The following is a 57,013-nucleotide window of genomic DNA, read 5'->3' on the forward strand; positions in this document are numbered from 1 at the left end:
GGGGGCAGGCGGCGCGCAATGAAACATAGGAGAAATGGGAGCGCTGTTGGGGGGGGAGCGCTGGCCCGGCTCCTGGCCTTCCGTCACCTGGAGATGGAAAGTGGCGTCGCGCCCCGCCGAAGTACAATGAGGCACTGGTTGCGACTCGCCTCACCTTCCTTCGATCCTGCCCCTTGGAGCCCGTGCGAGCCGCCCCCCGCATGACTTCCGTGTGATGTCACGACGCACGACATTGGCGCTCGGCCTGGGGGCCCTGGTCTTCCTGGGCGCGCTCCTGCTCATCCGTTGGCACGGCGGCCGTGGATCCGCGGCCGTGGCCCGGCCTGGAGCGGCTGCTGCCCAGGAACCCGTGCCCCGCGTGATGGAGGCTGCGCCTCGCCGTGAGGGCTTCCTGGGCGTCATCGTCGCCAGCGGCAGCGTGGACGTGGCCGCCCGGATGGAGGGCACCCTCGAGCGCATGAACGCGCAGGTCGGAGACACCGTGCGCCAGGGCGCGGTCCTCGCCCAGCTGGACACGCGGGCCCTGCAACGCGAGCTGGCGGTGGCGCAGGCGTCGCTCCAGGCAGGGGAGGCGGAACAGCACATCGCCTCCATCGCGCTCACGGAGATGCAGGAGCGGCTCCAGCGCCGCTCCGACCCGAAGCAGCGCGCCCTGGGGGCCCTCTCCGAGGAGGAGCTGGCCACCGCGCGCTTCCAGGAGCAGACCTCCGTGGCCCGCCTGCGCGCGGCGGAGGCGATGGTGGCCGAGCGCAAGGCGCGCGTGGCGCAGATTGCCCAGAAGATCTCCGATGCCTCCATGCTGGCGCCCTTCGACGGGCAGGTCGCGAACCGCTACCTGGACACCGGGGCGATGGTGGCCCCCGGCCGCGCCGTCTTCCACCTCATCCGCTCCGGAGCACAGCAGGTGCGCTTCGCCATCCCAGAGGACCAGGCTGCGAGCCTCTCGGTGGGCACGCGGCTGTCCGTCGAGGTTCCGTCCCTGGGGCAGGCCCTGGAGGGGAGGGTGGAGAACCTGGCGCCGGAGGTGGACGCGGCCTCGCGCATGGTCCTGGCCATCGCGAGCGTGCCCCGGGAGGGCCATGCGCCGGTGCCCTCGGGTGTCGTGGTGCGGGTGTTCATCCAGAAGGAAGCCGCTTCCCAGGCGGTCACGCCATGACGTCCAAGCCGAGCCCGTACCGCAAGGAGGCACTGGAGTACCGGCAGCGGGCCCACGAGCCCTCCGGAGGAGACCTCTTGCGGATCAGCCCGGCGTGGACCCGGTGGGCCTACTGGGTGCTGGTGGGCGCGCTGGCCTGTTCGCTGCTCTTCTTCTGCGTGGGCACGCTCTTCGAATACGCGGCGGGCCCCGCGATCATCCGCGTGGAGGGCAAGACGGACCTGACGGTCACGTTCTCCGGCGTCGTGCTGACGGTGGACGTGCAGCCCGGCCAGCGCGTCGTCGCGGGCCAGCCGCTGGTGCACTTCGCATCCGAACAGGAGCAGGGGACCCTGGCGCGCATCTCCCGCGAGTTCGAACTGCAGCTCGTCCGCTACCTGCGCGACCCCTCGGACGAAGGTGCACGCCAGGCGCTCACGGGCCTCAGGGCCGAGCGCGAGCTGGCCCAGGCCCGGCTGGAGGAGCGCACGCTGCGAGCACCGCACGCGGGCGTCGTCGGGGACCTGCGGCTGCAGCCCGGCCAGTACATCCCCTCCGGCATGCGCGCGCTGTCGCTCCTGGGAGACGACGCGACGGTGGTGGTGCTGGGCTTCCTGCCGGGCCAGTACCGTCCGCTGCTCGTGCCGGGCATGGACCTGCGCCTGGAGCTGCAGGGCTTCGCCTACGAGTACCGCGACCTCGCCATCGAGTCCGTGGGTGATCAGATCATCGGGCCCGGGGAGGCGCGGCGCTACCTGGGCTCGGAGCTGGGGGACGCCATTCCCTTGGAGGGAGCGCTGGTGCTCGTGCGCGCGCGGCTGCCGCTGCGGACGTTCGTTCGCGAGGGACGGACCTTCAACTACTACGACGGCATGCCGGCGCGGGCGGAGGCGCGGGTGAAGTCGGAGAGCATCCTGCTCACGCTCGTTCCCGGACTGAAGGAGCTGATCCCCCATGGCGGATGAACCCGGACGGGGGCTCGTGGAGCGCTTCCCCGCGCTGCGGAGGCTCCACGCGGCGGCGCGCGGACAGCGCATCCCGGAAGTGCGGCAGATGACGCCGGCGGAGTGCGGACTCGCCTGCCTGGCGATGGTGCTGGGCTTCCACGGCCGGGGCGTGGGACTGGACGAGCTGCGGCGCGTGATGGGGACCGCCCAGGACGGGCTCGCGGCGGCGCACCTGCTGACGGCGGGACGCGCCTTCGGCCTGCGGGGGCGGGGCGTCTCCGTCGACCTGGACGGCGTGCCCTTCCTGCCCGAGGCGTCGGTCCTCCACTGGAAGTTCACCCACTATGTCGTCCTGGAGCGGTGGGCCTCCGACGGCGTGCACATCGTCGACCCGGCGCAGGGCCGCCGCTTCGTGTCCATGGAGCAGTTCCGGCAGTTCTTCACCGGCGTGGCGCTGCTCTTCGAGCCCGGCGAAGGCTTCGTGCGAGCCCCGGGCAAACCCAAGCGCAGGTCGCGCTACGTGGAGAAGTTCGCGCGCCAATCCCAGACGCTCACGCGGGTGTTCGTCCTGTCGTTGATGTTGCAGGTCCTGACGCTCTCCATCCCCCTGCTGACCGGCCTGGTGGTGGACCGCGTCGTTCCTCGCGGCGACTACCACCTGCTGCTGGTCCTGGGCGTGGGGCTGGGCGCGCTGGTGTGCTTCCACCTGCTGACCTCGCTGGTGCGCAGCCACCTGTTGCTGGAGCTGCGCACGCGGGTGGATTCGGACATGACGCTCGGTTTCCTCGAGCACCTGGTGTCGCTGGCGTACCCCTTCTTCCAGGTGCGCGCCGCGGGCGACCTGATGGCGCGCCTCAACGTCACCGCCACCGTGCGCGAGGTGCTCTCCTCCAGCCTCGTGTCCACGCTGCTGGATGGCCTGCTGGTGGTGCTCTACTTCGTCATCCTGACCGTGGCGAGCCCCGGGACGGCCCTGCTGGTGGGCGCCCTGGGCGCGTTGCAGGTGTTGGTGTTCGAGGTGTCCCGGCGCCAGCAGCGCAGCCTGCTCGCGCGGAACCTGGAGCTGGAGGCGCGCAACCAGAGCTACCAGATTGAAATGCTGACGGGGATGCAGACGCTGAAGGCCTTCGGCGCGGAGCACCGCGCCGTGCAGCACTACTCCAGCCTCTTCGTGGACGTGCTCAACGTCTCCCTGGCCCGAGGCCGGCTGACCGCCTGGGTGGACGCGCTCTCCGGCACGCTGAAGTTGAGCGCGCCGCTGCTGCTGCTCTGCATGGGCGCGCTCCAGGTCCTGGAGGGGCGGCTGAGCCTGGGGACGATGCTGAGCCTCAACGCGCTGGCCGTGGCCCTGCTCACGCCCCTGGCGAACCTGGTGTCCACCATGGGGCAGCTGCAGCTGGTGGGCAGCTACATCGAGCGCATCGACGACGTGCTGGACACCCCGGTGGAGCGCGATCCGACGCGGCCAGAGGCGAGCGCGGAGCTGCGGGGCCGGATTGAAATGGAGCGCGTCTCGTTCCGCTTCGGTCCCCTGGCGCCGATGATCGTCCAGGACGTATCCGTGTGCATCGAGCCCGGGCAGCTGGTGGCCATCGTGGGGCGCTCCGGCGCGGGGAAGAGCACGCTCGCGAACCTGCTGCTGGGGCTCTACCTGCCCACGGGAGGACGGGTGCTCTACGACGGGGTCGACCTGGAGCAGCTGTCCTTGAGCGCGGTGCGGGAGCAGGTGGGCATCGTGTTGCAGGAGCCCTCCTTCTTCGGGGCGACGCTGCGCGCGAACATCGCGCTCGGCGACCCCTCGGCGCCCCCGGAGCGCATCCTCGGCGCGGCGAAGCAGGCGCAGATCCACGATGAGATCATGGCCATGCCGCTCCAGTACGACACGCCGCTGGCGGACCGGGGGATGTCCCTGTCCGGAGGCCAGCGGCAGCGGCTGGCCCTGGCCCGCGCCCTGGTCCGTGATCCGAAAATCCTCCTCCTGGATGAGGCGACGAGCGCCCTGGACTCCGTCACGGAGCACCGGGTCCAGGACGCGCTGGCTTCACTGAACTGCACCCGCATCGTCATCGCGCACCGGTTGAGCACCATCCGCAAGGCGGACCTCATCCTGGTGATGGAGAACGGGCGCATCGTCGAGCAGGGTCGCCATGAGACGCTCGTGCGAGAGGACGGCGCCTACGCCCGGCTGGTGTCCGCCCAGCTCTGACGTCCCGGGCGCTCGAGTTCGAAGGCCCGAAGCGGTCTCCGGGCCTCAGCGTGCGCGCGTCATGACTCCGCCCTGCTCCAGCAACCCGAACAGCTCCAGCAGCGCGTCCACGGGAAAGACATGGCCATACTCGGCATGGGCCGCGTCTCGGATGTCCGCCACGGAGCGCTTGCCGTCGGCGTAGCTCGCGAGCGCATCCGCCAGTTGGTAGAAGCGCAGCTCGCTCTCCCCCTGTTCGCGCAGGGCCGTGGCCGCGGCGGTCATGGCGGCCTTCACCGCGTCCACGCGGGCCTGGGACCCGGCCGGCGCATGGCGCTCCAGCTCGTCGAACGACGCGAGCTCCTGGCCCTTCACGCGACGCGGAACGAAGGCGCGCGCCTTGCGCTCGGCTTCGCCAGGTGAGGGCTCCTTCAGGGACACGCCGCGCGCCTTCCCGTCTGCTTCCAGGCGCTTCAGGGCCTGGGACTCGGCGGTCTCCAGCGCCTGGACCATCGCCTTCACCGGCTCGGCGGGCGCGCCCAGGGCCAGGCAGGAGCGCAGGGCGTCGCGTTCGCGCTGGTAGCCCGCGCGCACCCCGGCGCGGGCCAGCCGGGCGAAGCCGGGCACCTGCGCGGCGGGCGTCGCGGCCAGCTCGCGGCGGGCCCGGAACTCGTCCTCGGCCACGCGCTTCGCGCCGTGCACCGCCACCAGTCGCGAAAGCTCCAGGGCGCCCGTGCCTTCGGCCCACGCGGCGACGGTGATGCCGACCAGGCCCGCGAAGGCGGAGCGGTGCAGCTGGGTGGGGTCCACGTTCTCCGGCCGGTCGCCGCTGGTGTGGTAGCCGTCATCAGGCCACGTGGAGTAGGCGACACCGGGGATGCCGTGGTCGTTGAAGAGCTGGTGATCCGAGCCCCGGCCGTAGCGCTCCATGTGTGCATCCATGGGGTCCTGCGAGCCGGTGACCGACCCGATGCGGAAGTCCTTCCTCGGCGGGTAGGCCACCCCGTTGAAGCGGTTCATGAAGGCCACCGTGGACTCGGACACGGCGTTCACGAAGCTGCCATTCCAGTCCGGCGTGTAGGAGACCTGGAAGCGCGAGTGGGCGCGGGTCATGCTGGCGCCGAGCATGTCGAAGTTGAACTGCGCCACCCGCCGCACCGGATCCGCGCCGTGGTGGGAGAACCACTCGCGGGTGCCCTCGAACTCCGGCAGCCACAGCACGCGCAGGGTGCGCACCGGCTGGGGCAGCACACCCTGGCGGATGAGCGTGGTGTACGTGCGCACCAGCTCCAGCAGCGTGGCGGAGCCGGAGGCGTTGTCGTCGGCCCCGGGCTTGTAGTGGTCCAGGTGGGCGGTGAGGACGACCTCCTCTCCCGCGAGCGTCCCGGGGATGACGCCGCTGACGATGCTGAGGTGTCCCGTGGGCGCTTGCGTGGCGACGCTCACGTCCACCTTCACCGGCCCCTCCCGCAGCTGGGCGCGCAGCTCACGCCCCTGCCGGTCGGACACCATGAACAGGAAGGGCGTCCGCGCGCCCTGCGGCATCAGGCTCCGGGGGACGGTGGCCCAGCCCACCTGATCCGGGAAGTCGCCGTCCATGCGGTGGGGCGCGTTCCACGGCGGCGTCGAGTAGGACGAGACCACGCCCACGGCGCCGAGCTTCACCACGGCGGTGCGCAGCGTGGCCGTGGGATGGCCCCGGGTGAGCGCCACCTTGCCCTTCAGGTCCTTGCCTGCGTACTCCGCGTCCTGGGTGCCCGTGCCCACGTCGACCAGCTCCAGGTCCGTGCCCTCGAAGCTGCCGCTGCCGGTCGCCAGGGCCATGGGCAGGTCGGCGTAGGACGTCACGCGGTGCCGGTGGGGACCCGCCACCCACAGCTCGCCGCGCGTGGCCCGCCACTGGGGGCCGTCCTTCATCGCCTCCATGCGGACGTCCTGAAGGCCCGCGGCCTCGGCGGCGGCCTTCGTCCAGGTGGCTGCCTCCGTGTAGCCGTCCACGCTGTCCCTCGCGATGAGGGACAGCCGCTGCACGCCGTCATGGATGCGGTCGCCCGAGCTCTCCTGGATGAGGGTGCGCACCACATCGTCCCGAAGCACCAGCCCGGTGGTGGGCGAGATGGGCCCCAGCGGGGACATGGCGACCTGGGCGGAGGCTCCAAATGAGACAGACAGCGCGAGGAGGGCGAAGGGCAACGGGCGGAGGGGCATGTCTTCCCCGTTCTACACCGTGCCTGCGGGGAAGGCCTTGGCCGCTTGCGATCTTCCGCGAGGGCGGAGCGCTCGACAGTCGCGTTCAGCGGACAGGGGGCGCCCCGTGCGTATTCCGTATCGCAAGCCCGGACGATGCTCAGGGGACGTACCGCTCGGCGGTGTTCAGCGCCACGCCGCCGTCGGTGCCTCCGATGATGAGCACACTCCCCGACTCCAGCCACGTCGCGGTGTGAGCGGTGCGCGCCGATGACATGGGGGCGATGGGCTCCCAGCCGCCATCCCGCCGGAGTATCTCCGCGGAGGCACGCGGCTTCGCGTAGGGGGTGGAATACCCGCCTGTCACCAGCACCTCGCCCGAGGGCAGCGCGGTGGCCGTGTGGAGGAAGCGGGCCTCCCTCATGTCTGCCTGGGGCGTCCACGAAGCGCTGCCTGGCTCGAAGAGGTCCACGGACGGGAGGACCATTCCAGGTGAACCCTCGATGGAGCCGGTGACCAGGACCCGTCCAGAGGGCAGCAGCGTCGAGGCGTGCCCGTTGCGCCCATGGCTCATCCGCTGCGAAAGGAGCCGCCATCCTCCATCCGGTGGGTTCGAGTCGTAGACCTCGGCGGTCGTCTCCGCTCTGTCGTAATTGAAGCCACCGATGGCCAACGCCACGCCACCGTCCAGCAGGGTGAGCGTCAGCATGTTGCGGCTGATGTTCAGGTCCCTCGCCTTCGTCCAGGATTGGCTGACCGGGTCAAAGAGTTCGGCGGTGTTCAGCCCGTCGTCCCCCGAGAATCCGCCACCCGCCACCAGCACCTTCCCCGAGGGCAGCAAGACGGCGGCATGGCCGGCACGTGCTCCGCCAGGGAGGGGACCGACCACGGTCCATTGATTCGCACCTACGTCATAGATTTCAGCGCTGTCCAGCGCGCCACCCGTGGGGCCCCTGCCACCGGCCACCAATACCTTGCCATCCGGCAACAGGGTGGCGGTGTGGTCCATGCGAGCCGTCCCCAGGTTCCCCCCGGGACTCCAGCTGTTTGATGAGACGGTGTAGAGCTCCGTCGTGTTCGTCGGGCTGACCGCCGAGAGGTCGCCCGTGCTGCTTCCGCCAACAACAAGCACCCGGCCGTCTCTCAGCGCGGTGGCGGTATGGCCTGTGCGCCGCACCCGCATCGCGTCCACGGATTTCCATCCCGGCGGTTCGCGCTCGTCGTCGGGAAGGCCCCCGTCAGCTCCTGCGTCCTGCCCCGCGTCCCCGCCGTCCCCGCCGTCCGGTCCACCTGCATCCAGGATGTCATTGCCGTCAGGCCCCGCATCCGAATCCGACCCGCCATCCTTGCAGATGCGAGGATTGTCGAGGCAGAGCTGGTCCACCACGTCGTCGACGTCGAGACACGCAGTGGCCTGGACGCTGAGCAGCAGCATTCCAATGGCTGTCGAGCGGAGCAGGGGCTTCATGGCCACCTCCCAGACACGAACACGGACGTCCCATCCAGCCCGAGCTGCACGGGCACCGGCTTCTTCGGCGACCCCAGCAGGTACATCCCCGTGGAGGCGCCCAGCCCCACCAGGCCTCCCACCAGCAGCCCCACGGAGGCCGTCTGCAGCCTTCGCGCGCTGTGGGCCACGTTCCGGGCATCGGCCAGTGAGTGGATGTCCTTCGCCGCGCCATCCAGCTTCGACTTCCGCCCCTCCGCCACACCCCAGAAGACGCCCGCCGCGACGACGAGGGCCCCTCCCGCCACGGCGGGAATCATCGCCCGGTCTCGCAAGGATGGGTGCGCGCCGGGCACCTCCCGCACGGGAGAGGATGAAGACTCCGGGAGTCCCGCGGTGATGACGGGGAGCGGCTCTCGCGGCGCCTGGACCTCCTGCGCTTCCGAGGGGGACTCCTGCGTCAGGGGCTCACTGGCCGCCCCCCGCGCGGCCCACTCCTTCAGGACTCTCTTGCGCACCGCTTCGAAGTGCCGCTTCACCTTGGGCGAGACCGTCAGCGGCAACTTCGCATCGGGGTTCAAGCCGAGGGCGGCCTTGAAGGCGGCTTCGGCGTCGCTCAACCTCCCGCTCAGCTCCGCCAGGATGACGCCCTGGTAGAGCGACAGCGCCACCTCATCCTCGGGCCCGCGAGACCCCTCCTGGCAGCGGACCAGCTGCTCCAGGGCACGCTCGTACTCGAGGTCCTCGATCAACAGGTAGATGGACTCCGCGCAGAGGCGCACGTCTGGGGAGACGTCGCCTCGGGCAGCCCCTGGGAGGAGGCAGAGCCAGAGAGACAATCCCCAGACACAGGTGCCGGGCAGCCACGGGATGCTCGACGACACGGCTCTTGCCTTGCCGTGGATGGAAGGACGCATCGCATTGTCTTTCATTGCACGGGTCCATGCTCCCGGTGCTCGCGGAGATGAAGGGTTGCCCTGTCGCCGGGTGCTGCTCCGTCCTGCGATTGCCCGGCCCCCGCTTCGTGGACGGCCCCGTCGCATCCGAGGGGCCTCGTCCACGAGGGGGCGCGCATGCCGCCTGGCCACGTCTACGGCTTCGGCGTCACCGGTGGGGTGTCGCTGCCATCCGGCGTGGAGGGGACGGCGGTGCCACTGGGTGGCGGGGAATGCGCCGCGTCGCCCAGCGGGGCTCCCTGCCGCTCCTGGAACCCGGTGCCGGCGGACGTCTGCCCGAAGAGGCCCGTGAAGGCGTCCTTCGTGTCCGAGTACTTCGCGTCCACCGTGCCGAGCGGAGCTCCAGGAGCCCCGCCCGCCCCGGACGTCTGGATGACCTCCTGCTGCGGCGGGGGCGTCAAGCCCAACACCTTCTCCAGCTCCGCCTTGCGATTCGTTCCCTCGAAGGCCGACTCGAGCTCGTTCTTCGTCGGCTTCACCTTGTCGATGTCCTTCTGGCTGTACGGGGCGGGCTTGCATTCCTCGAGGGCCAGCGCGTTCGCCTTGTGCATGGCCTGCTCCGCGCTCCTGGCGGCCAGGGCCGCCTGCTCCTCGGCCTTCTGGAGGTTCTGGGCCGCGGTCCTGGACGCCTCGTTGGCCTCCTTGAGCTTCTTCTCCGCGGCGGCGAGGGCTTCCTTCGACTTCTTCGCCTCCTCGGGCGTCTGCCCCGGCTTCTGCGCGGCCTTGCGTGCGTTGGCGGCTGCCTTCTCCGCGGTGGCCTTCTGCCGTCGCGCGGCATCCGCTTCGAGCTTGGCCCGCGCCAGGGTGTCCCGGGCCTCCGTCGCCGCCTTGCGTTTGGCTTCGGCGGCGAGCCGCGCCGCCTCCGCCTTCTGTCGGGCCGCCTCCGCGAGACGCTGTGCCTCGGCGGGATCGACTTTTGCTGCATTCGAACCACCGACTGCTTTCACTCCAGCCATGGGGCCGCTCCTCTTGATTGGGGCTGGCGGGTCAATGAATGGCCGCCCGTGCAATCAATGAGGAAGAGGGAGTGGGCCCAAGGGCATCCCAAGAAATCCCTGGGGCCCCCAGGCAGGGCTTCAGTCCAGCAGGCCCTGGAGGCTGAGATCCAGCCGGCTGCTGAGCAGTCCCAACAGGCTCTCCAGTGCGAGCCGGTCCTGCTTCAGCCGGGGCGTGAGTTCCATGCGAACACGCTCGAGCAACTGCTCGCGGGCCTCCGCGATCCTTCGCGCGATGCCGGAGCGCGAGCTGCCATACATGAGCGTCAGCCGGTCCATCGTGAACCCATGAAAGTGGTGCAGGCGCAGCAGGGTCCGCTCCTGTTCGGGGAGCACCGCCACCGCTTTCTTGAGCGACTCGACGAGGAGCTGGCGCGCGTCTTCGCGCAGCAGCGCGTACTCGGGGTCGCTCGGGGCCAGGAGCCGCGCGAGTTCCTCGGGAGGCTCCGCGACGAGCTCATGGCGCGCGTCCCGGCCCACCAGCTCGCCGGCGATGCGCGCGGCGACGATGCCCACCCAGGTCAGCAGGGGCCCTCGTCCCCCATAGCTCGCGATCCGCGGGGGCGTGTCGCCGCTGCCCACCAGCAACCGCTCGCGCAGCACCTGAAGCACTTCGTCCACCATGCTCGGCGACACCCTCCCGAGCCGGGCGGGAATGTACCGGAGGATGTTCTGCTCGAAGGCCCGGAGGGCGGAGGGCTCCCCTCTGGAGCAGGCGCACGCGAGGTACAGGTCGGCGCCGTGGAGGATGCGCAACACCTCCGCGGTCCTTCCCACGGGCAGGTGGCGGGCCAGGTGCCGCGAGAAGGCCTCTTCCGGAAGCGGCGTCAGGGTCCCTGCCCATCCGCTCCGGGCCGCCTCGACGTATTGATTCAGCTGTGCGTCCAGCCCCTCCACTGCGTCCAGCTCCGCGCGCTGCCTCCGGGGCAGGTGCTCCCGCAGCAGCGCCGCCAGGGAGCCGGTCTTCCGTTGCTCGCTCATCGCTTCGCCTCCCGCTGTTGCCAGGCCAGCACCCGCTGGAGTTCCGGCCGGCCCCGGACCCCCACGGACTCCAGCCGCGTCCGGGCCTCTTCGGCCAGTTCGAGCGCTCGCGTCCGGTCCGGAGCGGGGCGCGTTTCGAGGAGCGCCCGGGCCAGCAGGAAGGAGGTCCTCCCGGCCGCCTCCGCGTCACCGGGCTTGCCCCAGCGGGTCTGGATGCGACGGGCGCGCTCGAGCAGCGGTGTGGCCCGCGCCGCCGCGCCCAGTGCCAGATGCGCCTTGCCGGCGCAGGTCAGCGCGTTGGCGCCGTCCTGGGACTCCGCGCCATCGGCCTTCTCGGTGAGGGTCCTCGCCCGCTCGCAGTACGCGAGCGCCTCCTGCGGGGCCCGTGTCGCCAGGGCCAGCTCGGCCAGCAGCTGCAGCACGGACACCGTCTTCCCTGTCGCCGGGCCGGAGTCCTTCTCCAGCCGCTCCAGCGCGCCCAGCAGGTCGCGTCGCGCCTCGGGGTAGCGGCCCGCCTTCAGGTGCACCTGCCCCCGGACGGTCAGCGGCAGGGCGGCGCGCGGCGAGTCCGGGCCCAGTGAACGCTGGACGCGCTCCAGGGCCTCCGTTGCGAAGGCCAGCGCCTCGGCGCCCTGGCCCGCCTCTCGGGCGAGGACCGCCTGCTCCGTGAGCGCGAAGATGACGGTGATGTGATTGGGGCCCCGGCCCCGCTCGAAGATGGCGCGTGCCCGCTCGACCTGTGAGCGCGCCTCCTCCAGCCGGCCTTCCAGGCGCGAGACCCCGGCCAGGTTCAGCAGCACCGTCCCCAGCGGAGTGGTCTCCGGGCTGGAGGACGCCTCCTGGAGGGCCAGGGCCCTGCGCCAGGCATTGACGGCCTCCTCGTGCCGGCCCACCTCCAGCGAGGCCGTGGCGACGCGGTTGTAGGAGGTCACGAGGGCCGGGTTGTCGGGGCCCAGCAGGCGCTCGCGCAGCGCCAGGGCCTCGCGGTGGAGCTTCAGTGACTCCTCATAGCGGCCCTGGCCGTAGCGGATGCGTCCCAGCTGGTGGAGGAGGTTGGGCGTGCGCAGGCTGTCCGGGCCGTTCCTCCTGCGCGAGAACTCCAGGCCCTGGAGCGCCTCCTGCTCCGCCTCGGCGAGCTGGCCGTGCGACTCTCGCAGCGACGACAGGCGCGTGTGCAGGTCCGTCGTGATGTCGGGGAAGCGCTCCCGCCCCAGCCGCTCGACGGCGGCCCGGGCGTGCAGGATGAGCTTCTCCGCTTCGTCGGGGCGCGACTGCTCCTCGCCCACCGCCCAGATGAGCTCCAGCCAGGCCCGTGCCACCGTCTCGTCGTCACGCGTGGCCTCGCCCGTCCACAAGGCCTGGTAGAAGAACGCCTCCGCTTCCTTGGGTTTGTTGAGGCCCCCGAGGAACACGCCGTGGGCCAGGAGCACCTCCGCCCGCAGCGGCTTGTAGTCGAGCCCCTTCAGCTCCTCGAGGAGGGCTGTCGTCACCGCGAGCCCCTCGGTGAACCGGTGCGACACGAGGTGGGCGCGGGCCTGCGCCAGCTTGTGCCGTGCCTCCTCCACCGGGGCCCGGAGGTTTTCGGGCGGCTGCGGCCGGGCGGAGAGGCCGGGCGAGTCACGGCAGCCGGCGAGCCCTTCGAGCGAGGTCGTCAGCGGGTGCGCGTTCTGCACCGTCAGCGCGTCCGCCTTCTCCAGCACCTCGGTCACGGCGGCGAACTGCCAGAGCCGCGCGTCGAGGCACGCGGCCGTCTGCCAGGCGAGGTCCTCCGTGTCGTTGTCCGCGGCCATGCAGGCCTCGGTGCGAAGCGTCCGCCACTGGGCGGCGTACGCGTCCAGCGTCGACGCGAGCTGCTCCCATGCTGGCGCGGCGTAGGACGCGTCCGTGGACAGGAAGGCCTTGCGGATCCGCTCGCGCCGCGCGGGGCTCCATGCCGCCGTGAGCTTCTCCACCTCCTGCTCGCAGTGGCTCCCCTCGCGATGCGTCATCCCGTAGGCCGCGAGGGTGCCCAGCACGCCCGCCACGGCCGCGGTGGCTGTCATGCGCGCAAGCCACCGGATGGGCCGTGGAGCGAGGGCCGCCAGGAGGGACTCCATGGAAGGGAAGCGCTCCTCGGGGTTGGCGCTGAGCCCCCGGAGGACCGCGCGCCGGACGCGGGCAGGGACTTTCACCTCGCGCTTCGGGGGGCTGATGGTGCCTTGCCGAGCGGCCTGGGCCAGCTCCTGGAGCGTCGCACCCTGGAAGGGGCGCACGCCAAAGAGGGCCTCGTGGAGGGCCACGCAGAAGCTGAACTCGTCGGAGTGCGCGTCCGCGTGCTGGCCTCCCATGAGCTCCGGAGCCATGTAGGCGGGCGTGCCCAGAAGCTGGCCCGTCCGCGTGAGGTGCCGCATGGAGGCGACCGGGTCCTTGCCGGGCTCCTGGAGCGGAGCGGCCTCGTCCGGGTGGAGCGGCCCGGCGATGCCGAAGTCCGTCACGAAGACGCGGCCCTCCTTGCTCAGGAGGGTGTTGGCGGGCTTGAAGTCACGGTGCACCAGTCCCGCGGCGTGCGCGGCGGCGAGTCCCTTGCCGGCTTCGCGGAAGACCCGGAGCACCTCCTTCCAGGGGCGCGGCTGCTGCATCCACTCCGCCAGCGTGGTGCCCTCCACCAACTCCATGGCGAGGAAGACGCCGTCTCCATGGGTGCCCACGTCGTAGAGGGTGACGACATTGGGATGAGCGAGCCGGGCGAGCGCCTGGGCCTCGCGCAGCAGCCGCTGCCGCAGTTCTTCGCGTTGGCGTCCCTCGGGGCGCAGCATCTTGAGGGCCACCCGGCGTCCCAGTTCGGGATCGTCCGCCGCGTACACGACGCCCATTGCTCCAAGGCCGATGCGTTCTCGCACCACGTACCGGGAGAGCTTGTCGCCCGGCAGCAGTGGCTGGGACGCAGCCTGCGTGGAGGCCGTCGGAGCGCCGGCCAGGACCTGGGTGCCATTCCCCGCCGCCAGGACCCAACGGCAGTCCGTACAGCCTTCCAGGTGCGCCAGGACAGAGGTCCGGTGCTCTTCTGAGAGCAGCCCCGCGAGAAAGTCCGTCAGCGTCACTTCCTCTGGACATGAATGCATGTGTGCTCACTCCGCGATGCGTTCCGGTTTGCCAGACAGAGCCGTCGGAGAGTTGATTCAAGCGCGTGGGCATTCCCCCTTTGAAGTCCTGGGATGCAGCTTAGACCATTCCCGCGCTCTTCACGAGTGCATGGGCAGTCGTGCGTTGACTCGCGCACGGAAGAAATCTTGAGGAAATCTTGGGATGCAGGCGGGGCCATTCCCTCATTCCCCATGAGCGCATCACTGGATTCTTGACTTCTGGGAAGAGCGCTCGGCGTTTCGTAAGTCCTGCGTGTCGGTGTCTTCCTTTCATCCGGGTGGTGTCTGTCTATCCCGATGATGGGCTGTGAATCCTTCATCAAGAGGGGAGTGTCCCATGGGCGCTGTCGCAGCTGCGAGTGGTCCGGGAGCAAAGGTAGACACCGCCGAGCAGCAGCGAAAAGCGCAAGCGGATCAGCAGAAGGCGGAGGCTGCGAAGGTTGCCGCCGACGCCAAGATCAATGCGGCGGCGGATGCCCGGAAAGCCTTGCCGCCGGTCCGGCGCGCCGCGACTACCGCGCGACAGGAGAAGGCCGGCGCGGCCACGGTCGCCAAGGACGCGCGCAAGGACGCGCGGAAGCCAGGGCAGACACCCTCGGAGGTGAAGAAGTCCAAGGAGACCTCCGACACCGCCGACAAGAAGCTCGCGGATGCCACCGGGAAGTCGAAGGCCGCGGACGCGAAGCTTCAGGAGGCCGAGGAGAAGGCAGCCGTGACCGCGACGCGCGCCGAGGAGGCCATGCGCAAGGCGAACGCGTTGGCCGTCGCGGAATGCAAGGCGCCGCCCTACAGCCAGAAGGACATCGACAAGGTCAAGCCGAAGAAGAACGAGCTCGACTCGGCCTTCGAGGGCACGAGTCGAAAGGCGGAGCTGGAGAAGGTGTTGGGCTTGACGCCTCCGCCGCAGCGGAAGGCCACACGCAAGCCAGAGAAGGGTGATGCGCCTCCGAAGTCCCTCGATGCGGTGGATGCCAAGGTCGCGAAGGCCGCCGCGAACACGCCCAATGGGAAGACGTACACGGACCCGTCTTCCCGCGCGAAGTACCAGGTGACGAAGAACGCCACCACGGGCGAGACGGTGTTGTCCGACACGACCCGCGGCACCACCGTCACCGTCAAGCCTGACGGTAGCTACACGTCCACGGTGACGTCAAAGGAGTCGACGAAGTCAGGCGGCACGCGCGAGACGACGTGGACGAAGTCGTCGGACGCACAGGGCAAGCCGACGCGCCTTGAGTCGCGCACGAGCCAGACGGAGCAGCACCCGGAGACTGGCGCCACCACGACGACGTCCACCACGCAGTACGACGCCACGCGCTCGCCGCCAGGGCCTCGGTCGCGTACCGAGGAGGTGCGCATGGAGAAGCCTCCGGCGGCGCTGGCGCAGCGGCGCGGCACGCCCCAGGGCCCGGCGACGGTGAAGACGGAGACGCAATTCAACGCACAGGGCCTGCCGACGAAGCAGGTGAAGACGACGGAAATCCACACGCCGGGCTTCAAGGCCCATGACGTGAGCGCCTTCGAGGCCGGTCAAGACTCGGCCCTGCGCAATGCAGCCAAAGGGGAGGACCACCACAGGACGAACAACGCTCCCACCCCGCTCAAGCCCGGAGAGTCCAGCCTTACCCTCACGGAGGAGACGCGCTTCAACGCACAGGGAGAGCCCGCCGTCTCCACACGGAAGACGGAATCGGTGGCCACCCAGGCGCTGAAGTCAGACAAGAATGGCAACGGCGTGCAGGTGGTGCGCACCCAGCAGGAGGTGACGCGCGGGCCCAAGGACTCCCCCTCCACCGACACGGCGCCCGCCCTCACCCCGAAGACGCCCGGCGCCGTCAACCAGCGCACCACGGTGACCGGGTATGATCCGGACGGCAGCCACTTCGACGCGGGGCACGCCAGCCGCTCGCGGACGGTGACCCAGTCCTCCGGCACCGTGGACGCCCACGGACAGATGCAGCTGAAGCACCAGCCCACCCAGGTCCAGAGCCTCCAGGAGGCCAGCGACAACCGGTGGCGGTATGACCACGTCGGCTTCGACGTGGGCGCGGACGGCAAGCCGGTGCCGGGCCAGGAGCCCCGGCAGCTCGACAAGGAACGTCAGCTCCCCTGGTACGAGGACGCGACGGAGTTCGTCGGCGACGAGCTGAAGGCCCTGGCGGACACGGCTGACGACATCGCGGACGCCGCCTCCGACTTCGTGACGGCGCCGCTGCAAGAGGCGCTGACGGACGAGATCCAGAAGCTCGACAGCGCCGGGGACTCGGTGTCGCTGAGCGGCAACCTGGACGTGAAGGTGGGGCTGAAGGGGGGAATCTCGGGCGAGGCCGCCATCGAGCGGACGGAGGACGGCAAGTACCAGCTGTCGGCGGAGGTGACCGCGGACGTGGGCGTGGGCCTGCTGGGCTCGGCGTCGGTGGGGGCCGGTGGCCGCATGGAGTGGATGTTCAACACGCCCGAGGAAGCAGCGAAGGCGGCCCTCACCCTGGGCAAGGGGCCCTCGGCGCTGGCCCCGGGAAGCGAGGGCCACACGTTCCTCAGGGACCACCTGTCCGCGATGGAGGTGAACGTCACTGGCGAGGTGGAGGCGGGCATTGGCGGGGGGCTCGGCACGGGGTCCGCGGAGCTGTCGGCCAGCCTGGGGGCGACGGGGGGCCTGCGGGTGGAGTTCGACAAGGGCAAGCCGACGCACCTGGTGAAGTCGGTGTCGTTCGAGGGCTCGGGCGCGGCGGGAGCGGCCACGGGGCTCAAGGGCAAGGCGGACCTCAACCTGGGCGGAGAGGTCAGCGGCTCGGTGAGCATCGAGACGAAGACGCCGCTGGACGCGAGCAAGCTGGACGGCAACGACGTGCTGTCGTTCCTGACGGGCGACAAGAGCGATGCGCTCGTGGGGCCCTCGGAGACGAGCATCACCGTGGAAGGCTCGGTGGATAGGGGCAACCAGGGCCAGTACTTCACGGCGGAGGTGCGCGGGCTGACCGACAAGGAAGTGCAGTCGGTGACGGACAAGTTGAAGGCCGGCAAGTTCGAGAACGCCTTCGACGACCTGAAGAAGGAAGCAAAGGTCACCCAGGGCAGCTTCAAGGACCGTGAGCTGGCCGTGGGAGCGAAGCTGGGCGTGGTGGACTTCGAGCTCAGCGCGCGGCACCGCGACGTGACGGCGGAAGATGGTGGCGGCGGCGGCGGGAATGGAAGCACCACGGTCAGTCTTGGCGGCGGGAAGCGGCGTGGGGGCAGCGACGGGCCGTCGGGGAGCCATGGCTCGACAGGAGGCCCCAACCGCTCGACGGGCAATGAAGCAACTGGCGGAACGGGGCCGTCCGCGAAGAAGCCTGGGAACACCTCGACGGGAGGAGATGGGCAGCCCGGCTCGAAGGATGGGGAGAAGCCATCCGCGAAGCTCCCTGCGAACACGACGGAGGTCCGGGAACCGCCCACCGTGTATCGGGTGAATCCCGCGACGGGACGGCTCGGGCCCGTGCCGCCTCAGGATGGCGGGCCCGCTCGTGCAGGGAGGTCCGAAAAGCCGGGCGCCCCGGTGCCTGGTGCAGAGAGCCGTCCTCCGCGCACGGAAGAGCAGGGCGAGACGAGTCCCCCCGCTGGGCGCCGCCCCGTGCCGGTCGTGAGGAACCCCGAGCTTCCCGGCCGCACCACGCACGTGCGCTACGACGACGGGAAGGTGCGCATCGAGGCCGGGCCGGATGCCACGGACAAGGACATCCAGGCGCACATGGAGACGGCGCGTGTCCTCCAGCGCTACGAGGGGGCCGTGGGGAAGGTGCGCCAGCTCATCGACAAGGTGAAGCAGGTCCTCACGGGGATGCCGGGATACGGCAGTCAGGGCTTCGAGTCGCGGCTGGAGGTGAAGAAGCTGTCCAGCATCCTTCAGGACCTGGAGTCCACGCAGGCGCAGCTCAACCGGGACATCGCGGGGGCGGCCGGAAGTGCAACGCCGCAGACGGCCGCGCAACGCGCGGAACTGGAGCGGCGGATCTCCAGCGTGGAGAACCAGCTTCGCATGCACGCGTCCCAGGTAGACTCCCTGTCCTTGGGCCGTGGCTTCGTGGCAGTGGAGGACACGTCCGGCATCAATGAGAATACCTCCACCGAACGAGTTGAGAAAACGTACCCTGGCAGGTCCAGTGCGAGTGAAGAGGCTGCGAAAGTGATGCTTGATGTGATGAGGGATGCGGGTATCGGAGGGGGCCGCATTACGTCCCTTCTTGTTCTTTCTCACAAGAATAAGAGCGTTACGGTGGGGTTTTCTGGCGATGAGAGAACGCTTGAGTATGCGAAAGGTAAGCTCAAGGGCAAGCTTCCGGGTAGATATACGATCGCAGATGTAGTTCGAGATGAGCTTCCCCTGGAGGCCGCCGATTACCCTGGTGGCCTCAAGCTTGCAAACTTTAGCTGTGGCGAGGTTAAAGCTTGGTCTGTCGCAAGGCAGAATATGTCACCCGTTACTGGGCAGAGCGTGAAGTACCGGGGCCATGACCCTGAGAGGAATAAATACCCTGAGAATCCAAAAGACCCTGAAGATAGAAACATGAGGCCTTGTCCTAGTTGTGAACTTAATATGGGGGTGATTATTGGAGATGCTGAGATTGAGCCCGATCCAATTGAGCCTCATTCATAGGGAGTGTGAATGATGGTTACTTGTGCTTGGAAAGAGTGGATGTCATGAGACATTTCCTTGAATATGTGTCCAGCCTTGACCCGCAGTTCACCAGTCGGATCCGTGGTGCTAGGCCGGAGCAGATAGCTGCTTTTGAGAAACTCGTGGGACGGTCTCTCCCAGAGAGCTACCGTTCTTTCCTCGAGATGATGGGGAGGGATGATGGTGGCCTCAACATCACCGTAGATGGCACTGCCAACATCAGTGATCTCATCGATTACTACCAGGAGGAATTGAAGCCCGGCGATTGGGAGCCGCCGCCCGATACCATCATCATTGGGGTAGGCGCCATCAGCCTGCCGGAGATCGGTCTGCTCTGCGCAACCGGGGCGGAGCCCCGGGTTATCTTCGCCACAAACAAGCAGGCGCTGGGGGCGTATGCGACATCTTTGGAGAAGCTGCTTTGCCGGATCGCTTTCGATTCTTACCGGATGAGCAAGAAGCCTCGTGCATTTTATACAAGTTCTTATGAGAGCATTGGTCGCAAACACGTGTTGACGCAGGCTCGCGCTCTCATGGTGAGTTTTGGATTTGTTGTGCTTGAATTTTCCGACGATTTTTTCCTGGGTGGGGAGATGCCTGGGGCAGCTATCAGTGTCTCTCAATACGAGAAGCAGGGGATGGCGCTGAGCATCACCGCAACACGACAGGAAGAGGTCGACAGGATTGGAGCAGCGTTCGTCCAGGGTTTGGGCGTGCGGAAGGCATAATCCCACCTTTGTCATACTGCTGTAGTCAGGAAAAAGGTCGCAGTCGCCCTCCTGTTGAAGAGGGAGGAGGGAGCGGAGGGAGACTTCCCATGCAGCGGCCATCCGTCATTGAAACACAGGCACATGAGGTCGCGCTGGTTGGCCGACTCGTGACGGAGAATAGACGCGACGTCGTCCAGTTTGCTGCCCATGGTCTTGCGCAGGCTGAACGCGTCGGAATCGCGTCACTCCCTCCGCGGCGCCAGTGGGCCGGCGCACCTTCCACTCCGCCTCATTCGAAGAGGGACAGCTCCGCCAGGGAGGTCACCTCCGTCTCGTAGGGGAAGTCCGTCAGACAAACCAAGCGGACGTACTGGACATGGGGACTTTCAGGCAGAGGGATGTCGAGCAAGGTGTGGTTGTACTGCGGAAGATGCGGGTCCGACGGACTGTCCGCGTCGCTCTCCATGCGGAATCCCCGGTTGACTCCCGACGTGGAGGACTCAGCAAGCTTCCACCGGGCGAGCTCGATCCCCTGCGCTCCGTACTCACTGCCCTCGACGAGTACCTCCTGCCCGGACGTCACCATGTTGTGGATGACCACGCGCGAGATGCGGGCGGGTGCCTCCAGGCGGACGCCCACGCGCCGCGGGTAGGAAGAGGTCTCCGGCGGCCACAGCGCGGAGGGGCGCTTCTCGGTGAGCAGCCCATCCGTGAACGGGCAAGGGGCGTCTAGCGACGGATGGCACCTGGCCCCCGGCTCAGTGGGCGCAGCGTGCCTTCCGGCAGTGGCAGCCGTTCGCTGCGCCATTCGATACGGAATTGAAGCCAGGCCTCATCGCTCGTGAGCGCATCATGGTGCCAGGCGTTCGCGCTCACCACGCGCACATGGGCTTCCGGTTGACGAAGTCTTCGAGGAGCCAGGGGGAGAGGAGGTTCGGTGACCTGACGGCATACTCGTGCCGGACGAGTCCCACCTTCTCGTGGAGCAGACGTCCGGGCTCGGGTTCTCCGCCATCATCGTGAGTCCCGCATCCATGACGGTGCCAACTGGCTGGGAGCCCCGTGCAGCGGGATGCACAGGTGCGCGGCATCATGCACACCGGGACGGCCGTCCTTCCCACCGGGGACGGTTGCATGCGCTGGCACATGTGTTGCTCTTAGGGTTGTTCATGGTCAATCCCATCGTGCTGTTCGTGTGTTTCACCATCCTCTCGGGGCCCGTGCTCTTCGTGGCGGGAATCGTCGTCATGTCGAAGGGCTCCGGAACCCGTGGAGGCATCATGACGGTCCTGGGCGCCTCGACGATGGGGCTCGTGTACTGGTCCTACAGTGCAATCAGTGACACGAATTTCTCGAAGGGGCGCGTGCTGCGTCTCAAGGGGCGCGCTCGCGTGGCCCGTCGAGCCCTGGGCGACGGCTGGGCGGACGACGCCGCTCCAGACATTGACGGCCTCACGCCCTGGCAGCGGACCGTGCTGGGGGAGGCCTGGCTGTACTCCGCGGGCATGGAGCACGCGTCGGTTCCCGCCTTCGCGAAGCTGTCGCTCAAGCTCACCGCCCTGGGTGCGCCCTCGGAGCTGCTGGAGGCGTGTCACCTGGCGGCCCTGGACGAGGTCCGTCATGCCCGGCGGTGTTTCGCGCTCGCCCGCGCCTACTCGGGGCTGCCCTGGAGCGCGGGAATGATTCCGGAGCTGAGCCAGGACCGTCCCCAGCGTCCCGGTCCAGTCGAAGGTGACGACTGGTCGAGGCTAGTGCGCGGGTCGTTGCTGGATGGGTGCCTGGGGGAAGGGCTTGCCGCCAGCGTCGCCGCTGAAGTGTCAAGGCGGGCCAGCGACCCAGTCATTCGTGAGACCCTGGCGGTCATCGCCGAGGATGAGGGACGGCACGCGGAGCTGGCCTGGGATGTCATTGCCTTCGCCCTGGAGCGGGGCGGCGGCACGGCGAAGCAGGCACTGCGTCAGGCATTGGAAGCGCTGGAGACACAACGCTCGCCCTCGCTCCCCAGCATCCCGGGCGTCGATGAGGCCTTCCTCGCACGCAACGGTGTGTTGCCCCAGGCGGAGCTGGGACGGCTGATGGAGGAATGCATCCAGCGAACGCGGGCGCGAGCCTCATCATCCTGAGCTACAGCACGACCATGGTCGTGGCCCAGTTGCCGGCGCCCGTCGCGGTCATGCCTGGCACCTATTTCCTGACGGTGACCGCCATGGACCTGCGGGTGCGGTCGCGGAGTCCTCGGGCAGGAGCAATGCCGCTAAATCGTTCGCGGGTCCCGCCTACGCCTCATTCAACGACATCTACCTGCTCTACACCGTGCCCTTTGGGAGGACCTTCGTCGTCACGGAGATCATCGTCTCGACTGCCTATTGTTGCAGCCAGATGACAATGATCGTGCCAGCCATGAGAGGAGGCGCCTCCGCGCACAGAGCAACACGGCCAGAGCTGGCATCGTGAAGAAACCCCTCCTGGGTGAGTTGATATACCGGGAGCCGTTGCTCTTGTTGGAACGCCTCCAGCTTCTTTCTTGCACGGAGTGTCAGGGATTTGGCTTGCTTGGCCGTCACGGCGTTCTTGAGACGTATGGGGCGCCCCGTGCGGCGGTCGTAAGTCTCGCAGGAGAGGCTGTTGTTGGCATGTGCGCCACCTGAGTATTCTGAGTAGCCTGTGTAGATGGAGACGAAGTGGTCGCTTGAGTGAGCAAGTTTGACCACGCGCTGCAAGCTGCCCTCTCCATTCAGAATCCTCTTTTCGTCACGGGTGGGGGCCAGGGAGATCAGTTCGCGTCCGGTGCGGAGATCCCGCAGTCCGTCCAGGCAGGCTTGCCCCTCGCAATGGCTCATGACCGCGATGTTGTCTGTTCTCTCCCGCAGCCCATCAGCGGGTTGCGAACGCTCACGCACCATGGCTGTGCTGGGGAAAGGACTGGGAGGCGTGGGAGCAACCTCTTCGAGACTCAAGAGTCTCACGTCGGCAGGAGGGGCGGGGGCGCCTGCATCCGCTGGAGGTGGAGAGGGCTCCGGCATGGATCCCATCTCCGTGCTTGGGTTCTCCGCGGTCATCGGGAGCCCCGCATCCATGACGGCGTCAATTGTCTGGGGACCTGCGCTTTGAACCATCCCGGATGGGGGTTGACTGCATCCAATGAGCCAAGCAGCCATCCCCACGACGGCGACGCGGAACGTATGTTGCTTGAGTTGGTGCGAGTGTCTCATTTGGTTCCTACCTTGAGAAATCCCGTCCCCCCCAACGCGCCCCATGACGTCTTGCTTGTATGCGCGGGCAGTGGGGCCGTCTCCGTTGAATGCACGAACAGCTTCTGGCCACGTGCGAATTCCAGTGTTCAAAGACATGTATTTGTGGAAGAGCCAGCGAGTGCCTGCTCGAATCCAGAATGCATAGTCTTCATGCAGATCCTTCCCCGGGGTGCCCATGAAATTCCTGTTGGTGGTATCGCGGTATGTGAAGAATTCCTGCATTGCCTTGAAGATGGCTCCCCTATTCCACGCGTAGAGTTCAGGCTGTGTTTTTCCGTTCTTGCGATTCTCCTTTTCGATTTCGGAGAGTCTGTAGTTGCTGTAGATGGTGGGTGCCATCTCATTTATCATGATGAGTTGCTGCTCCGCGGAGCTGTCGACCGACTGCATGATGTTGAAGCGGGATTTGACTGGATGTGTCTTTCCTCCGTTCCATATGTAAGGGGGAAGCTCCAGGTTCGGGCCGAAAGTCCCCATTCGGGATTCTCGGAAGATCATTGATTTGACAATGTTTGGATTGAGATTTTTGTCGGGTTTGATTTTTGATTCGTAGTGTTTGATCCAGGTGCTGATTTCTTGATCGAAGCGATTGTACGTCGTTTCTTGAACAAGCATCTGGCTGAGTGTGTACTCGGTGTTGGAGAGGGCTCCCTCGCGTCTCCTTAGTTCCTGCTGAAGCGGCTGGAGTTGCTTCTCCCAATAGTTGTGATTTTTGGCGTACTTGCTTTCGTCCTTGTGCCAGCTGTCGAGTGCGAGTTTCTGTTTGTTTACTTGTTTCTGGCGCTTCTCTACTTGGGCCTGTTGCTCCTGCAGGCCGACGATATATTGCTGTATTTCAGGCACCGTTGTCGTTGCTGGGGTCAGAATGTACTTCGGTACGGCGATGGTGCCTTTATTGAACGAACGCTTGTCGCTGACGGACACATTAGGGGCCGTCGGCGGCCAATCGACAACTTCCACGATGGTGCCCAGGGGGAGCTTGGCCCATGCAGTATGTAGTTTAAATTTAAGGCCTTTCATTTCCACAGCCACGTCGTCCACGGTGATCATGGCATCTTCCTTGGGCAGGGGGGCGGCCCTGAGGATAGTCGAAGTGGTAGAGGGGAATGCCAGTCTGTGGCCAGAGTTGCTTGTTCTTGCAAGTGCACGAGTCTGGGGGCCGCCTCACCAGGTTCCACCAGTACCGCCCCCAGCTGTACGTCCTTGCCAGGTTCACGTGATTCCAATGCACCGCGCCTGCGCCTGCGCCTGTCCCGGCTCCAGCGCGACGACCGAGTTCCGCTTCCCGTTAGCGTGATGCCCCGGCGGTGGGGGGCTTCACGCCGTGCCGAACCGTTCCAAGACCGTCCTCATCAAGATGCGGCCCGTGATGGATGGGGATGAGGTGTCAGCCCAGCGTCAGCAGCGCGCCGCAGACCATCATCCCCACGCCCACGACGAGCTTCCATGACATGGGCTCTCCCAGCAGGCCCCACGCCAGCACGAGCGTGAGGGCCAGGCTGAGCTTGTCGATGGGCGCCACCCGCGAGGCGGGAGCGAGCTGGAGCGCGCGGAAGTAGGCCAGCCACGACAGGCCCGTGGCCACGCCGGAGAGCGCAAGGAAGAGGAGCGTGCGGCGGCTGAGGGAGGGAAGGGCGGCGCCCTCTCCCCGGGCCAGCGCGAGCGTCCAGGCGAAGACGAGCACCACCACGGTGCGCAGGGCGGTGGCGAGCGTGGACGGCACTCCCTCCACACCCACCTTTCCCAGAATGGCGGTCAGCGCGGCGAAACCCGCGGCGGCCAGGGCGTAGATCCACCACGTCATGTGTGTGACTCCAGGGGCAGCGGCATGGACACCGAAAGCAGAAGCCCAGCAACCCGGTGGGGTTGCTGGGCCTCTGTACATCCACTTCCTGGCGGAGGACTACCGGACGACGGTCAGCGCCGTGTCATCGATGAAGAAGCTCGTCTGCAGCGACGAGTCCTCCGTGCCGTTGAAGTAGATGCGGACGGTCTGGCCCTTGTACGCATCCAGGCTGAACGTCCGCTGAACGTAGGCCGTGCCCTTGTCCAGGTTGCTGTACGTGGCCAGCGTCGCCAGCACCGTGCCCGCGCTGTTGCGGACCTGGACGGCCAGCTTGTCGTAGGCCGTCGAGGTCGTCGTCTCCGCCGTGGTGATGCGCGCCCAGAAGGTGAACGTGGCGCTGCACGCCGTGGCGGGGATGGTGACGTCCTGGTAGGCGAACTCGGTGCGCGTGCTGCCGTAGCCGTTCATGTAGGCCTTGTACGTGCCCGTGCGCGGCGCGCTGCCGGACGTGGTGCCGTCGATGACGCCGGACGACGTGGTCCAGCCCGTGTTGCCGCTCTCGAAGCCCGCGTTGGCGAGGAGTTGCTCGGTGATGGAGCAGCTGCCCGTGCCGTTGTTCACCGTCACCGACACCGTGGAGGACGTGCCCACGTTGTTCGCCGCGTCATACGCCTTCGTGGTCAGCGCGTAGGTGCCGTTGGCCACCGTCGCCGTGTTCCACGAGATGCTGTACGGCGAGGCCGTCGCCGTGCCCAGCAGGGTGGCGCCCGCGAAGAACTCCACGCGCGCCACGCCCACGTTGTCGGTGGCGTTGGCGCTCAGGCTCGCGGTGCCGCTCAGCGTGGCGCCGCCCGCGGGCGAGGTGATGGACGTCGTGGGCGGGGTGGTGTCACTGCCGCCGCCGGTGATGAAGAGCGTGTACAGCAGCTTGTTGGGAGAACCGGTCCCCGGGCTGGTGACCTTGTTCGGCGTGGAGTTGTTCACCAGCGCGTCACGCACCTGCGCGGGCGTCGCGGTGGGGTTGGCGCTCAGGTAGAGCGCCGCGGCGCCGGCCACGTGCGGCGACGCCATGGACGTGCCGCTCATGGACGTGCTGGACGAGTTGCCGGAGTTCGACGCGGAGGTGATGCTCGAGCCCGGCGCGAAGATGTCCACGCACGTCCCGTAGTTGGAGAACGACGAGCGGCCGTCGCTGCTGGTGGTGGAGCCCACGGTGATGGCGTTGGGCGTGCGGGCCGGCGAGTAGTTGCAGGCGTTGGCGCTGTCATTGCCGGCGGCGACCACCGTGGTGACGCCCGCGGCGATCAGCCGCTCCGTCGCGTCGTCGATGGCCTGGATGCCCACATCGCCCAGGCTCATGTTGGCGACCGCGGGCTTGACGTGATTGGCCGCCACCCAGTCGATACCGCCAATGACCTGCGCGTCGTTGCCGTAGCCCGTGCAGTCCAGCACGCGCACGCCGTGGAGGGTGACCTTCTTCGCCACGCCCCAGGTCGTGCCGCCCACCGTGCCCGACACGTGCGTGCCGTGGCCGTGGCAGTCAGACGGGTCGCTGTCGTTGTCGATGAAGTCGTAGCCGTTGCCGATGCGGCCGGTGAACTCGGTGTGGGTCTGCCGGATGCCGGTGTCGATGACGTACGCGTGCACGCCGGTGCCGTCGACGTTGTACGTGTAGGAGCTGTTGCGCGGCAGGTCCCGCTGGTCGATGCGGTCGATGCCCCAGGTCGCGCCGGTCTGCGTCGCGGACACGTGGATGAGGCCGTTCTCCTGCACGTACGCCACGCGCGGGTCGGACAGGAGGCGGCGGGCCTCGGCCTCGCTCATGTTCGCCAGGAAGCCGTGGATGGAGTGCTCATAGGTCCGCAGCACCCGGCCGCCGCCGAGGGACGTCAACTCCCGGGCGATGTTCGCCGCTCCCTGCTGCCGGACCTCCTGCGTCGAGTCGCGCAGGACCACGATGTACTCGTTGGGGATGGCCCGCTCGCGGCGGATCATCTGCGCCGTCTGACCGATCTGCTCGCCGTTGGACTCCGGGCCCTCCGGCATCGGGCCGCACGCCGCGGCCAGAAGGGAGATGGCGCTCACCGCCTGGGTCAGTTTCAGTTTCATTCGGCCTCTCAGGGAACGTGCGGGCACCGGATCGGAAGCCCTCGCACAAGCCGTGAAATTAGCTATTCTTGAAAAACTGGTCAATGCGGCTTTCGGTGTCGCGGCCCCGTGTGTGTTTGCCAGGCATCGTCTGGGGCCGCGCGAGGCGGCGCGAGCTGCCACACTGTGCTGCTCATCGGTGCGCCCACGGGGAGGCATGACCATGGATGACGGCGTTTTTCTCGAACGATTCTCACGAGGGGAGCTGAGCGGGTTCGCCCATCTCGACCATGTGCGGGTGGTCTACCTCTACACGCTCAGGGCGGGGCGTGATGCGGCCGTCGAGCTCACCCGCGCGGGCCTGCGGGCGCTGACGGGCCGGCTCGGAGTGCCGGAGAAGTACCACGAGACCATGACGGTCGCGTGGGTCCGGCTCGTCAGCGAGCGGGCCGCGGCCGAACCGGGCAGGGACTTCAGCGCGTTCGTGGAAGACAACCCACGCTTCCAGCGCAAGGACCTCCTCGAGGACTACTACTCCCCCGAGGTCCTCTTCGGCGCCGAGGCGCGGGGCCGGTTCGTCGAGCCGGACCTGCGACCGCTCCCGGGAGAGCGGCTACCGGGTGGGCTCTGAATGGAAGGGCCCCGTGGCGCCGCACACCGTCCCCTCCATCGTCTGCGGATGGCGCTGGGGAAAGGAGGGCGACCCCGAGGCCAGCGTCGATGAGTCCCGGTACGCCGCGGAGCCCTGGGGCCCCGAGTTCGACGGCCTCTCCAGCGCGCACCGGTTTGGCGAGCTGTTGCACGGGCTGGACCGCCTCCAGCCCCAGGGCCCACCCAATCCAGAGCGGGTCATCCGACTGGAGGACTGGGGCGTCTGGTGGCACGACGGCGGGTACTGAGTTCCTTGCATTGAGCGAGCGTTCATTCAAAGATTGGGGGCATGCCTCGTACGGCTGACGCCAATGCAGTCCTCCGGGAGAAGACGCGGGAGCGCGTGCTCCAGGCCGCGGTGCGGCTCTTCTCCCGGCACGGCTTTGATGGGACCTCTGTCCGCGCGCTCGCGCAGGAGGCGGACATCGCCGTGGGGCTGCTCTATTCGCACTTCGAATCGAAGGAGGCGGTGCTTTCGGCGCTGATGCAGTCGTCGATGCTGGACGTCGCGCACACGCTGGAGGCCGCGGACCTCGAGCCCACCGCGCGGGGCTTCGTCACGGTCCTTCTCACGTCCGCCGTGGAGATGATGGACGCGCACCGGGACCTCTGGCGGCTGAGCCAGGGCCTGCGTCACCAACCGGAGGTGCTGGCGCGGCTGAAGCTGCCGTTTGAGCACTTCCTGGGGGCCACGCACCAGCGGCTGAAAGCGGCACTGGCGGCGCGTGGAGTGCCGGAGGCTGACATCGAAGCGCGGGTGCTCTTCGCCTTGGTGGAGGGCATCTCCCAGCAGTACGTGCAGCACGAAGGCGGCTACCCCGCCGCCGCGGTGATCCGCGCCGCGGCCCGAAGGTGGCCCGCGACTCCCTCACGCAAGCGAAAGGCAGACACCCCATGAAGCGGCTGAAGGTTCCAGGCGGTGAGATGGCGTGGCATGAGGAAGGGCAGGGCACGCCGGTGGTGCTGGTGCATGGGACGCCTTCGTCGTCGCGCGAGTGGCGGGACGTGGCCCGGCGGCTCTCGCCGTCATACCGCGTGCTCGCGCCAGAGCACCTGGGCTTCGGTGACAGCGAAAGGCCCGGGGACTGGCGCACCTATTCACTGCCCTGGCACGTGGAGAACCTGCGCGCGTGGTTCGACCAGATGGCGCTGGGGCCGTTCCACCTGGTGGTGCATGACTTCGGCGGGCCCATCGCGCTGCCGCTCGCCATCGCGGCGCCGGAGCGGGTGCTGAGCCTCACCGTGGTGCAGAGCTGGCTGTGGGACCTGAAGGGCCCCAACGTCGACAACGCGCTGATGCGGTGGCTGTATTTGTCCTGGAACTTCTCCGCGCGGACGCTGGTGAAGATGTCCTGGGGGCGCCGCACGAAGCTGACGCGGGAGCTGCACCAGTCCTTCCTGTCGCGGTTCCCGGACCGGGCGTCGCGGATGGGGACCTGGGGCTTCGCGCGCTCCATCTCCCACGAAGGCCCGTGGATGGACGAACAGGGGCAGGGCCTGGACCGGCTCGCGGACGTTCCATCGCTGGTCGTCTGGGGTAGGGCGGACAAGCTCGTGAAGCCCGAGCACCTGTCACGGTGGAAGCAGGTGCTGCCCCGGGCGCGAGTGCTGGAGCTGGAGGACGTGGGACACTTCCCGCAACTGGAAGCGCCTGACGCGGTGGGTGCCGCGCTGCTGGAGCAACTGGCCCGTGTGGGTCAGCCCCGCTCCATTGACGCCGTGTCGCCAGCGCCCGTTTGATCGTCGGCGCCCGCTGCTTCCCCCCAGGAGTCACCCCGTGCCTCATCCCAATGCCGAGACGGCGCTGGACATGCTGGAGTACTGCCGCTTCGCCTACAAGGCGTACGCCCAGGGCTGTGTCTACCCGATGGATCCGTTCTACGAATCCCACGGAGCCGGGATGTGGCAGGGCGCGAGGGATCGCGTCCTGGCCCAGGTGCACAGGCTGCTCGGCAGCGAAGAGGACATCCACAAGTTCGACCCCATCGAATACGACCTGAGGACGCCGCCGAACCCCCGGAGCGGGGTCGTGTACCGGGGCGGCACGGGCGCCGCTCCGTACATCCTGTTCCAGCCTCGGGAGCTGGACCGCTCCATCTCCTTCTCGAAGGGCGTGGACCTGGACGGGGAGGACATCCCCATCAAGGTCCAGGAACTCTTCGGGGAGCGGACGCTGCTGGGCCTGGAGCACTCCGAGGCGAGCGGCTCGAAGCGGTGCTGCTACTTCCAGGGCAAGACGGGCATGACGCAGACGCACCCCACGGCGGGCTGGCCCAGCTGGATGGGCGCCGCCATCTACGACCCCGACCTCGAGCGGCTGACGGTGGTCTTTCGCGGCAGCCGGAGCGGAAGCGGTGGGCGTGCGCTGGGGCAGGCGCTGATCAACAGCGCGGGCAGCCCGGACTGGGTCACCGACATGAACCACCTGAAGGAGGCGAAGGTCGGCCGGTTCAGCAACGCGAAGCTCTCCGCCGGCTTCTGGTACGCCTACGCGAGCTGCCAGGAATCCCTGGCCGCGGCCTGCCTGGAGGCAATGCACGGCCGTGTTCCTCGGGAGATCGTCTTCACCGGCCACAGCCTGGGCGGCGCGCTCGCACAGTGCGCCTACCTGGACCTGGCGGGTGGTGAGCTCCTGGCGAAGGTCTACGCGAAGATCAAGAGCCGGGTGAACGTCTGCTGCTACGCCATCTCCGCGCCGCCCGTCGTGCTGGGGGAGAAGTCGAAGGAGAAGCTGGAGCTGCACATCGGCGGACCAGCGCAGGTGTTCCACTACTTCTCGCCGTACGATGCCGTGCACAACAGCAAGAAGGTGAAGACCTCCGGGGTGACGGCCGTGAACTCGGTCGTGGGCGTGTTCACGCATCCGCTCACGTCACCGTGCCATCTGGGAGTGGAGATTCCCCTGAAGGATTGCACGCTGGCCTTCCCGGACGCGCATGAGCCGGAGGAGGTGCGCAAGGGGCTCGTCGGGCTCATCCGGAAGGAGAGCAGGATGGGCCTGCCCGCGGACCCGGGCTTCTGGCCCACGTTCGACTTCAATCCCACCGGGGCATGGGGGGCGTCGGTGCGGCCGGGTGGGGATTGGGCCGCGGAGGCGCTCGCGGCGCATCTGAAGATCGCGCTCATCACCAGTGTCTCGGAAGAGCGGGCGCGGGTGCGCGCGCGGCTCTGGGCGGACGTGGTCAAGGGCAGTGGGAAGAAGAAGGCCGACTACGAGGTCGTGGACGACACGGATGGGGCCTCGTTCGATGCCTTCGCCGATGCGTGTGGCCTGGTGTCGGAGCTGAGCAATCCCTTCACGGACAACCGCTCACGCAACAAGACGCAGCTGCGGGCCCTGCGCAACGAGATGATCAAATCCTACCAGGGGGCCTCGGGCCACAAGGCCTCCTCCAGTGTCTACTTCGTCATGCTTCAGTACCTGACCGCCGCGCAGTACGGGCTGGACATCGTCTGAGTCGGGGTCCCAGGGGCGGAGGCCTCACTTCCGGTTCGCGCAGAAGGGGGCGTCGAAGGTTCCGGACAAACCTGTCGTCATTCCGTCGGATTTATCCTGGACCTGGACATCGAAGCTTCCAACGAGCCGGTCCGTCGTAGCGGTCGTCAGGTGGATGCTCCCGCTGGTGGCCACCGCGAGGGTCTCCGTTCCTCCGTCCGTGAGACTCCGCTGGATCTGGACGAACCCGGGGCCGGTGGCGGTGCCGACCTCGAATGTCCCTGCCGCAGGGGGGCCGAGGACCCAGACCGACACGAAGCGGGACGGCGGAAGGACATAGCCGGCGTCCGCGGGGGTCGTGCAGAGCCCGGAGAAGTCGTTGTCGGCCAGCACGGCAATCGAGAAAGAGGTCCCGCCGTCGGGGCTGCGCGGCAGGAGTTCGCCGGACCAGGTCACCGGGAAGGCCTTGTCGCCCTGCAAGGACCCCACGCCCTCCGTCTGTTCCGACTTGGAGCCGCAGGCAGGAAGGAAGAGCAATCCGATGACGGGAAGGAGGTTCAAGCGCATGGGGCGTCCTCGAGGAGCGGGTGGGGCGTTCTGGGGATTCTATGTGAGCAGTGGGAATCCAATCCGGCCATTGTACCGGGGCCAGGGGCACGCCCTCCGGCCCTCGCTACGGCTCACCGCGGCGAACGTCGCGGACTCGCGGGCCGGGACGTGGGCATTCAGGCGCAGCCGCCCAGTGCCTTCTTCATCGCGGCCAGGCCTTCGTCGATCATCGGTCCGATGACGGCGCTCGCCTCGTGAGGAAGGAAATCGGCGGTCCAGACGACCCGGCTCCCCGTGCCCTCCGCGTGGACCTGGACCGCTCCATTGTAGTGGGTCATCGGGCCACCCTCCGCGCCCCACACGAGACGCCGTCCCTCGTCATCGACCGTCACGATGGGCTCCCTGACGACCATCCCGTTGCCGAAGGTGACCACGCGCGCTCCTGGCTCAAGGCGTGTGTCGACAACGAAGCCTGGAACCAGTCGCGTGTGAAGCGCGCCAATGTCGCGGATCGCATCCCATACCGACTCGGGCGTGGCGCTCGTCGTGATGTCCTTGCGAATTGAAGCCATGGTGTGTGCTCGTGTTGTGTTGGAGTTGGAGACAGGGTTCAACGCGTGTGCATGCGGCTGGATGCGCTCAAGGTGAGGCACACGGCTTCGACACTTCTAGGAGCTGGCCGCCATCTTCTCTTGGAGAATCTTGCGGTCCCCGCGCGATGCCTTCCGGAACGCGCGTGGCGAGACGCCCGCCGCGCGGCCGAATGTGCGCACGAAGTTCGATAGGTCACCAAAGCCCACGTCGTACGCGATGCGAGCGATGGGGGCATCCGTCGCGAGCAGGCGCGCCGCCTGTCGAAGGCGCATGCGCACCAGGTATTGGTGCGGCGTGACGCCCAGCACGCCGCGGAAGACGCGGAGGAAATGGAACGGGCTCAAGCCGACCTTCGCCGCGAGTTCTTCGAGCGTCAGTGGCTCCTCCGCCTGCGCGTCGAGGAGGAGCGCGGCCTCAACGGCCCTCCTGCGATCCCGCGCGTGCATCCGCAAGGGGGCCTCGCGCCTCCCGGAGACGGTGCTCGCGAAGCGAGCCGCGAACGCGAGCGCCACGTCATCCAGGCCCAGGTTCGTCCTGCCCTCGGCCGTCTGCTGCGCGAGCTCGCCGAGCATCACCAGGGCGGGGACCGGGGGCAGGGCGCCCACACGCCACACGTCCAGGGAGGCTCCTAGCGAATCCACGAGCGCGTCGGACAGCTGGAACGACAGACACTCATCGCCCGCGAGATGGTGCTCATGGGTGCAATGGAACGCGTCTCCCTCGTACCCAACGAGCGTTGCTCCGGCCACGAGCTCATGCTCCGCGCCGCGGGAGTGGTAGCCAAAGCTCCCCCACCGGACATACGAAACGGAGAAGGCCGCATGCCGCTCCTCGAACTGGCGTTCGCCCGGCTTCGCGTCGCACCGGCAGTCCACCACGGCGAGGGAGCGCGAACGGTGCAGGAGGGTGGTGCGCATCCGCGCTGGCTAGCAGGCGCCGAGCGGGAAGACTTGGAGAATCTTGCTCAGCGCCCCAGCAGCTCAGAAGGCGGGGATGACCGCGCCGCTGTAGGTGGCGTCGATGGAGCGGCGCTCCTCGTCGGACTGGAGCGCCTTCACCAACGCGCGGATCTCCGGACGGGCTTCGTCTCCCTTTCGGACCGCGAGCACGTTCGCGCGCGGATTGCGCGTCGCGGACGAGCATCAGCGATGGAGGTAGTCGAGCCCGCGAGTGCTCTCAACCCAGGCCTTGGGCGACGGCGTGCCCGCCTCCCGCTCTGAACCTGTCCGGCAGTCGGACAGGTTGAAGCGTGACGCGCGCAGGGCCTGCACCACCACGTGCCCCGCGTGCACCTCCAGCGTGTCGCCCGCACCGAGCACGTGGTCGCGCGGGTCGCCTTCGAACGTGAGCCACACCTGTCCCTCTTCGCAGACGAGCCACCGGGACGGGCCGCGCAGGCGCCTGCTCCACAGGCTGCCTTCCGGCAGGCTCACCCGTTCCTGGCACTCCTCGGATGCCGGGCCTCCTCGCAGGCGCATGGCCAGCGAGCGCAGCCAGGGGGGATTCAGCAACGTGAAAGGGTCCACCATCTCGGTCCTCCGTGATGGACCCACCATGCGTCCGGAGGCTCGACCAGAACAGATGCAGGAAATGCGAATTGTGACCGGTACAGTTTCAGGACGGAGAACTGTGCTGTTCGTGGCGCCGTGAAGCTGTACCTGGGAAGTCGGAGCGCCGGGCGCTATCCGTTGAGGACTGAAGGAGGACCTTCCATGGGCGCACGTGCGCAATCCCTGAAGCTCTATGAGCGCGTGGCGGAGCGGCTGAAGGACGCCATCGCCGCGGGCACGCTCCGCCCCGGTGAGCGGCTGCCCTCTGTGCGGCAGCTGAGCGCCCGTGAGCGGGTGAGCGTCTCCACCGTGCTCCAGGCCTACCTGCACCTGGAGTCCCAGGGGCTCATCGAGACGCGGCCCCAGTCCGGCCACTACGTGCGCGAACGCGAGCGGCTCCGCCTCGCCGAGCCTCCGGTGTCCCGGCCGCCCGCTTCCGCGACGCCTGTCACCGTCAGCGACCTGGTGTCGCATCTGTACCGGTCGTCCCGCGAACCGCGCGTCGTGCAGCTGGGCACCGCGTGGCCGGCGCCGGAGCTGCTTCCCACGCGGCGCCTGTCCCGGGAGCTGGGATTGCTCGCGCGGGAGCGGCAGGCCGAGGGCGTGATGTACGACGTGCCTCCCGGTTCGAAGCTGCTGCGACAGCAGCTGGCGAAGCGCTCGCTGGAGTGGGGCTGCTCGCTGGGGGCCGATGACTTCGTCACCACCAGCGGGGCCTCCGAAGCGGTGCACCTGTGCCTCGTCGCGGCCGCGCGCAAGGGCGACACCATCGCCATCGAGTCTCCCGCCTACTACGGCACGCTGCTCGCCATCGAGTCGCTGGGCCTCAAGGCGCTGGAGATTCCCTGCCATCCCCGCCATGGCATGGAGCTGGATGCGCTGGAGGCCGCGCTGGAGCGGCGGCGCGTGGCCGCGGTGCTGGTGGTCCCCAGCTTCAGCAACCCGGTGGGCAGCTGCATGCCGGAGGCAAACCGGCGCCGGCTGGTGGAGCTGGTGACCGCGCACGACGTGCCGCTCATCGAGGATGACATCTACGGCGACCTGCACTTCGGCCCGGAGCGTCCCCGTCCCTGCAAGGCTTTCGATACGCGCGGGCAGGTGCTGCTGTGCGGTTCGTTCTCCAAGACGATCGCCCCGGGCTTCCGCGTGGGCTACGTGGCCCCGGGCCGGTTCCGGGAGCGCGTGGAGTTGCTCAAGTTCGCGCACACCGTGGCGTCACCGCTGCTGACCCAGGAGGCGGTCGCGCGCTTCCTGGAGAACGGCGGCTATGACAGACACCTGCGCGCCCTGCGCCGCAACCTCGCGTCGCAGGTGGAGCACGTGGCTCGCGCCGTCGCCGAGCACTTTCCCGCGGGCACGCGCGTGGCCCTGCCATCTGGAGGACTGCTGCTGTGGGTGCAGTTGCCTCCGTCGGTGGATGCCCACGCGCTCAACGCGCGGGCCTTGGAGGCAGGCATCAGCATCGCGCCCGGATCCATCTTCTCCGCGCGGCCGGACTCCTACAGGAACTTCATCCGGCTGAGCTGTGGCCAGCCCTGGACGCCGCGCATCGAGGCCGCTGTCGCCACGCTGGGCAGCCTTGCCTCCGGACTTGCTAGCGCGTCGCGACGATGAACAGCCGGGGGAAGGGCAGCAGGACCGTCCCGTCGGGCAGGGCCGGGTACGCCTGGGCAATCCCTGCCTGGTAGCGGGCGAGGAAGTCTGTCTTCTCCCCCGCGTCGAGCGGTTCGAGGAAGGGCCGGAGCCCTGAACCCTTGAACCACTCCACCACCGCGCCGGCGCCTCCGGTCAGCGGGTGGAAGTAGGTCGTGCGCCAGACGTCCACCGTGGTGGCTCCGGCCTCGCGCAGCGTGCGGAAGTACCAGTCGGCGTCATGGCGCTCGGTCCGGGCGCTCGCGGCTCCCTTCAGCTTGTCCGCCCAGGGACCCACGCTGGCGGTCTCCCGCATCAGCCGGTGGGATGGCTCCTCCAGGTTGTCCGGCATCTGCACCGCGAGGCTTCCCCCCGGCGTCAGCTTGTGGAGGAGCGCGGGCAGCAGCGTGGCGTGGTCCGGCACCCACTGCAGCACCGCGTTCGCCAGGATGGCGTCGTAGGGGCCCGGGTCGCTCCAGGTCGCGATGTCTCCCAGGTCGAACCGCACGTCCGGCAGGCGCTTGCGCGCCGCGGCGAGCATGTCCGGGGAGCTGTCCATTCCGGTGACGGCGGCCATGGGGAAGCGGGCGCGCAGCAGCTCCGTGGAGTTGCCGGGGCCGCAGCCGATGTCCGCCGCGCGCTTCACGTCGGCCGTGGGGACTCGTGCGAGCAGGTCCCGGATGGGACGGTTCCGTTCGTCCTCGAAGCGCGTGTACTGCGCGGCTGACCAGTCCATGGGCATCCCCTTTTTCTTGGGAACCTACCGCGTCATGGCGGTGTCATGGGGAGTCCATGTCTTGGCGGGCATGCGCCTGCCATTCGCGGATGGGTTAGCGTTCAATCATGCGCCTTTATCGTGCTTCCGCTGTCGTGTTGCTGATGGGGGTCCTCGCCTCGGGATGCAAACGGGGCGCGGACGTGGCTCCTCCTCCCAAGGCCGCCGCCCCGAGTGAAACACCCGCGCCCTTCATCCAGGCGGGGCTGGTGTCCCCCACCACCGTCGCGGGACAACCGGACACGGGGGAGGTGGACCTCGCGGCGCTGCGCGATTCCGTGGCGGATCCGAAGGTTCTGTCCGAAGAGGAGGTCGCGGCGCTCTCGCCAGCCGCCGCCCGTCCACCGAGGAACCGTGCGATCGCGGACGCAATCGCTCCGCCGAGCTCGCGTGCCCTCGCGGCCCCCGGGCTGGGGGAATCGGAGGTGTTGGATGACACGACGGGCGAGGACATGGCGCGTCTCCAGATGCGCCGGCGTTCGGAGGAGCGTGAACGGCCCGCGGCCGCGCCCGCCGCACGGGCCCCCGCTGAGCCGGAAGCGGATGGAGTCGAGGGCGGTGTGGCCGGCGGTGTCGTCGGAGGCGTTGTTGGAAACATGTTCGGAGCGTCGCCCCCCTCGGGCGCGCCCCCTCCTTCGGAGCAGCGCCGCCGTGAGATCATCCAGATCATCAAGGGCAGCGGTGGCGGTGGCGGTGGCAGATCCGCTGGCGGCTTCGGCTCCGGTTCTGGGGCGATGCCCGCGAAGAAGCAGGCCGCCAAGGAGGATGCCCCGAAGCCCGTGCTGCCTCGCGTGGAGGCCGCGCCTCGCGCCGCCAAGGTGCTGGTGATGGGGGATGACGGCCGCTATCAGCCCCTCAAGGCCCGCTCCGTGCGCGTCGTCACGTACATCCAGGGCTCCCGCGCGCGGACCGTGGTCGATCACCTCTTCGAGAACGACTCCGGCCGCAGCCTCGAAGGCACGTTCTATTACCCGCTCCCTGGCGGCGCGACGGTGGCGGGCTTCGCGCTGTACTCGGGGGCGGTGACGGTGGACTCTCCCTCGCTGTTCCAGTCGCCGGACCTGCTGCCTCCGCTGGGGGATGACTCGGAGGAGCTGGAGCGGCTCGCGGCCTCCGCGCCGCCCTCGCCCCGTGGCGCGAAGCGCTCCTGGGGCGACATCCAGGAGGCCCGCGTCGTGGAGCAGAAGCGCGCGCGGGAGGTGTACGAGGACGTCGTGCGCCGCAACGTGGACCCCGCGCTGCTCGAATGGTCGGGCGCGTCCACCTTCAGCGCCCGCGTCTTCCCCCTGCCTCCGAAGTCCCTCAAGCGCGTCGTCATCGCGTATGAGCAGACGCTCCTCTTTGACGGAACCCACCTGCGCTACACGTGGCCGCTGCCTCCGGGCGCGGGCAAGGAGCTGCGCGTCACCGCCCGCGTCCACGTGGATCCCAACCAGGTCTCGCAGATCCTCGTGCAGCCAGAGGGGGTGGTCACGAAGCGCAGCAAGCTGGACGCCTGGTGGGTTCAGGACCTTCCCAATCTCGCCGGGGACGGCGCGCTGAGCGTGGCCCTGGCGCCCCGCGGTAAGGACGCGGACGTGCTGGTGGGCGCGGACGACGCGGGACTTCCGGGCCGCGCCTTCCACGCGCGGGTGCGGCTGCCGGAGCGGCTCACCTCTGGCGCGGAGGGGCCTCCCACGGGCCGCGCGGTGCTGGTGGTGGACACCTCGCTGTCCGCCGAGGACGGCAACGCCTGGGCCATCCAGGCGGCCACGCTGCGCGCCCTCCTGGAGAAGGACGCGACGTTGAAGGAGTACGCGGTGCTCCTCTTCGACGTGCGTTCGCGCTGGCTGCACGGGCCGGGCTTCCGCCCGAACGACGCGGCGAACCGCCAGGCCAGCTTCGCGGAGCTGGAGCGCGTCTTCCTGGAGGGCGCGTCACACGTGGACGGCGCGTTGGACGAACTGGACCGGGCCGGGCGTGAGTGGCTCAAGCCTTCCTCCGCCGGGGAGCGCGTGACGGCCTTCCTGCTCTCCGACGGCAACGTCACGTGGGGGCAGAGCCGCGTGGACGCGCTCCTCTCCCGGCACCCGTGCGTGGAGTCCCTGCGCTGGGTGACGTACCGCTTCGGCGAGGCGGCGGTGAACACGGAGCTCTTCGACGCGCTGGCCCGCTCCAGCGGCGGGCGTGTCGTGAACGTCCTGTCCGCGGCGGAGGTGGATGCCGCGGCGAAGGCGCACCGCGCGGCGTCCGTGGTGCTGTCCCGCGTGTCGGTGGTGGGCGCGGACGTGAAGGACCTGGTGGTGGCGGGCCGGCCCCGGCTCGTCTTCCCCGGGCAGGAGCTGCAGGTGGCGGGGCGGCTGCCGGGCAAGGGCGACGCGGCGCTGGAGGTGGTGACCCAGGCGGGCACCGGGCCCGAGCGCACGCTGCGCATCCCCCTGCCCGTGGACGTGAACAGCGCGTTCGCGCCCCGGGCGTGGGCGGAGCTCTTCGTGTCCCAGCTGGTGTCCCTGGATGACGAGCGATTGGACCGGATGGTGGTGGCGCTCAGCCAGCACTACCGGTTGGCCAACGCCCGCGCCTCCATGCTCGTCCTGGAGTCCGAGGGCGACTACACGCGCTACGCCGTCCGCGACGAGCAGGTGGACCTGCAGAACCTGGAGTCGCTGCGGCGCAGGGAAGAGGACCAGCGCCGCGACAAGCTCCTGGGCATCGCGCTGGACGACGTGCCCGCCGAAGGCCGCGCGGTGGTGGCCCGGCTCGCCGAGCAGAAGGGCCTGCCCGCGCTCCTGCGCCGCCAGCCGCTGAAGGACGCGCCCTACGCGGGCGGTGACGAGCGGCTCCAGGCCGAGCTGGCCTATCGCAAGGCGCGGCGGGAGAACCGTGACGACGTGATGATCTACGAGGCCGTGGCGCGCCGGCGTGCCTTCTCCGGGGACACGTGGGGCGCGGTGCGTGCGCTGTCGTCGCCCGTGGAGCTGCGGCCCCGCGACGCGGAGGCGCTGCGGCTGGTGGGGTATGGCCTGCTGGCGCTGGGGCAGTACCCGGCGGCGGCGGAGCTCTTCGAGCACGTGCGCCTCAGCCGTCCCTTCGAGGCGCAGGCCTTCATGGAGGAGGCGCTCGCGCTGGACGCGGCCGGGCGCTATTCGGAGGCCGCCCGGAACTACGAGATCGTCCTGGCGCGTCCCTGGAAGCGGCACGCCGAGGAGCTGCGGACGGTGGCGAGCTTCCACTACGCCCGGATGCTGGCGGGGCTGGAGCGGCAGCCCCGGCTCGCGGAGGTGGCCGCCGTGCTCAGGGCGCGCCGCGCAGGGCTGCGGGGGCCCGGCGGTGAGGAGATGTTCGCGGATGCGCGGCCCATCGACTACCAGCTCACCACGCACTGGAACTCGGACAGCACGGACATCGACCTGTGGGTCATCGAGCCGGACGGGGAGAAGTGCTTCTACCAGCACAAGCAGACGTCGCTGGGCGGGCAGCTGTACTGGGACATCACGGATGGCCTGGGGCCGGAGCTGTACCACGCACGGAAGGCGGCGCCGGGGCCGTACCACGTGCTGGTGCACTACTACGGCAACCGCTCGTCGCGGTACGTGGTGCCCACCGCGCTGCTGCTCGTGAGCGACCGTAACGTCTTCACGGCCGACGACGCGGCCCAGCGGCGCTTCCAGGTGCGCATCCTGCCCAACACGAACGCGCGTCTGTTGTTGCGGCGCGAGGAGTTGATCGCGTCGAAGGACCGCGTGACGGCGCAGCCCTCACCGTGAGCTCCGCTCGCGCGGGGACCCCTCCTGCCTGAGCAGCCAGGTGGCGATGGCCTGCTCACAGGCCTCGTGGTGGTCCAGGAAGGCGAAGTGCCCGCTGTCCACCTCGAACCAGGTCGCGCGCCTCCCCAGGCGCGTGGCCACGTCCCTCGTGATGCGCGCGGGCATCATCGTGTCGCGGGTGCCCTGCACGAGCAGGACGGGGACCCGTGGCGCTGGCGCCCGCGCTTCGGCGCCGGAGATCAACACCAGCCCTCGCAGCTCGATGCCAGCAGGCACGGCCCGGCCACCGAGCACGTGCGCGCCCACCGCGCCGTTGGACAGTCCGGCCAGGTACACGCGGCGGATGCCCTGGCTCCGGAGCCAGAGCAGGGTGCGTTCGAGCGTCTTCGCTCCGTCCGCGCTCCACCAGTCTCCCCGGGGACCCACGGACGGGCAGACGGTCCTCGCGGAGATGGCCCGGGCGGCGCGGGCCAGCTGCCAGCAATACACGGTGAAGTTGCCGGCATAGCCATGGAGCATCACCACGGCCGTGTCGGGGCTCGGCTTCCCGGGCGTGATGACCACCGTGTCGAAGGCCTCCGGTGACTGGAGCCCCAGCCATGTGGAGATGGCGGGCGTCGCCACCAGCCCCTCCTCCTGGGCGAGCCGGTCGAACGCGGACTCCAGCGCGGGAATGAACTCCGCCGCGTCCGAGGCGGGAATCCTCCGCGTACGCCAGAGGACGTGGGCCGCGAGGAGCGTGCCGTCGCGCTCGTCCACCAGCCGGTTGAGGTAGCGCGTTCCCGGCGCTGGCAGCCGCTCGGTGCGCACCCGCGGGCCATCAGCCCCTGCGAGCCGGACCGTCGCGACCGCGACGAGGAGCCCCAATCCCGCGCGTGTCAGGCCGCCCCGCGTTCGCCAGGGCTTGGTGAGGAGCCCCAGCGAAAGCACCACGCTCCCCACCGCATAGGCCCAGCCCGACGCCGACGCGCCAATGCAGGCCGCCAACACGAAGAGCGCGACGGCGAGAGGGCCCACGAAGAGCCCGAGGACGAAGGCCGCCCTCGCGCGCGGATGCCTCGATGCGTTCATTCCGCGAGCATCGCGGCAGGCTCCGCTTGGAAGTCCTTCTCGCTCCCGAGCGGCTCCACATCACGGGTGAGCGGTCGTTTTCCCGCTCCGTCCAGGGCCCGCTATCGGCTCACGCCCAGGGACGGGCAGAGCTCGTTACAGGTGACGTACTCCGCCGCGCACTGCTGCTGCTCTTCGATGTTCCCCTGCGCCGCGCGCATGCAGAGGCCGTAGAGCTGCCTGCAGGCGTCGTAACAGGACACCTCCTGCGCGGTGGCGTCTGTCGGCGCCTCGGCGTCGGTTCCGCCACAGCCCATCAGGAGTCCGGCGGCCAGGAAGCCGCCAAGGAGGGTCTTTCGCATGGGCTCTTCCCTCGCGCGGTCCGCCGTGCGGCGTGCCCCAACTCCGGCACGCCGCTTCGGCTCACGCCATCACGGGCACTGCGAGATGCAGAACGCGCGGTAGCTGTTGCAGTAGTAGGGGTCGCCGCCGCCGAAGTAACACTGGTAATACTTCTGGTCGCACGCGTCGGTACAGGCGCTCGGGACCGCCATCTCCACAACGCGGTTGGTCTCCTCGGGGCTCATGGGCTCCATCTCCTCGGCGCCGCCGCAGCCCGCAAGCAGTCCAACGGCCATCAGTCCGGCAATGATTGCCACGCGCATTCGCTTCTCCTGGTCTTTGGGGGAAATGGGTGCTGCCCCGTCAGGATAGCGCTGCCTTTCAAATCAGGACAATGGGCAGGCGTCTCCGGGAAAGCCTCGCGGTCCCCGGAGACCCCTTCAAGTCCTTACGGAGCGCAGGCGACCCCCACACAGCCGCCCGCGCCGTTGCCCGCGCGCAGAATGGCAGTGGGCTCGTGGAGGCCCCAGCCCGTGTTGTTCTGGCAGAGGTTGTTACGGTGGCGTTACCGGCCGGCGCGGGCCTCGAAGGCTTCCGGTTCGCCCTGGGTGCTGGCCTTCGCGGTGGTGGCCGCCAGGAGCAGCAGCGCCAGGGGCCACGTCACAATCCCATTTCGAATTCTTCTCATGTTGCTCTCCCCTCGCCGGAGGCCGTCCGCCTCCGAGCGGGGAGGCTGCTCACACCACCTCGTGCCCCCCAGTCCGTCTCTCGGTGTCAGGCGATTGCGTGGAGAAGCACAGACCTACAGCGCCCCACGGGGCGAGGCGGTTGTTATCCTTCAGCGCCATGCGACAGGAAGGATGGAGCCCATGACGAAGCCCCCTGCCACCCGGACCGGATTGAGGGAGGACTTGCGGCGGCTGGGCGTGGAGGAGGGCGACCTCGTGATGGTCCATGCCGGGCTTCGGAGGCTCGGGCCCGTGCTGGGCGGGGTGAACATCGTGGTGCAGGCGCTGCTCGACACGGTGGGCAGCCGGGGCACGCTCATGGCGTACCTGGACTGGGAGATGGGCGTGGAGCCGGAGGACTTCGAGGACGCGCGCCTGCGCGACGAAATCCCCACCTTCGACAAGCGCACCGCGCGGGCCAGCCGCGACCACGGCATCCTCGCGGAGACGCTCAGGACCTGGCCCGGAGCGGTCCGCAGCGACCATCCGGACGCGGGCATGGTCGCCATTGGCGCGCGGGCGGAGTGGCTCTGCGCGGACCACGCGTTCCAGTACGGCTATGGCCCCGGCTCGCCGCTGGCCCGGCTGGTGGAGGCGGAGGGCAAGGTGCTGATGCTCGGGGCGCCGCTGGAGACGCTCACGATTCTGCACCACGCGGAGCACCTGGCGGACCTCCCCGGCAAGCGCGTGGTCCGCTACCAGCGACCGCTCCAGGTCGACGGCGAGCGGCGCTGGGTGGACTTCGAGGAGTTCGATACCCGCGAGCCGGTGACCGACGCCCTGCGCGCGTCCAGCGTGGACCCCTTCACGCGCATTGGAGAGCAATGCCTCGCGGAGGGAATCGGCCGCTCCGGAAGCGTTGCCCAGGCCGTGTCACATCTCTTCGACGCCCGCCGCCTGCTTCACCGGGGCGTCGCCTGGTTGGAGGCGTACCCCCGCTGAAGGGCGCCGTGATTCAAGGACAGCCGGAGCTGACCTCGAGCGCGTCATAGGCCATCCACCCGTTGCGGCGGGTGCTGGTGGCGGCGATGACGTAGCCATAGATGAACTTCATGGTGCCGGACTGCTGGCGGTAGCGCCCCGCGCTGTCCAGCACCCAGAGCGGGATGTCGATGGAGGGGGCGCCCGAGTTCGTCGGGACATCCAGGCGCTGGAACTTCGTGCCCGCGGGGAAGTGGTCCACCGCGACGCCGCCCAGGCCGAAGCCCGGCACGTTGAAGGTGAGGTTCGCCGAGCGCAGGCCGTTGGCCCGCACGAGCGGCAGGTAGTCTCCCGCGCGCTCGTGGGTCGCCGTGCTGTCGTAGACCACCTTCTTGAGCTCGAGGTTGGTGTCGTGCGAGTTGCGCACGGCGTAGCACGCCATCTTGCTCAGCCCGGAGCTCAGCGCGGAGACGTGGCCGACCTTTCCCTCGAAGGAGGTACGCCCCAGGATGGCGGACATGGGCAGCCAGCCCGCGCTCGAATTGGACGTCGACGTCGCGAACGCGTGCAGCTCACCGGCGAACGTGCGCGTCTGGCCGTAGTTGAAGAGGGAGCTCGTCCGGGTGGACGTGCCCACCACGGTGCCGTTGCCGTCGCGGATGGGCACGCCCGTGGTGATGCCCCAGGCGTCGTTGTCGTCCGGGTCGTTGGTCTGCACGCGGTTGCCGCCGGAGGGCCGCAGCTTGCAGTTGTACGGGCTCTCCTCGCACACCGTCCCGTTCACGCCGGAGAAGGCCGCCTGCCGCGTGCTGGCCAGGTCCTCCGCCGCGACCGGCTCACCCTCGAAGGCCTCACCGCCACAGGCGACGGAGGCCAGCACCACCGTGCACAACACAGGTTTTTTGAAGTTCATGTTAAAAATGGAAAACGGATTTTGCTGGATTTGTCAAGTGACGCGGCCGGGCCAATGCCGGGTGGGCGGCATGGCCGGGATGCGTCGCGCACGCGCAGTGCGTTCAGCGATTGTTCCGGGCTGGAAACGCCAGGGCGTGGAGGTGTTCCGGCAGCTGCTGGCGCTGCCAGGCGCGTTCCCGGGCGGTGGCTTCGGCGGCGTCCGAGACATCGGCCACGCCATGGGCCGCGGCGGTGGCCGCGAAGGTGGCGGCCTGTGACGCGTGGCTTGCGACGTGGGCGGTGGCGGCGGCGTGTCCAGCGGCGCGGGCCGCGGCGCATGCTGCGGCGTGCGCGGTGGCGTCAGAGGCCGCGGCGTGCGCGGCGAAGCCGGCGACAATTGCGTCGGTTATCATCAGATGTCCCTGCTGCCACGCGCGTGCTGCTTCGATGGCCTGGCGGGGACGGTGGTCCTCCGGAAACTTCTGTTCGAAGAAGGGGAGGACGTGCTCGGCGCAGTCAGCGGCCCAACGGGCCAGGGTTTCGTGGTCGGACCTGTCGAGCTCCATGCTCCGCTCCTCCCGGCGTCACACTCCTTGCGTATTCACTGTCATTTCAGCCTGTCAGGTCAATGTGTGGCCAGACCTGGCGGTTCCGGCTCCGCTGGCGAAAGTGATTGGGACTCCATCGAAGGACGCCGCGAGTGAGCCTTCAGCGCTCCTGTTCCTCGCCTTCACTCAGGAGGCCGTGCTTGCGGAGCTTGTCGTGCAGCGTCGCGCGGCCGATGCCCAGCGCTTTCGCGGCCTCCGTGCGCTGGCCCTTGGACGCCGCGAGCGCCGCGAGGATGAGCTCTCGCTCGTGTGCATCCAGCTTCTCGCGCAGGGTGGCTCCGGTGCTGGAGGGGACCTGGGGTGACGTGGGGGCGCTGGCGCCTCCGGGCAACAGCTCCAGGTCCAGGGTTCCGTCGGCGGACAGCACCACGGCGCTCTCCAGGGCGTTCTCCAACTCGCGCACGTTGCCGGGCCAGGCGTGGGCCGTGAGGCGCTCCAGGAGGGCGGGCGTCAGGGACACCGGTGGCATGTGGAAGCGCTCGGTGTGGCGGGCGAGGAAGTGCCTTGCGAGCGCGGCGATGTCCTCCGGGCGGCTTCGCAGTGGGGGCACCAGGAGCGTCACGACCTTGAGGCGGTAGTAGAGGTCCTCGCGGAAGCGGCCCTCCGCCACGCGCTGGGGCAGGTCGCGGTGGGTGGCGGCCAGGACGCGGACGTCCACCGGGAAGGAGCGGTCCTCGCCCACGGGCCGCACTTCGCCCTCCTGCAAGACGCGCAGGAGCTTCGCCTGGAGGGGCAGGGCGAGCTCTCCCACTTCGTCCAGGAGCAGGGTGCCTCCGGAGGCCTCGCGGAAGAGGCCCGGACGGGCGCGCACGGCGCCGGTGAACGCGCCCCGCGAATGGCCAAAGAGCTCCGCCTCCGCGAGCTCTGGCGTGAGCGCGGCGCAGTTGAAGCGCACGTAGGGTTTGTCCGCGCGCGGGGAGGCGCGCACCAGGGCCTCGGCGACGCGCTCCTTGCCGGTGCCGCTCTCTCCCGTGATGAGCACGGTGACGTCGCGGGGGCCCACGCGCTGGATGAGCAGGGCGAGCCGCGCCATCGACGGTGACACGAAGACCAGCGAGCGCAGCAGGTTCACCTCGCCGGAAAGCCGCTCGTTCTCCGCCTCCAGCCGGACCATCCCGAGCGCCCGGCGCACCACGGCCAGCACGTCGTCCACGTCGAAGGGTTTGCGGAAGTAGTCCAGCGCGCCCAGCTTCATGGCCTCCACGGCGTGACGTTCCGAGCCGTGCGCGGTGATGAGGATGACGCGGGGCGCATGCGGACGCGCGGCGACGCGGCGGAGCAGCTCCATGCCATCCACGCGCGGCATGCGCAGGTCGCTGAGCACCAGGTCCACGGGAGGCTCGGAGTCCAGGCGCGCGAGCGCGGCCTCGCCATCCACGGCCTCTTCGACCGTGAGCCCGTCGTCCTCCAGCAAGCCGCGCAGCGTGTAGCGCACGCCTGCGTCGTCATCCGCCACCAGCACGCGGGCCTTCATGGCAGGGCCTCCTTTCGCTGCGCTTCAACCGGCTGGGGCGCGGCCGGGAGACTCAGCTCCGCCACGCAGCCGCCGCCTTCACGGGCGCGCAGGCTCAACTCTCCGCCGTGCTGGCGCATCAGGGCTCGTGACAGTGCCAGGCCCAGGCCGGAGCCGTGGGGCTTCGTGGTGATACCCGGCTCGAAGACGCGCTCGCGCACCTCCGCCGCGAGTCCGGGACCCCGGTCCCGCACCTCCACGTGGCCGCCACCCTCCGTGGCCATCCAGGCCTGGAGCTCCACCGTGCTGCCCCGGGGCGCGGCGTCCAGAGCGTTCTGCACCACGTCGATCAACACCTGCCGCACCTTGCGCGCGTCGCACCACACCTCCACCAGCGGCCCCTCCGCGACCCGCAGCCCCACGCCCCGTTCTCCCGCCATGCCTTCGTGCAGCTCCGCCACCTGCCGGCACAGGCCATCCAGCGGCACGTGCGCTTCGTTGAGCGGGAGCAGCGGCCGGGAGAAGTTGAGGAACCCTTCGAGGATCTCCTGCATCCGGTCCACCTCCCGGCGCAGCACCGCGAGCCGCTCCGCGGGCCGGCCCTCCACCTCGCGGGCAATCATCGCGGCCAGGCCCTTCACGCTCGCCAGCGGGTTCTTCAGCTCGTGGGCAATCTCTCCGGACAGCGTGGTGAGCGAGCGCACGCGTTCCTCATGTGCCTTCAGTGCTTCATCCCGTGCATCCAGCGCCGTGCGCACCATGCCCCGGTACGTGCGCCGCATCGTCGTGCCGATGAAGTTCGCCCACAGCACGAGGAACGCCGTCACCGCGAGCATCGTCAGGAGCAGCGCGTCGCTGTGCCCCGCGCGCCGGCCGCCTCCGAAGAGCACGGGCACCAGGTCCTCCACCGCGCCCGTGAAGGTCACCGCCGCCTGCACGCCCAGCAGCGCGAGCAGGTAGCCCACCCACCTGCGCGCCCTGGCCGGCGAGAAGAGGATCGCCGTGGCGAAGCTCACCGGAAGCACCAGCGGAATGAGCGGGCTCTCCAGTCCCCCCAGCGACAGGTTCACCACCGTGAACAAGGGGAATGCCACCAGCGGCAACACCGTGCCCTGCTCATGGGACACCACCGGCTGCCGCCGCCACGACGCAGCGACCGCCAGCCCCACCAGCACGAGCCCCAACGCCAACGCCACGCACCACCGGCGCCATGCGGACGTGTCCCCGATGAGCCCCAGCGACACCATCACCACCGGCAGGGGACTCAGGAACGACAGCACCTTCGTCACCTGCCGGAACATCCGCGAGAACGCCTCGCGTTGGACCTGCTCGACTCCGGCGGCCGTGGGCTGGGGTAGGGAATGCAAGGCGCGTCCTCCTGGACCGTGGGCGCTACCCTATGCCCAAGCAAGGCGGATGCCCCAGCCCGTGTGCCCTGGGGCCTCCTCCTCTCCGCCCCCTTCGTGTTCGGAGACCCGGCACCGGGCGTCGGAAATCCGAACACTCCCGGTGCCGAGGGCGGTCGCTACTTCCGGATGCGCAGCGTGACGGAGGTGAACACCTCGACGCTCTTCCCGTTCTCCTGGACGAAGCTGCTCGTGTAGCCCACCGGCTTGATGAAGATGTCGCTCGCCTTGTGCTCATTGACGGCCTTGGCGCTGAACCGCGCCAGCTGCATCGTGCCCATGGCCATGCCCGTGCAGCCCACGCACTTGGGGGCCTGGTACGCGAACACCGTGCCGCCCTCGATTTGATTCGTGCCGTTGAGGCGCGGCTTCGGGACGGCGATGAACAGCCGCTGCTCGGTGCCAGGAATCTCCCAGACCGCGCCCAGCGGGAGGCTGCTGGTGCTGTCCGGGTTGGTGCCCACCGGACGGAGGGTCACCTCGGTGGAGCCACTGCTGTCGATGGCCGGGTTGATCCTGACGAGCTCCTCCTTCTTCGTCCACCCCAGCCAGTGGAGCTGCGGGAGGTTGTAGTTGTCCGCCGCGAAGGTGCTCATGAAGCTGCTTGAGTCGGCGGATGACTTGACCACCTGGGTAGAGGGGTCTCGCACGTTGCTGTGCGCGAGGCCGAGCACGTGCCCGATCTCATGGGCATAGTCCCGCACCAGGGTGCCCTTGAGGAAGACGCTGCGCGAGCCGGCGTTCGAGGTGGAGCACATCCCGCCAGGCAGCACGAACACCGTGAGGAACGCGCTCGAGTTGGCCTTCTGGCGGGCCTGGTTCTTCGCCGTCGTGCAGTTGCTGCTCGTCACCTGCACGGTCTGCGAGCCGGTGAACTCCAGGCTCACCTGGCCGCGAGACGCGACGGCGTAGTGGCGGTACACGTCGCGGATGGAGTTCTGGATGGTGCTGAGGGCGGGCGTCGTCCTGCCATCCAGGGTGATGCGGACGACCTTGACGGTGTGCTTCTTGTTGATGGCGGCCAGTCTGTTGGCGTTGTTGTTGTTCTTGACGCAGGTCGACTCATCGCCAGCACAGTCGTAGCGGTGCTCCGAGGGGGGCGCCTCGACGTCTTGGATCCGGAACGAACGCACCTGGTCGTTCGCGCTCGCGCCGCTCCCGAACGAGGTCTCACAGAGGTTCGTGTCGGTCTCGACCGTGACCGAGTCGCCGGTGCAGTCCCCAGCGGCATGGAGCGTCACGGCCTTGCCGATGGGCACGTCGACGAAGGAAGCGCCCGCGGCCTGCGGGAGGGTGTGGCAGCCGTTGGATGGAGCCTCCTGAATCACCTGGGAGCCGCCGTTACAGCTTTCACGCACGCGGACGAGCGGCGCGCGCGGGGCGATGAGCTGCTCGCGCAGCGCGGACCAGTTGGCCGCCGTGCAGTTCTCTGCCTGCACCTCATCCAGGAAGAGGCCGTCCTCGAGCTCCGCGTGCTCGTAGGTCTGGCACGTCTCCCACAGCTCGCTCCAGTGTGCCCAGTCGCAGGTCCCCGCGCCGACATATGTCTCGACGCACGTGAGCGACGCCGCGAGCTCCGGGGAGACGACCGCCTGCCGCGTGGCGGTGACGGCTGCCTCGGCGCCGCCGGACTGTTCGTGGGGGGGCTGCTCCCAGTCCTCGCCCTGACACCCTGAACCCAGAACGCCGAACAGCATCACGCCCATCATGGACAGCTTCCGCATACCTCTCCCTCGCAGCCAATGGCCGCATGACACCGCGAAACATGTGCAGTGGATCAAAACTCCATTTACATGACTTCTATGTAAAAAATGACAATCCGCTTGGTATGTTTTGACGCGCTGTGCGTCTGGAATTCCGGCGACCCGGCGTCCGGCGCCGGAACTTCGAACAGGTGAGGGGCCTGCCCCCGGGGGCTCCCCTGGCGTTCAGTGTTGGCACGCCCAGTGCTCAAGGTGACGCCAGGACACGGGTTCAGGACAGGCCCGTGAGCCGGACGCGGACCCCCTGGGCGAGGCAGGCGTAGCGTGGCCCCGCCGCGCTCGGGGGGCGCTCCAATCGCGGCGAGGCCGCGCCAGGAGGCACGGGTGTCGGGACCGGGCAGGAAGAGGAAACACTCGAAGCGGGGCATCGTCGCGGGGGCGGTGCTGGTCGCCGTCATTATCAGCGGCATCCTGTGGTTGCGGCGGCCGGCCCCGGAGCCGCCGCCGCGCTTCACCGGCTTCGTCGTCAGCGACAACGTCTACCTGTCCTCGCCAGTGGCCGGCATGGTGGCGTCCGTGTCGGTGGAGCGTGGACAACGCGTGGAGGTGGGCACGCCGCTGTTCCGCATGGAGCCCACGTCGCTTACGGCGCGGGCCGACCAGGCGCGGGCGCAGGTGGGGCAGATCGAAGCGCAGTTGCTCGCGCGCCAGTCGGATGTGGCCCGCGCCCGCGCCTCGCTCGTCGCCGCGCAGGCGGAGGCGGACCGCGCGGACGCGGAGCTGGCCCGGCTCGTCGCCGTCCAGAAGGCCATCGAGGGCGCCGTGACGCCCCAGCAGCTGGACCTGCTGCGCGCGACGGCGACACGCGCTCACGCCCAGCGCGACGCGGCCCGCACGGACGTGGCGGCGGCGGGCGCGCAGCTGGAGGTCGTCCGCGCCCAGCTCGCCAGCGGACGCGCGGGCGTCACCGCCGCGGAGCAACAGGTCGTGGAGCTGGCGCCCGTGTCCCCCGTCGTGGGCCGCGTGGAGGACGTCCTCTTCCAGCAGGGCGAGTGGGCCATGCCCAACGCCCCCGTCGTCAGCATCATCCCGGACGCGAAGCTGAAGGTGCGCTTCTACGTGCCGCAGGGGAGGGTGGCGTCCTTCCCGCCAGGCACCGCCGTGGCCATCGCCTGCGACGGCTGCGACACCGGGATGACGGCGCGCGTGGACTACGTCGCCTCGCGCCCGGAGTACACGCCGCCCATCATCTACAGCCTGGAGACGCGGCAGAAGCTGGTGTTCCTGCTGGAGGCGGTGCCCTCCGCGCCCACGCGCCTCTTGCCCGGGCAGCCCATCGACGTGACACCGCTGAAGCAGGCACCCGTGGAGGCGGACCGATGAACGAGCGGGCCATCGACGTGCGCGGGCTCAACAAGTCCTTTGGCGACCGGCACGTCGTGCGGGACGTCTCCATCGCCGTGGACGCCGGACGCATCACCGGCTTCCTGGGCCCCAACGGCTCCGGCAAGACGACGACGCTGCGGCTCCTGTGCGGACTGCTCACGCCCGACAGCGGCGAAGGCACCGTGCTGGGCCTGGACTTCCGCGCCCGGGGCGACGCCATCAAGCGCCAGACGGGCTACATGACGCAGAAGTTCTCCCTCTACGAGGACATGACGCTGGAGGAGAACCTGTCCTTCGTCGCGCGCGTCCACGGCCTGGAGCAGCGGCGCGAGCGGGTGGAGGACACGCTCCACCGGCTGGGTCTCTTCGACCGGCGCGGTCAGCTGGCGGGCGCGCTCTCCGGCGGCTGGAAGCAGCGCCTGGCCCTGGCCGCCGCGACGCTGCACGAGCCCCGCCTGCTGCTGCTGGACGAGCCCACCGCGGGTGTGGACCCCAAGGCCCGCCGTGAGTTCTGGGACGAAATCCACACGCTCGCCGCGGACGGGCTCACGGTGCTGGTGTCCACGCACTACATGGACGAGGCGGAGCGCTGCCACGACATCGGTTACATCCTGTACGGGCGCCTCATCGCGCGGGGCACGGCGGACGCGCTCATCCGCGACTCCGGGCTGGTGACGTTCCTGGGGGAGGGGCCGGGCATCGACCGCGCGGCGCACCTGCTGGCCCAGGCGGACGGCGTGCTCAGCGCCTCCGCGTTCGGCGCCGCCGTGCACGTCAGCGGGTTGAGGCGTGAAGCCCTGGAGGCCGCGCTCGTCCCCTGGCGCAAGGAGCCCTACCGGTGGAGCGAGGTGACGCCCTCCCTGGAGGACGTCTTCATCCAGCTCATGGGTCGCGAGCGCGACGAACGGTACACGTCATGACGGGCTCGCTTCCGCGCATCCTGGCCGTGCTGCTCAAGGAGTTCACGCAGCTGCGGCGCGACCGCATCACCTACGCGATGATCCTCCTCATGCCGGTGATGCAGCTGCTCATCTTCGGCTACGCCATCAACATGGATCCCCGGCACCTGCCCGCCGCGGTGCTGTCCCACGACACCAGCACGGTGGCGAACTCCGTCGTCGCCGCGCTGGAGCGCACCGGCTATGTGGACGTGCGCTACCTGCCGCGCTCCGACGAGGAGCTGGATCAGCTCATCCGCCGGGGACAGGTGATGCTCGGCATCACCATCCCGCCGGACTTCACCCGGCGGGTGCTCAAGGGAGAGCGCGCTCAAATCCTCGCGGAGGCGGACGCGTCCGACCCGCAGGCCGCGGCAGGCGCGCTCGCCGCGGTGAGCGTGCTTCCCACGGAGGCGCTGCGGAACGAACGGCTGGGGCTGGGGGCGCCCCGGTCCACCGCGCCCGCCTTCGAGGTGGTGGTGCACCGGCGCTACAACCCGGAGAGCCGCTCCCCGGTCCACATCGTGCCGGGCCTGCTGGGCATCATCCTGTCCATGACGCTGGTGATGATGACCGCCATGGCCGTCACCCGCGAGCGCGAGCGCGGCACCATGGAGACGCTGTTGTCCACGCCCGCCACCCCGGCGGAGATCATGGTGGGCAAGCTCACGCCCTATGTCGTCGTGGGGTTGGTGCAGACCGTCGTCGTGCTGGGCATGGCGCGGGGGTTGTTCTCGGTGCCCATGGCGCGCACACCCGCGGGATGGCTGGCCCTGGCGTGCGGCATCGTGCTGTTCATCGTGGGCAACCTGTCGCTGGGCTACCTCATCTCCACCGTGGCGCGCAGCCAGCTGCAGGCGATGCAGATGTCCATGTTCTACATGCTGCCGTCCATCTTCCTCTCCGGCTTCGCCTTCCCCTTCCTGGGGCTGCCGCCGTGGGCGCGGGTGCTGGGCGAAATCATCCCCGTCACGCACTTCCTGCGCATCGTCCGGGGCGCGCTGCTCAAGGAACAGGTGCTCGCGGACATGGGGAACGACCTGCTCGCGTTGGGGCTCTTCGTACTGGCGGTGGCAGGCGCGGCGCTCGCGCGCTCACGCACCACGCTGGATTGACGCCACACGTCGAGCATGACGCATCCGCGAAAGGAGGGGGCTTGGACGTCCGGACGATCCAACCGGACCGCCGTTTGCAACCTTACTTCCGCACCGGAGCCACGCCCCCGTGGTTTCGCGGGGTTCAGTCCCGCGTCCGGTCTGGAGATGCCCATGTCTCGTGACGACTCCTGGAGGGTGACCCTCCCCTTCGTGCTCCTCTGCGTGGCGACCTTCGCCGCCGGCTGTGGGGACGATGATGACAACTGCGTTCCCAGGACGTGCGAGTCGCGGGGTTTCAACTGCGGCGATGCGACGGACGGCTGCGGAAACACGCTCGACTGCGGCACCTGCGCGGCGCCCTCGACCTGTGGCGGTGGCGGCGAGGACAATGTCTGTGGTTGCCCCGACATCAAGACGGCGTGCAGCCCCGGGAACGAGTGCGGCACCGAACCCGATGGCTGCGGTGGCACCGTCTCCTGCGGCACGTGCGCGGCGCCGGAGGTGTGCGGCGGGCGCGGCGTGGCGCAGACCTGCGGCATCCCCGCCGAGAACCGCGAGTGCAGTGACGGCTGGTGCTGGGAGTATCCGCTGCCCCATGGCTACAGCTTCAAGGGCGCGCACTTCAGCGCGGCCAATGACGGCTGGGCCGTGGGTGAGGACGGCTTCATCCAGCACTGGGATGGAACGCGCTGGACGCGCGTGGCCAGCGGGACGCTGACGTCGCTGCACGACGTGCACGCCCTCTCCGCGACGGACGTGTGGACGGTGGGGGCGGGCGGCACCGTGCTCCACTCCACGACGGGCGGGGCCTTCTCGCCCGTGAGCTCCGGGACGACGCGCGACCTGAACTCCGTGTGGGCCGCCGGTCCGGGCGACATCTGGGCCGTGGGCGCCAACGGCACCGTGCGGCGCGACCAGGGCAGCGGCTTCCAGGGCGTGGACGTGTCCACGACGAAGGACCTCAACGGCGTGTGGGGCAGCGGGCCTTCGGATGTCTGGATGGTGGGACAGTCCGGGACGCTGCGCCGGTACGACGGCGCCGCGGTCTCCGGCATCGACGCGGGCACCACGGCCATCGACTTCCATGAGGTGACGGGCACCGGTCCGAACGACGTCTGGACCGTCGCCTCGGATGACCCCTGCATCCTCTGCGACGACTACGGCCAGGTGTTCCGCACCACGCCCGCGGGCATTGAGCAGTCCCTGCGCTCGTCGGATCAGCTGTTCTACGTGTACGCCGCGTCGCCCTCGCTGGTGCTGTCGGGTGGAGAGGACTTCGGCTACGTCTACAACGGCACGAAGTGGACGGACACGGACGAGGACGCCGTGGGGCCCATCACCGGCAGCGGGCCTGACAACGTGTGGTCCTTCGGTTCGGGCGGGCAGGTGCAGAAGTGGAGCGGGCAGGCGTGGACCTCTCAGGCCCCGCTGCGCACCTTGAGGGTGGCGCGGGCCATCCATGGCACGGGGCCGTCGGACCTGTGGGCGGTGGGTGACCCGGGCCGCGTGCTGCACTGGAACGGCGGCGGCTGGATCGAGCCGCAGCTGGACTTCTCCCCCTTCGACGACGTGACGGGCGTCTACGCGGCCTCCCCGGCCGAGGTCTGGGTGACGTCCTCGTTTCACGACCGCATCTACCGGTTCGACGGGGCCCGCTTCGTCACGCAATACACCGCGGAGTCGTCGCTGGCGCTGAACGCCATCCACGGCGCGTCCGCGACGGACATCTGGGCGGTGGGCGCGTCCGGCCAGGCGGTCCATTTCGACGGCACCACCTGGACGCGGAAGCCCACGGAGGTCCAGGCGACGCTCAACGCCGTCTGGGTGCAGGGGCCCTCGCTGGCCATCGCGGTGGGCGACGCGGGCACCCTCCTGCGTTGGGATGGCACCGCCTGGAGCACGATGACGTCCGGCACCAACAAGGCCCTGAAGGCCGTGTGGGGCAGCGGGCCGTCGGACGTCTGGGCGGCGGGCGCGGATGGCACGCTGCTGCGCTACAACGGCGCGCTCTGGCTCCCCGTGGCCAGCGGCACGACCTCACAGCTCAACGGGCTGATGGGACGCTCCGCCACCGAGGTCTGGGCGGTGGGCGACAACGGCACGCTGCTTCGCTTCGACGGCGGCAAGTGGAACGCGGAGACCACCGGCACCCGCCGCGTCCTCCGGGGCGTGTGGGCGCCGTCCTCGTCGGAGCTGTGGCTGGTGGGGGACACGGCCGTCCTGCACAAGCCCTGACGCCGGGCCACGCGAGCAGGCCTGAGCGCGAGGCGCCGCATGGGCTCCCTGGCGACCAGCGAGCCCATGCCGTGCCGTGTCCCGAGCACGGCCCGCAGTCATCACCATCGTCTTTCCTGTACCCCCTTCAGAAGGAGAACGGTGATGTGCTGCAACACCCGAATCTGGCATTCCCACCACTGCATCCTGCCGCCGTACGTCAGCCGGCAGATTGCGCAGAACGGCTCCGCGCAGCAGCGCGCGCGGGCCCTGCGGACACTCTCCATCGACAACACCCTGCGCGCCATCCGCCTGTCCACCAGCGGCGCGCCCCAGGCTGCGAAGCGCCTCATCCCCGGCCCCATGGTCGTGGAGAGCCAAAAGCAGCGCACCATCTACGACGTGAAGAACACCGAAGCCCTTCCGGGAACGGTGGTCCGCACGGAAGGCTCGGACGACACCGGAGACCCGGCGGTCGACGAGGCCTATGTCGGCCTGGGCGCGACGTATGACCTCTACTGGGACGTCTACGGGCGCAACTCCATTGACGGCAACGGCATGCCGCTGAACGGTCACGTCCACTATGGCAGCGGCTACGACAACGCCTTCTGGGACGGCGAGCGCATGGTGTTCGGCGACGGCGACGGCGAGCTCTTCAACCGCTTCACCATCTCCGTGGACGTCATCGGGCACGAGCTGGCCCACGGCGTGACGGAGCACGAGGGCCCTCTTGCCTACTTCTCCCAGGCGGGCGCGCTCAACGAGCACATGTCGGACTGCTTCGGCTCGCTCGTGAAGCAGCGTCTGTTGAACCAGACGGCGGATCAGGCCGACTGGCTCATTGGCGAGGGGCTCCTCACGGACAAGGTCAAGGGCAAGGCCCTGCGCTCCATGAAGGACCCCGGCACCGCGTTCGATGATCCGGTGCTCGGCAAGGATCCGCAGCCGGCCCTCATGAAGGACTTCGTGAACACGTGGGAGGACAACGGCGGCGTGCACATCAACTCCGGCATCCCCAACAAGGCCTTCTGCCTCGCGGCCACCAACCTGAAGGGCTACGCGTGGGAGAAGGCCGGCCTCATCTGGCTGGAGACGCTGCGCGACCCCCGGCTGAAGCCGAACGCCTCGTTCCTCTCCTTCGCCCGGCTCACCGTGACGGCGACCGTCCGGCTCTACGGCAGCGGCGACGAGGAGCAGATCGTGCGTGACGCCTGGAACCAGGTGGGCATCAAGGTCTCCAAGGAGCGGGCAGGCCAGCCGGCCTGGACGCCGCAGGTGCAGAAGCAGGCCGCGCAGCCGGTGCAGCGCAAGCACTAGGACCTGGAGTCGATGGAATGCGAATCGAGCTCAAACGGGAGGGAGGCCTCGCCTTCTTCCCGGGCCTCTCCAGGCCCCGCACCGTGGACCTGACGGCCCTGCCTCCCGCCACGGCGGAGGCGCTCCAGAGGGAGGTGCGGGAGGCCCGCTTCTTCGAACAGCCGGCCACCGTGGGGGCTTCCCCCCAGCGGGGCGCGGACCGGACGAGTTACGCCGTCACCATCGAGGATGACGGCGGGAGGAGGCACTCGGTCCGGCTGGTGGAGCCGGTGACGGAGCCGCACCTGCGCTCCCTGCTGGAGCTCATCCAGAAGGCCGAGCGGGAGCAGCGCGCCCCCTAGGTCTTAGTAGCGCGGGCGGGTGGGCAGGTTCAGGTCGTCGCGGAGGACGTTCTCTCCGGGGCGGCCGCCCTGCACCACGTCCGGCGTGGACGGGTCCTGGTCCAGGTCGATGGGCAGGCCCACCGCGGACGTCTCGCGGTTGTTCACGCCGTTCTTCTCACCGAGCGCCAGCGTGCCGTTGGCGTAGTCCGAGGCGTGCACCAGCTCGTGGAACAGGGCGACGACGGGCGGGCGGTTCATCCAGTCCTCGCTGCCCAGCGAGATGCGCGTGGTGTTGTAGTTCACCGTGCCGTTGGTGCCCTTGCCCGGCGTGCCGTCCGCGTTGAACCAGGCGTCGTCCTTGTTCTGCGCGGACGCGGAGTTGCCGCTGGACGTCTCCTTGATGGTCGTGGTGTGGCCGCTGTCATCCAGCGTGCGCAGCAGCTCCTGGCCCGAAGGCAGCGAGCGCATCGCGTCCAGGTCCGACTGAACACGTGCCTGGAAGTCCGCGCTGCCCGACACCGTCACCGAGCGCCCGCGCTGGTCGGCGTCCGTCATGTCGACGATCTCGCGCTCGCCCTCGGCCGCGTCGGCGGTCTTCTCGTTCTCCTCCACGTAGAGCTTGTCCGTGCCCGTGCCGCCCCGGACCGTGTCCTGGCCCGCGCCGCCCGCCACCGCGTCGTTGCCCGAGCCACCGGACAGCGTGTCGTTGCCGCGCCCGCCGATGACCTGGTCGTCGCCCGCGCCGCCGGTGGCCCGGTCATCACCCGCGCCGCCGTCGATGTAGTCCCGGCCGCTGCCGCCGGACAGGGAGTCGTTGCCATCCAGGCCGTAGAGCACGTCGCGGCCCTCGCCGCCCTGGATGCGGTCATCACCCGCGCCGCCCTCCAGGTAGTCGTCGCCGTCCTGGCCCTTCAGCGTGTCCTTGCCGTCGCCGCCGAGGATGGTGTCGTTGCCCGCGCCGCCGATGAGCGTGTCGTTGCCCTTGCCACCGGTGAGCTTGTCGTCGCCCGCGCCGCCGTCCAGGGTGATGTCCTGCGTGACGCTCTCGTCCACGGTGATGGAGTCGTTGCCGTCACCGCCGTTGATGATGGCGCCCTTGGCCTGCTCCGCGGTCAGCGTCACCGAGTCGCTGCCGGACTTGATGGTCAGCCCGCCGTCCTTGTTCTGCGACACCGTCGCGGTGTTGTTGCCCGCGCCCAGGTCCACCACCGTGCGGCCATCCGCGTTCGTGCTCACCTGCGGCCCGGCGA

45 protein-coding genes and 1 pseudogene (1 of these 46 cut by a window edge) are annotated in these 57,013 nt (G+C 68.9%); 20 read left to right on the top strand and 26 right to left on the bottom strand.

Annotation, left to right across the window (positions count from 1 at the left end; all coding sequences use genetic code 11):
- Window positions 1–214 precede the first annotated feature (214 nt).
- The 3 genes from D7Y21_RS05745 to D7Y21_RS05755 are packed head-to-tail and all read left to right on the top strand — an operon-like array spanning window position 215 to window position 4,288.
- A complete protein-coding gene (locus tag D7Y21_RS05745) occupies window positions 215–1,156 on the top strand; it encodes an efflux RND transporter periplasmic adaptor subunit (protein WP_120563708.1) in 942 nt (313 codons plus the stop codon).
- Window positions 1,153–2,100, top strand: a complete 948-nt coding sequence (locus tag D7Y21_RS05750) for an HlyD family efflux transporter periplasmic adaptor subunit (protein WP_120563707.1) — start codon at window positions 1,153–1,155, stop codon at window positions 2,098–2,100. Before D7Y21_RS05745 ends, D7Y21_RS05750 begins: the two co-directional genes overlap by 4 nt.
- Complete coding sequence (locus tag D7Y21_RS05755; RefSeq protein ID WP_121711761.1) at window positions 2,090–4,288, top strand: peptidase domain-containing ABC transporter; 2,199 nt, start codon at window positions 2,090–2,092, stop codon at window positions 4,286–4,288. The genes D7Y21_RS05750 and D7Y21_RS05755 overlap by 11 nt, the downstream gene beginning before the upstream one ends.
- Before the next feature lie 45 nt (window positions 4,289–4,333).
- Here the strand turns inward: D7Y21_RS05755 and D7Y21_RS05760 are convergent, their stop codons facing one another.
- From D7Y21_RS05760 to D7Y21_RS05785, 6 genes are all read right to left on the bottom strand, one after another.
- On the bottom strand, window positions 4,334–6,475 hold the full coding sequence (locus tag D7Y21_RS05760) for a M28 family peptidase (protein ID WP_121711763.1): 2,142 nt from the start codon (window positions 6,473–6,475) through the stop codon (window positions 4,334–4,336).
- 139 nt (window positions 6,476–6,614) lie between these two features.
- Complete coding sequence (locus D7Y21_RS05765; RefSeq protein ID WP_199735366.1) at window positions 6,615–7,922, bottom strand: kelch repeat-containing protein; 1,308 nt, start codon at window positions 7,920–7,922, stop codon at window positions 6,615–6,617.
- Complete coding sequence (locus tag D7Y21_RS05770; RefSeq protein WP_121711766.1) at window positions 7,919–8,818, bottom strand: hypothetical protein; 900 nt, start codon at window positions 8,816–8,818, stop codon at window positions 7,919–7,921. The genes D7Y21_RS05765 and D7Y21_RS05770 overlap by 4 nt, the downstream gene beginning before the upstream one ends.
- Window positions 8,819–8,991: 173 nt before the next feature.
- Complete coding sequence (locus tag D7Y21_RS05775) at window positions 8,992–9,813, bottom strand: hypothetical protein (protein WP_199724333.1); 822 nt, start codon at window positions 9,811–9,813, stop codon at window positions 8,992–8,994.
- Window positions 9,814–9,933: 120 nt separating this feature from the next.
- On the bottom strand, window positions 9,934–10,833 hold the full coding sequence (locus D7Y21_RS05780; protein WP_121711769.1) for an RNA polymerase subunit sigma-70: 900 nt from the start codon (window positions 10,831–10,833) through the stop codon (window positions 9,934–9,936).
- Window positions 10,830–13,934, bottom strand: a complete 3,105-nt coding sequence (locus D7Y21_RS05785) for a tetratricopeptide repeat protein (RefSeq protein ID WP_121711771.1) — start codon at window positions 13,932–13,934, stop codon at window positions 10,830–10,832. Before D7Y21_RS05785 ends, D7Y21_RS05780 begins: the two co-directional genes overlap by 4 nt.
- Before the next feature lie 508 nt (window positions 13,935–14,442).
- On the opposite strand from D7Y21_RS05785, the gene D7Y21_RS05790 reads away from it, so the two are divergent.
- Window positions 14,443–18,591 (top strand): hypothetical protein, encoded by a 4,149-nt coding sequence (locus tag D7Y21_RS05790; protein ID WP_121711772.1) that lies wholly within the window; start codon window positions 14,443–14,445, stop codon window positions 18,589–18,591.
- 44 nt (window positions 18,592–18,635) lie between these two features.
- On the top strand, window positions 18,636–19,340 hold the full coding sequence (locus D7Y21_RS05795) for an SMI1/KNR4 family protein (RefSeq protein ID WP_121711774.1): 705 nt from the start codon (window positions 18,636–18,638) through the stop codon (window positions 19,338–19,340).
- A 271-nt stretch (window positions 19,341–19,611) separates the two neighbouring features.
- On the opposite strand, the gene D7Y21_RS05800 is transcribed toward D7Y21_RS05795, so the two are convergent.
- On the bottom strand, window positions 19,612–19,962 hold the full coding sequence (locus tag D7Y21_RS05800) for a hypothetical protein (RefSeq protein ID WP_147469192.1): 351 nt from the start codon (window positions 19,960–19,962) through the stop codon (window positions 19,612–19,614).
- Between the two features lie 529 nt (window positions 19,963–20,491).
- Between D7Y21_RS05800 and D7Y21_RS05805 the strand changes: the two genes are divergently transcribed.
- Window positions 20,492–21,445: a ferritin-like domain-containing protein gene (locus D7Y21_RS05805; protein WP_233611995.1), complete on the top strand. Its 954-nt coding sequence runs from the start codon at window positions 20,492–20,494 to the stop codon at window positions 21,443–21,445.
- A gap of 240 nt (window positions 21,446–21,685) precedes the next feature.
- Here D7Y21_RS05805 and D7Y21_RS41385 read toward each other — a convergent pair whose 3' ends face one another.
- From D7Y21_RS41385 to D7Y21_RS05815, 3 genes are all read right to left on the bottom strand, one after another.
- A complete protein-coding gene (locus D7Y21_RS41385; RefSeq protein WP_147469193.1) occupies window positions 21,686–23,626 on the bottom strand; it encodes a hypothetical protein in 1,941 nt (646 codons plus the stop codon).
- Window positions 23,627–23,963: 337 nt separating this feature from the next.
- Complete coding sequence (locus tag D7Y21_RS05810; protein ID WP_120563698.1) at window positions 23,964–24,380, bottom strand: EamA family transporter; 417 nt, start codon at window positions 24,378–24,380, stop codon at window positions 23,964–23,966.
- Between the two features lie 99 nt (window positions 24,381–24,479).
- Complete coding sequence (locus tag D7Y21_RS05815) at window positions 24,480–26,471, bottom strand: S8 family serine peptidase (protein ID WP_121711780.1); 1,992 nt, start codon at window positions 26,469–26,471, stop codon at window positions 24,480–24,482.
- Between D7Y21_RS05815 and D7Y21_RS41690 the strand changes: the two genes are divergently transcribed.
- From D7Y21_RS41690 to D7Y21_RS05840, 5 genes are read left to right on the top strand one after another with little or no spacing between them, the layout of a single operon-like run.
- Window positions 26,437–27,081, top strand: coding sequence for a hypothetical protein (locus D7Y21_RS41690; protein ID WP_158627238.1), 645 nt, complete (start codon window positions 26,437–26,439; stop codon window positions 27,079–27,081). The two genes, D7Y21_RS05815 and D7Y21_RS41690, sit on opposite strands and share 35 nt — an antisense overlap.
- A gap of 13 nt (window positions 27,082–27,094) precedes the next feature.
- Window positions 27,095–27,349: a DUF6068 family protein gene (locus tag D7Y21_RS05825; RefSeq protein WP_121711784.1), complete on the top strand. Its 255-nt coding sequence runs from the start codon at window positions 27,095–27,097 to the stop codon at window positions 27,347–27,349.
- Window positions 27,350–27,390: 41 nt separating this feature from the next.
- A complete protein-coding gene (locus D7Y21_RS05830; RefSeq protein WP_120563694.1) occupies window positions 27,391–27,999 on the top strand; it encodes a TetR/AcrR family transcriptional regulator in 609 nt (202 codons plus the stop codon).
- Window positions 27,996–28,841, top strand: coding sequence for an alpha/beta fold hydrolase (locus tag D7Y21_RS05835; protein WP_120563693.1), 846 nt, complete (start codon window positions 27,996–27,998; stop codon window positions 28,839–28,841). The genes D7Y21_RS05830 and D7Y21_RS05835 overlap by 4 nt, the downstream gene beginning before the upstream one ends.
- Window positions 28,842–28,878: 37 nt before the next feature.
- Complete coding sequence (locus D7Y21_RS05840) at window positions 28,879–30,558, top strand: hypothetical protein (RefSeq protein ID WP_199735367.1); 1,680 nt, start codon at window positions 28,879–28,881, stop codon at window positions 30,556–30,558.
- 24 nt (window positions 30,559–30,582) lie between these two features.
- Here the strand turns inward: D7Y21_RS05840 and D7Y21_RS05845 are convergent, their stop codons facing one another.
- The 5 genes and pseudogenes from D7Y21_RS05845 to D7Y21_RS05865 form a co-directional block, all read right to left on the bottom strand.
- On the bottom strand, window positions 30,583–31,017 hold the full coding sequence (locus D7Y21_RS05845; RefSeq protein ID WP_147469194.1) for a hypothetical protein: 435 nt from the start codon (window positions 31,015–31,017) through the stop codon (window positions 30,583–30,585).
- Window positions 31,018–31,262: 245 nt separating this feature from the next.
- Window positions 31,263–31,658 (bottom strand): SRPBCC family protein, encoded by a 396-nt coding sequence (locus tag D7Y21_RS05850; protein ID WP_120563691.1) that lies wholly within the window; start codon window positions 31,656–31,658, stop codon window positions 31,263–31,265.
- A 96-nt stretch (window positions 31,659–31,754) separates the two neighbouring features.
- Entirely contained in the window at window positions 31,755–32,597 is an 843-nt protein-coding gene (locus D7Y21_RS05855; protein WP_121711788.1) for an AraC family transcriptional regulator, read from the bottom strand.
- 63 nt (window positions 32,598–32,660) lie between these two features.
- Window positions 32,661–32,795, bottom strand: a pseudogene (locus tag D7Y21_RS05860) (MetQ/NlpA family ABC transporter substrate-binding protein); the annotation flags it as partial.
- 27 nt (window positions 32,796–32,822) lie between these two features.
- Window positions 32,823–33,209, bottom strand: coding sequence for a DUF2917 domain-containing protein (locus D7Y21_RS05865; RefSeq protein ID WP_158627239.1), 387 nt, complete (start codon window positions 33,207–33,209; stop codon window positions 32,823–32,825).
- Window positions 33,210–33,392: 183 nt separating this feature from the next.
- Here D7Y21_RS05865 and D7Y21_RS05870 point away from each other — a divergent pair, with 183 nt between their 5' ends.
- The gene (locus tag D7Y21_RS05870) at window positions 33,393–34,844 is read left to right on the top strand and encodes a PLP-dependent aminotransferase family protein (protein ID WP_121711791.1); all 1,452 of its coding nucleotides are present in this window, start codon (window positions 33,393–33,395) and stop codon (window positions 34,842–34,844) included.
- On the opposite strand, the gene tam is transcribed toward D7Y21_RS05870, so the two are convergent.
- Window positions 34,825–35,598 (bottom strand): trans-aconitate 2-methyltransferase, encoded by a 774-nt coding sequence (gene tam, locus D7Y21_RS05875; protein WP_121711841.1) that lies wholly within the window; start codon window positions 35,596–35,598, stop codon window positions 34,825–34,827. The genes D7Y21_RS05870 and tam overlap by 20 nt on opposite strands.
- A 182-nt stretch (window positions 35,599–35,780) precedes the next feature.
- Between tam and D7Y21_RS05880 the strand changes: the two genes are divergently transcribed.
- Window positions 35,781–39,383: a VIT domain-containing protein gene (locus D7Y21_RS05880; protein ID WP_233611997.1), complete on the top strand. Its 3,603-nt coding sequence runs from the start codon at window positions 35,781–35,783 to the stop codon at window positions 39,381–39,383.
- Here the strand turns inward: D7Y21_RS05880 and D7Y21_RS05885 are convergent.
- The 4 genes from D7Y21_RS05885 to D7Y21_RS43300 all read right to left on the bottom strand — a co-directional run bounded on the left by D7Y21_RS05885 (window position 39,375) and on the right by D7Y21_RS43300 (window position 41,463).
- Window positions 39,375–40,454: an alpha/beta fold hydrolase gene (locus D7Y21_RS05885; protein WP_121711795.1), complete on the bottom strand. Its 1,080-nt coding sequence runs from the start codon at window positions 40,452–40,454 to the stop codon at window positions 39,375–39,377. The two genes, D7Y21_RS05880 and D7Y21_RS05885, sit on opposite strands and share 9 nt — an antisense overlap.
- 101 nt (window positions 40,455–40,555) lie before the next feature.
- Window positions 40,556–40,795, bottom strand: a complete 240-nt coding sequence (locus D7Y21_RS05890) for a hypothetical protein (protein ID WP_120563685.1) — start codon at window positions 40,793–40,795, stop codon at window positions 40,556–40,558.
- Window positions 40,796–40,864: 69 nt separating this feature from the next.
- Complete coding sequence (locus D7Y21_RS05895) at window positions 40,865–41,092, bottom strand: hypothetical protein (RefSeq protein WP_147443204.1); 228 nt, start codon at window positions 41,090–41,092, stop codon at window positions 40,865–40,867.
- A gap of 248 nt (window positions 41,093–41,340) precedes the next feature.
- Complete coding sequence (locus D7Y21_RS43300; RefSeq protein ID WP_255424201.1) at window positions 41,341–41,463, bottom strand: hypothetical protein; 123 nt, start codon at window positions 41,461–41,463, stop codon at window positions 41,341–41,343.
- A gap of 181 nt (window positions 41,464–41,644) precedes the next feature.
- Here D7Y21_RS43300 and aac(3) point away from each other — a divergent pair, with 181 nt between their 5' ends.
- Window positions 41,645–42,445 (top strand): aminoglycoside 3-N-acetyltransferase, encoded by an 801-nt coding sequence (gene aac(3), locus D7Y21_RS05900; RefSeq protein WP_121711797.1) that lies wholly within the window; start codon window positions 41,645–41,647, stop codon window positions 42,443–42,445.
- Window positions 42,446–42,458: 13 nt separating this feature from the next.
- Here the strand turns inward: aac(3) and D7Y21_RS05905 are convergent, their stop codons facing one another.
- The 5 genes from D7Y21_RS05905 to D7Y21_RS05925 all read right to left on the bottom strand — a co-directional run bounded on the left by D7Y21_RS05905 (window position 42,459) and on the right by D7Y21_RS05925 (window position 48,509).
- Window positions 42,459–43,337, bottom strand: a complete 879-nt coding sequence (locus D7Y21_RS05905) for a hypothetical protein (RefSeq protein ID WP_121711799.1) — start codon at window positions 43,335–43,337, stop codon at window positions 42,459–42,461.
- Window positions 43,338–43,440: 103 nt separating this feature from the next.
- The gene (locus tag D7Y21_RS05910) at window positions 43,441–43,884 is read right to left on the bottom strand and encodes a putative immunity protein (RefSeq protein ID WP_121711801.1); all 444 of its coding nucleotides are present in this window, start codon (window positions 43,882–43,884) and stop codon (window positions 43,441–43,443) included.
- A 142-nt stretch (window positions 43,885–44,026) separates the two neighbouring features.
- On the bottom strand, window positions 44,027–45,400 hold the full coding sequence (locus tag D7Y21_RS05915) for a sigma-54 dependent transcriptional regulator (protein WP_121711803.1): 1,374 nt from the start codon (window positions 45,398–45,400) through the stop codon (window positions 44,027–44,029).
- Window positions 45,397–46,746, bottom strand: a complete 1,350-nt coding sequence (locus D7Y21_RS05920) for a HAMP domain-containing sensor histidine kinase (RefSeq protein WP_147469195.1) — start codon at window positions 46,744–46,746, stop codon at window positions 45,397–45,399. Before D7Y21_RS05920 ends, D7Y21_RS05915 begins: the two co-directional genes overlap by 4 nt.
- Window positions 46,747–46,904: 158 nt before the next feature.
- Window positions 46,905–48,509 (bottom strand): hypothetical protein, encoded by a 1,605-nt coding sequence (locus D7Y21_RS05925; RefSeq protein WP_233591576.1) that lies wholly within the window; start codon window positions 48,507–48,509, stop codon window positions 46,905–46,907.
- 363 nt (window positions 48,510–48,872) lie between these two features.
- Between D7Y21_RS05925 and D7Y21_RS05930 the strand changes: the two genes are divergently transcribed.
- The 6 genes from D7Y21_RS05930 (at window position 48,873) to D7Y21_RS05955 (ending at window position 55,781) form a co-directional block, all read left to right on the top strand.
- Window positions 48,873–49,871, top strand: a complete 999-nt coding sequence (locus D7Y21_RS05930) for an HlyD family secretion protein (protein WP_147469196.1) — start codon at window positions 48,873–48,875, stop codon at window positions 49,869–49,871.
- On the top strand, window positions 49,868–50,794 hold the full coding sequence (locus tag D7Y21_RS05935) for an ABC transporter ATP-binding protein (protein ID WP_121711809.1): 927 nt from the start codon (window positions 49,868–49,870) through the stop codon (window positions 50,792–50,794). The genes D7Y21_RS05930 and D7Y21_RS05935 overlap by 4 nt, the downstream gene beginning before the upstream one ends.
- Complete coding sequence (locus D7Y21_RS05940) at window positions 50,791–51,927, top strand: ABC transporter permease (RefSeq protein WP_120563677.1); 1,137 nt, start codon at window positions 50,791–50,793, stop codon at window positions 51,925–51,927. Before D7Y21_RS05935 ends, D7Y21_RS05940 begins: the two co-directional genes overlap by 4 nt.
- 153 nt (window positions 51,928–52,080) lie before the next feature.
- Window positions 52,081–54,144 (top strand): hypothetical protein, encoded by a 2,064-nt coding sequence (locus tag D7Y21_RS05945; protein ID WP_121711811.1) that lies wholly within the window; start codon window positions 52,081–52,083, stop codon window positions 54,142–54,144.
- A 144-nt stretch (window positions 54,145–54,288) separates the two neighbouring features.
- Window positions 54,289–55,440: a M4 family metallopeptidase gene (locus tag D7Y21_RS05950; RefSeq protein ID WP_120563675.1), complete on the top strand. Its 1,152-nt coding sequence runs from the start codon at window positions 54,289–54,291 to the stop codon at window positions 55,438–55,440.
- A gap of 17 nt (window positions 55,441–55,457) precedes the next feature.
- Window positions 55,458–55,781, top strand: coding sequence for a protealysin inhibitor emfourin (locus D7Y21_RS05955; protein ID WP_120563674.1), 324 nt, complete (start codon window positions 55,458–55,460; stop codon window positions 55,779–55,781).
- A gap of 3 nt (window positions 55,782–55,784) precedes the next feature.
- On the opposite strand, the gene D7Y21_RS05960 is transcribed toward D7Y21_RS05955, so the two are convergent.
- Window positions 55,785–57,013 carry the 3' portion of a M91 family zinc metallopeptidase gene (locus D7Y21_RS05960; RefSeq protein ID WP_121711813.1) on the bottom strand. 301 nt of this gene lie beyond the right edge of the window, so only the last 1,229 of its 1,530 coding nucleotides appear in the window; its start codon lies beyond the right edge, outside the window — the gene reads right to left on this strand; it ends in the stop codon at window positions 55,785–55,787.

The sequence above is a fragment of the Corallococcus sp. AB045 genome, from assembly GCF_003668895.1.
Lineage (GTDB): Bacteria > Myxococcota > Myxococcia > Myxococcales > Myxococcaceae > Corallococcus > Corallococcus coralloides.

Excerpts from the sequence above, each read along its gene's own strand:
- D7Y21_RS05955 (WP_120563674.1), top strand. The coding sequence starts at position 55,458 with ATGCGAATCGAGCTCAAACGGGAGGGAGGCCTCGCCTTCTTCCCGGGC.
- D7Y21_RS05830 (WP_120563694.1), top strand. The coding sequence starts at position 27,391 with ATGCCTCGTACGGCTGACGCCAATGCAGTCCTCCGGGAGAAGACGCGG.
- D7Y21_RS05815 (WP_121711780.1), bottom strand. The coding sequence starts at position 26,471 with ATGAAACTGAAACTGACCCAGGCGGTGAGCGCCATCTCCCTTCTGGCC.
- D7Y21_RS05870 (WP_121711791.1), top strand. The coding sequence starts at position 33,393 with ATGGGCGCACGTGCGCAATCCCTGAAGCTCTATGAGCGCGTGGCGGAG.
- D7Y21_RS05780 (WP_121711769.1), bottom strand. The coding sequence starts at position 10,833 with ATGAGCGAGCAACGGAAGACCGGCTCCCTGGCGGCGCTGCTGCGGGAG.
- D7Y21_RS05810 (WP_120563698.1), bottom strand. The coding sequence starts at position 24,380 with ATGACGTGGTGGATCTACGCCCTGGCCGCCGCGGGTTTCGCCGCGCTG.
- D7Y21_RS05950 (WP_120563675.1), top strand. The coding sequence starts at position 54,289 with ATGTGCTGCAACACCCGAATCTGGCATTCCCACCACTGCATCCTGCCG.
- D7Y21_RS05835 (WP_120563693.1), top strand. The coding sequence starts at position 27,996 with ATGAAGCGGCTGAAGGTTCCAGGCGGTGAGATGGCGTGGCATGAGGAA.
- D7Y21_RS05925 (WP_233591576.1), bottom strand. The coding sequence starts at position 48,509 with ATGCGGAAGCTGTCCATGATGGGCGTGATGCTGTTCGGCGTTCTGGGT.
- D7Y21_RS05945 (WP_121711811.1), top strand. The coding sequence starts at position 52,081 with ATGTCTCGTGACGACTCCTGGAGGGTGACCCTCCCCTTCGTGCTCCTC.
- D7Y21_RS05855 (WP_121711788.1), bottom strand. The coding sequence starts at position 32,597 with ATGCGCACCACCCTCCTGCACCGTTCGCGCTCCCTCGCCGTGGTGGAC.
- D7Y21_RS43300 (WP_255424201.1), bottom strand. The coding sequence starts at position 41,463 with ATGAGAAGAATTCGAAATGGGATTGTGACGTGGCCCCTGGCGCTGCTG.
- D7Y21_RS41385 (WP_147469193.1), bottom strand. The coding sequence starts at position 23,626 with ATGATCACCGTGGACGACGTGGCTGTGGAAATGAAAGGCCTTAAATTT.
- D7Y21_RS05915 (WP_121711803.1), bottom strand. The coding sequence starts at position 45,400 with ATGAAGGCCCGCGTGCTGGTGGCGGATGACGACGCAGGCGTGCGCTAC.
- D7Y21_RS05890 (WP_120563685.1), bottom strand. The coding sequence starts at position 40,795 with ATGCGAAAGACCCTCCTTGGCGGCTTCCTGGCCGCCGGACTCCTGATG.
- D7Y21_RS05795 (WP_121711774.1), top strand. The coding sequence starts at position 18,636 with ATGAGACATTTCCTTGAATATGTGTCCAGCCTTGACCCGCAGTTCACC.
- D7Y21_RS05745 (WP_120563708.1), top strand. The coding sequence starts at position 215 with ATGTCACGACGCACGACATTGGCGCTCGGCCTGGGGGCCCTGGTCTTC.
- D7Y21_RS05755 (WP_121711761.1), top strand. The coding sequence starts at position 2,090 with ATGGCGGATGAACCCGGACGGGGGCTCGTGGAGCGCTTCCCCGCGCTG.
- D7Y21_RS05775 (WP_199724333.1), bottom strand. The coding sequence starts at position 9,813 with ATGGCTGGAGTGAAAGCAGTCGGTGGTTCGAATGCAGCAAAAGTCGAT.
- D7Y21_RS05785 (WP_121711771.1), bottom strand. The coding sequence starts at position 13,934 with ATGCATTCATGTCCAGAGGAAGTGACGCTGACGGACTTTCTCGCGGGG.
- D7Y21_RS05850 (WP_120563691.1), bottom strand. The coding sequence starts at position 31,658 with ATGGCTTCAATTCGCAAGGACATCACGACGAGCGCCACGCCCGAGTCG.
- D7Y21_RS05905 (WP_121711799.1), bottom strand. The coding sequence starts at position 43,337 with ATGAACTTCAAAAAACCTGTGTTGTGCACGGTGGTGCTGGCCTCCGTC.
- D7Y21_RS05910 (WP_121711801.1), bottom strand. The coding sequence starts at position 43,884 with ATGGAGCTCGACAGGTCCGACCACGAAACCCTGGCCCGTTGGGCCGCT.
- D7Y21_RS05765 (WP_199735366.1), bottom strand. The coding sequence starts at position 7,922 with ATGAAGCCCCTGCTCCGCTCGACAGCCATTGGAATGCTGCTGCTCAGC.
- tam (WP_121711841.1), bottom strand. The coding sequence starts at position 35,598 with ATGGACTGGTCAGCCGCGCAGTACACGCGCTTCGAGGACGAACGGAAC.
- D7Y21_RS05865 (WP_158627239.1), bottom strand. The coding sequence starts at position 33,209 with ATGGTGGACCCTTTCACGTTGCTGAATCCCCCCTGGCTGCGCTCGCTG.
- D7Y21_RS05760 (WP_121711763.1), bottom strand. The coding sequence starts at position 6,475 with ATGCCCCTCCGCCCGTTGCCCTTCGCCCTCCTCGCGCTGTCTGTCTCA.
- D7Y21_RS41690 (WP_158627238.1), top strand. The coding sequence starts at position 26,437 with ATGGCGCTCACCGCCTGGGTCAGTTTCAGTTTCATTCGGCCTCTCAGG.
- D7Y21_RS05770 (WP_121711766.1), bottom strand. The coding sequence starts at position 8,818 with ATGCGTCCTTCCATCCACGGCAAGGCAAGAGCCGTGTCGTCGAGCATC.
- D7Y21_RS05935 (WP_121711809.1), top strand. The coding sequence starts at position 49,868 with ATGAACGAGCGGGCCATCGACGTGCGCGGGCTCAACAAGTCCTTTGGC.
- D7Y21_RS05805 (WP_233611995.1), top strand. The coding sequence starts at position 20,492 with ATGGTCAATCCCATCGTGCTGTTCGTGTGTTTCACCATCCTCTCGGGG.
- D7Y21_RS05885 (WP_121711795.1), bottom strand. The coding sequence starts at position 40,454 with ATGAACGCATCGAGGCATCCGCGCGCGAGGGCGGCCTTCGTCCTCGGG.
- D7Y21_RS05940 (WP_120563677.1), top strand. The coding sequence starts at position 50,791 with ATGACGGGCTCGCTTCCGCGCATCCTGGCCGTGCTGCTCAAGGAGTTC.
- D7Y21_RS05750 (WP_120563707.1), top strand. The coding sequence starts at position 1,153 with ATGACGTCCAAGCCGAGCCCGTACCGCAAGGAGGCACTGGAGTACCGG.